General features: G+C 37.6%; 47 protein-coding genes (1 of these 47 only partly in view). 19 read left to right on the top strand and 28 right to left on the bottom strand.

The window, feature by feature from the left end; genetic code table 11:
• Positions 1–53: 53 nt before the first annotated feature.
• From panB to rpoZ, 11 genes are all read right to left on the bottom strand, one after another.
• Positions 54–872, bottom strand: a complete 819-nt coding sequence (gene panB / locus V3564_RS01680; RefSeq protein ID WP_455481120.1) for a 3-methyl-2-oxobutanoate hydroxymethyltransferase — start codon at positions 870–872, stop codon at positions 54–56.
• Positions 859–1,734: a pantoate--beta-alanine ligase gene (panC, locus tag V3564_RS01675; protein ID WP_455481119.1), complete on the bottom strand. Its 876-nt coding sequence runs from the start codon at positions 1,732–1,734 to the stop codon at positions 859–861. Before panC ends, panB begins: the two co-directional genes overlap by 14 nt.
• A gap of 22 nt (positions 1,735–1,756) precedes the next feature.
• Positions 1,757–2,503 carry a DNA repair protein RecO gene (gene recO, locus V3564_RS01670; protein WP_455481118.1) on the bottom strand — a complete coding sequence of 249 codons (747 nt, stop codon included), beginning with the start codon at positions 2,501–2,503 and terminating at the stop codon, positions 1,757–1,759.
• Position 2,504: 1 nt separating this feature from the next.
• Positions 2,505–3,410, bottom strand: a complete 906-nt coding sequence (gene era / locus V3564_RS01665; RefSeq protein ID WP_455481117.1) for a GTPase Era — start codon at positions 3,408–3,410, stop codon at positions 2,505–2,507.
• Positions 3,403–4,110 (bottom strand): ribonuclease III, encoded by a 708-nt coding sequence (gene rnc / locus V3564_RS01660; RefSeq protein WP_455481116.1) that lies wholly within the window; start codon positions 4,108–4,110, stop codon positions 3,403–3,405. The genes era and rnc overlap by 8 nt, the downstream gene beginning before the upstream one ends.
• Positions 4,091–4,903 carry a signal peptidase I gene (lepB, locus tag V3564_RS01655; protein ID WP_455481115.1) on the bottom strand — a complete coding sequence of 271 codons (813 nt, stop codon included), beginning with the start codon at positions 4,901–4,903 and terminating at the stop codon, positions 4,091–4,093. The genes rnc and lepB overlap by 20 nt, the downstream gene beginning before the upstream one ends.
• A gap of 81 nt (positions 4,904–4,984) precedes the next feature.
• A complete protein-coding gene (gene acpS / locus V3564_RS01650; protein ID WP_455481114.1) occupies positions 4,985–5,386 on the bottom strand; it encodes a holo-ACP synthase in 402 nt (133 codons plus the stop codon).
• Positions 5,383–5,985 carry a DUF2062 domain-containing protein gene (locus V3564_RS01645; protein ID WP_455481113.1) on the bottom strand — a complete coding sequence of 201 codons (603 nt, stop codon included), beginning with the start codon at positions 5,983–5,985 and terminating at the stop codon, positions 5,383–5,385. The genes acpS and V3564_RS01645 overlap by 4 nt, the downstream gene beginning before the upstream one ends.
• A gap of 89 nt (positions 5,986–6,074) precedes the next feature.
• On the bottom strand, positions 6,075–6,653 hold the full coding sequence (gene pyrE, locus V3564_RS01640; RefSeq protein ID WP_455481430.1) for an orotate phosphoribosyltransferase: 579 nt from the start codon (positions 6,651–6,653) through the stop codon (positions 6,075–6,077).
• Between the two features lie 17 nt (positions 6,654–6,670).
• Positions 6,671–8,896 carry a RelA/SpoT family protein gene (locus V3564_RS01635; RefSeq protein WP_455481112.1) on the bottom strand — a complete coding sequence of 742 codons (2,226 nt, stop codon included), beginning with the start codon at positions 8,894–8,896 and terminating at the stop codon, positions 6,671–6,673.
• A 125-nt stretch (positions 8,897–9,021) separates the two neighbouring features.
• On the bottom strand, positions 9,022–9,420 hold the full coding sequence (gene rpoZ, locus V3564_RS01630; RefSeq protein ID WP_455481111.1) for a DNA-directed RNA polymerase subunit omega: 399 nt from the start codon (positions 9,418–9,420) through the stop codon (positions 9,022–9,024).
• Between the two features lie 584 nt (positions 9,421–10,004).
• On the opposite strand from rpoZ, the gene V3564_RS01625 reads away from it, so the two are divergent.
• On the top strand, positions 10,005–10,673 hold the full coding sequence (locus V3564_RS01625) for a uracil-DNA glycosylase (RefSeq protein ID WP_455481110.1): 669 nt from the start codon (positions 10,005–10,007) through the stop codon (positions 10,671–10,673).
• Between the two features lie 44 nt (positions 10,674–10,717).
• On the opposite strand, the gene smpB is transcribed toward V3564_RS01625, so the two are convergent.
• Together smpB and dapA are read right to left on the bottom strand one after the other, a co-directional pair.
• Positions 10,718–11,194, bottom strand: coding sequence for an SsrA-binding protein SmpB (gene smpB, locus V3564_RS01620; protein ID WP_455481109.1), 477 nt, complete (start codon positions 11,192–11,194; stop codon positions 10,718–10,720).
• Between the two features lie 14 nt (positions 11,195–11,208).
• Complete coding sequence (gene dapA / locus V3564_RS01615; protein ID WP_455481108.1) at positions 11,209–12,093, bottom strand: 4-hydroxy-tetrahydrodipicolinate synthase; 885 nt, start codon at positions 12,091–12,093, stop codon at positions 11,209–11,211.
• A gap of 267 nt (positions 12,094–12,360) precedes the next feature.
• Here dapA and V3564_RS01610 point away from each other — a divergent pair, with 267 nt between their 5' ends.
• Positions 12,361–14,448: a lytic transglycosylase domain-containing protein gene (locus tag V3564_RS01610; RefSeq protein ID WP_455481107.1), complete on the top strand. Its 2,088-nt coding sequence runs from the start codon at positions 12,361–12,363 to the stop codon at positions 14,446–14,448.
• 120 nt (positions 14,449–14,568) lie between these two features.
• Here the strand turns inward: V3564_RS01610 and V3564_RS01605 are convergent, their stop codons facing one another.
• Positions 14,569–15,345, bottom strand: a complete 777-nt coding sequence (locus tag V3564_RS01605) for an energy transducer TonB family protein (RefSeq protein ID WP_455481106.1) — start codon at positions 15,343–15,345, stop codon at positions 14,569–14,571.
• 243 nt (positions 15,346–15,588) lie between these two features.
• Between V3564_RS01605 and V3564_RS01600 the strand changes: the two genes are divergently transcribed.
• Genes V3564_RS01600 through V3564_RS01575 form a run of 6 tightly spaced genes read left to right on the top strand, consistent with a single transcriptional unit; the run spans position 15,589 to position 21,868 of the window.
• Positions 15,589–17,766, top strand: coding sequence for a TonB-dependent hemoglobin/transferrin/lactoferrin family receptor (locus tag V3564_RS01600; RefSeq protein WP_455481105.1), 2,178 nt, complete (start codon positions 15,589–15,591; stop codon positions 17,764–17,766).
• 58 nt (positions 17,767–17,824) lie between these two features.
• Complete coding sequence (locus V3564_RS01595) at positions 17,825–17,968, top strand: hypothetical protein (RefSeq protein ID WP_455481104.1); 144 nt, start codon at positions 17,825–17,827, stop codon at positions 17,966–17,968.
• 49 nt (positions 17,969–18,017) lie between these two features.
• Positions 18,018–19,055, top strand: coding sequence for a hemin-degrading factor (locus V3564_RS01590; RefSeq protein ID WP_455481103.1), 1,038 nt, complete (start codon positions 18,018–18,020; stop codon positions 19,053–19,055).
• Between the two features lie 16 nt (positions 19,056–19,071).
• Positions 19,072–19,974: a heme/hemin ABC transporter substrate-binding protein gene (locus V3564_RS01585; RefSeq protein WP_455481102.1), complete on the top strand. Its 903-nt coding sequence runs from the start codon at positions 19,072–19,074 to the stop codon at positions 19,972–19,974.
• 5 nt (positions 19,975–19,979) lie between these two features.
• Positions 19,980–21,077 carry a FecCD family ABC transporter permease gene (locus V3564_RS01580; RefSeq protein ID WP_455481101.1) on the top strand — a complete coding sequence of 366 codons (1,098 nt, stop codon included), beginning with the start codon at positions 19,980–19,982 and terminating at the stop codon, positions 21,075–21,077.
• On the top strand, positions 21,074–21,868 hold the full coding sequence (locus V3564_RS01575) for a heme ABC transporter ATP-binding protein (protein ID WP_455481100.1): 795 nt from the start codon (positions 21,074–21,076) through the stop codon (positions 21,866–21,868). The genes V3564_RS01580 and V3564_RS01575 overlap by 4 nt, the downstream gene beginning before the upstream one ends.
• Positions 21,869–22,288: 420 nt before the next feature.
• Here V3564_RS01575 and V3564_RS01570 read toward each other — a convergent pair whose 3' ends face one another.
• Positions 22,289–23,266 (bottom strand): tail fiber protein, encoded by a 978-nt coding sequence (locus tag V3564_RS01570; protein WP_455481429.1) that lies wholly within the window; start codon positions 23,264–23,266, stop codon positions 22,289–22,291.
• Positions 23,267–25,996: 2,730 nt separating this feature from the next.
• Between V3564_RS01570 and thiC the strand changes: the two genes are divergently transcribed.
• The 9 genes from thiC (at position 25,997) to V3564_RS01525 (ending at position 37,727) form a co-directional block, all read left to right on the top strand.
• Positions 25,997–27,832 (top strand): phosphomethylpyrimidine synthase ThiC, encoded by a 1,836-nt coding sequence (gene thiC, locus V3564_RS01565; protein ID WP_455481099.1) that lies wholly within the window; start codon positions 25,997–25,999, stop codon positions 27,830–27,832.
• Entirely contained in the window at positions 27,829–28,779 is a 951-nt protein-coding gene (locus V3564_RS01560; protein WP_455481098.1) for an FAD-dependent oxidoreductase, read from the top strand. Before thiC ends, V3564_RS01560 begins: the two co-directional genes overlap by 4 nt.
• Before the next feature lie 3 nt (positions 28,780–28,782).
• Positions 28,783–28,980 (top strand): sulfur carrier protein ThiS, encoded by a 198-nt coding sequence (thiS, locus tag V3564_RS01555; RefSeq protein WP_455481097.1) that lies wholly within the window; start codon positions 28,783–28,785, stop codon positions 28,978–28,980.
• 4 nt (positions 28,981–28,984) lie between these two features.
• Entirely contained in the window at positions 28,985–29,758 is a 774-nt protein-coding gene (locus V3564_RS01550; protein ID WP_455481096.1) for a thiazole synthase, read from the top strand.
• Positions 29,755–30,360, top strand: a complete 606-nt coding sequence (locus tag V3564_RS01545; protein WP_455481095.1) for a thiamine phosphate synthase — start codon at positions 29,755–29,757, stop codon at positions 30,358–30,360. Before V3564_RS01550 ends, V3564_RS01545 begins: the two co-directional genes overlap by 4 nt.
• Entirely contained in the window at positions 30,351–31,109 is a 759-nt protein-coding gene (locus tag V3564_RS01540) for a hydroxymethylpyrimidine/phosphomethylpyrimidine kinase (RefSeq protein WP_455481094.1), read from the top strand. The genes V3564_RS01545 and V3564_RS01540 overlap by 10 nt, the downstream gene beginning before the upstream one ends.
• A 474-nt stretch (positions 31,110–31,583) precedes the next feature.
• Positions 31,584–32,411: a uracil-DNA glycosylase gene (locus V3564_RS01535; RefSeq protein ID WP_455481093.1), complete on the top strand. Its 828-nt coding sequence runs from the start codon at positions 31,584–31,586 to the stop codon at positions 32,409–32,411.
• A gap of 77 nt (positions 32,412–32,488) precedes the next feature.
• Positions 32,489–35,116, top strand: a complete 2,628-nt coding sequence (gene pepN, locus V3564_RS01530; RefSeq protein WP_455481092.1) for an aminopeptidase N — start codon at positions 32,489–32,491, stop codon at positions 35,114–35,116.
• A gap of 289 nt (positions 35,117–35,405) precedes the next feature.
• The gene (locus V3564_RS01525; RefSeq protein WP_455481091.1) at positions 35,406–37,727 is read left to right on the top strand and encodes a PAS domain-containing sensor histidine kinase; all 2,322 of its coding nucleotides are present in this window, start codon (positions 35,406–35,408) and stop codon (positions 37,725–37,727) included.
• Between the two features lie 7 nt (positions 37,728–37,734).
• Here the strand turns inward: V3564_RS01525 and V3564_RS01520 are convergent, their stop codons facing one another.
• From V3564_RS01520 to V3564_RS01460, 13 genes are all read right to left on the bottom strand, one after another.
• Positions 37,735–38,259, bottom strand: a complete 525-nt coding sequence (locus tag V3564_RS01520; RefSeq protein ID WP_455481428.1) for a methylated-DNA--[protein]-cysteine S-methyltransferase — start codon at positions 38,257–38,259, stop codon at positions 37,735–37,737.
• A 1,238-nt stretch (positions 38,260–39,497) separates the two neighbouring features.
• A complete protein-coding gene (locus tag V3564_RS01515; protein ID WP_455481090.1) occupies positions 39,498–40,325 on the bottom strand; it encodes an outer membrane protein in 828 nt (275 codons plus the stop codon).
• 989 nt (positions 40,326–41,314) lie between these two features.
• A complete protein-coding gene (locus V3564_RS01510) occupies positions 41,315–44,260 on the bottom strand; it encodes a bifunctional [glutamine synthetase] adenylyltransferase/[glutamine synthetase]-adenylyl-L-tyrosine phosphorylase (RefSeq protein WP_455481089.1) in 2,946 nt (981 codons plus the stop codon).
• A 71-nt stretch (positions 44,261–44,331) separates the two neighbouring features.
• A complete protein-coding gene (locus V3564_RS01505) occupies positions 44,332–45,714 on the bottom strand; it encodes an ATP-binding protein (protein WP_455481088.1) in 1,383 nt (460 codons plus the stop codon).
• Positions 45,711–46,397: a winged helix-turn-helix domain-containing protein gene (locus tag V3564_RS01500; RefSeq protein ID WP_455481087.1), complete on the bottom strand. Its 687-nt coding sequence runs from the start codon at positions 46,395–46,397 to the stop codon at positions 45,711–45,713. Before V3564_RS01500 ends, V3564_RS01505 begins: the two co-directional genes overlap by 4 nt.
• Positions 46,398–46,477: 80 nt before the next feature.
• Entirely contained in the window at positions 46,478–47,989 is a 1,512-nt protein-coding gene (locus V3564_RS01495) for a Do family serine endopeptidase (RefSeq protein WP_455481086.1), read from the bottom strand.
• A 208-nt stretch (positions 47,990–48,197) separates the two neighbouring features.
• On the bottom strand, positions 48,198–48,632 hold the full coding sequence (locus tag V3564_RS01490; protein ID WP_455481085.1) for a cytochrome c-type biogenesis protein: 435 nt from the start codon (positions 48,630–48,632) through the stop codon (positions 48,198–48,200).
• Complete coding sequence (locus V3564_RS01485) at positions 48,629–50,614, bottom strand: heme lyase CcmF/NrfE family subunit (RefSeq protein WP_455481084.1); 1,986 nt, start codon at positions 50,612–50,614, stop codon at positions 48,629–48,631. The genes V3564_RS01490 and V3564_RS01485 overlap by 4 nt, the downstream gene beginning before the upstream one ends.
• Before the next feature lie 7 nt (positions 50,615–50,621).
• A complete protein-coding gene (gene ccmE, locus V3564_RS01480) occupies positions 50,622–51,101 on the bottom strand; it encodes a cytochrome c maturation protein CcmE (protein ID WP_455481083.1) in 480 nt (159 codons plus the stop codon).
• 188 nt (positions 51,102–51,289) lie between these two features.
• A complete protein-coding gene (locus V3564_RS01475; protein ID WP_455481082.1) occupies positions 51,290–52,027 on the bottom strand; it encodes a tetratricopeptide repeat protein in 738 nt (245 codons plus the stop codon).
• 303 nt (positions 52,028–52,330) lie between these two features.
• Positions 52,331–53,749, bottom strand: a complete 1,419-nt coding sequence (locus V3564_RS01470; RefSeq protein ID WP_455481081.1) for an ATP-binding protein — start codon at positions 53,747–53,749, stop codon at positions 52,331–52,333.
• The gene (locus V3564_RS01465) at positions 53,746–54,414 is read right to left on the bottom strand and encodes a response regulator transcription factor (RefSeq protein ID WP_455481080.1); all 669 of its coding nucleotides are present in this window, start codon (positions 54,412–54,414) and stop codon (positions 53,746–53,748) included. Before V3564_RS01465 ends, V3564_RS01470 begins: the two co-directional genes overlap by 4 nt.
• An 18-nt stretch (positions 54,415–54,432) precedes the next feature.
• On the bottom strand, positions 54,433–54,669 hold the full coding sequence (locus V3564_RS01460) for a hypothetical protein (protein ID WP_455481079.1): 237 nt from the start codon (positions 54,667–54,669) through the stop codon (positions 54,433–54,435).
• Between the two features lie 355 nt (positions 54,670–55,024).
• Here V3564_RS01460 and V3564_RS01455 point away from each other — a divergent pair, with 355 nt between their 5' ends.
• Both V3564_RS01455 and V3564_RS01450 read left to right on the top strand, forming a co-directional pair.
• Entirely contained in the window at positions 55,025–57,175 is a 2,151-nt protein-coding gene (locus V3564_RS01455) for a transglycosylase domain-containing protein (RefSeq protein WP_455481078.1), read from the top strand.
• Positions 57,176–57,192: 17 nt separating this feature from the next.
• Positions 57,193–57,671: the 5' portion of a DUF1214 domain-containing protein gene (locus V3564_RS01450; RefSeq protein WP_455481077.1), read on the top strand. The gene runs 118 nt beyond the window's last position; the window shows 479 of its 597 coding nt (coding positions 1–479); its start codon is at positions 57,193–57,195; its stop codon lies beyond the right edge, outside the window.

The following is a 57,671-nucleotide window of genomic DNA, read 5'->3' as shown; positions in this document are numbered from 1 at the left end:
TCAAAACTCCGTAATAAATACCTTCTTGTCAGGCTTTTCATATTAAACTGATTTTATTTCAGTTTATAAACTTCTGCATCAGCTGGAAAAGCACGTGATGTGACATCCTCTGCATAGTTCTTAATTGCGGTCTCCATCGCCTGTTTAAGAGTACCATAACGACGCACAAATTTTGGCACATAAGCGCTATAGCCTAACATATCTTCCATAACTAACACCTGTCCATCACACTGATTGGACGCGCCAATACCAATCGTAGGAATAGAAAGTTCTTCTGTAAGTTTCACCGCTAAGGGTTCTACAACCCCTTCCACAACAACAGCAAAAGCACCAGCCTCCTCAATCGCTACCCCATCGGCTTTAATCCTTTGCCAATCACTCTCCTTGCGCCCTTGTGTCTTGAAACCACCAAAACGATTTACCGCCTGTGGAGTAAGACCGATATGCCCCATAACTGGAATGCCGCGTTTACACAAAAAATCAATTGTTTCAGCCATATAAACACCACCTTCAAGCTTAACTGCACCACACCCTGTTTCCGCAAGAACACGCGACGCATTAGAAAAAGCTTGTTCTGGACTTTCTTCATAAGAACCAAAAGGCATATCAACAACTACAAGGGCTTTCTTAGACCCACGCATAACCGCCTGTCCATGCAAAATCATCATATCTAAATTAACAGGGAGTGTTGTTTCAAATCCATACACAACCATACCAACGCTATCACCAACCAAAAGAAAATCGCAATATGGATCAGCAATCTGTGCAGTATAAGTCTGATAAGCCGTTAAAGAAACAATCGGCTGTTGTCCTTTTCTTGATCGTATTTCAGAAGAAGTTATACGTTTCATAGTTTTATTATGTACACTCATTTTCAGTTTTCTCTTCCAATATATACTGGTCAATAAGCCTCACTGTACCAAAGCGGACAGTAAGGAGTAAAACTGCAGGTTTATCTAATTTTCCTTTGACAAGGCATAAAGTTTCCATATCCCGTAAATCTATTGATTCAATGATCGCGCGCGATTCTTGTTGTAAAATATCGCGAACAGTTTTGCATAATTTATTAACAGATCGCTCACCTTGACGATAAAGTTTTTCAGCAGTTTTACCACTTTTAGGAATAATTTTTGCAGCTTTGCGATCTTCTAATGTTAAAAACTGATTGCGTGAAGAACCCGCTACACCATCTGCTTCACGTAAAATAGGTACTCCAACAATTTCAATAGGAAAAGCCAAATCTTCAACCATACGTCGAATAATCAAAATTTGTTGAAAATCCTTTTCCCCAAAAAAAGCCTTATCTGGCTGAACAATGTTAAAAAGCTTAGCAACAACGCTGGTCACACCACAAAAATGCCCTGGACGTAACCTCCCCATCAAAATACGTGACAATTTTTCCACCTTCACAATCGTATCATTTCCCAGTGGCCACATTTCTTCCACAGAAGGTGCAAAAACATATTCAACACCCGCTTTTTTCAATAAAGCGCAATCTCCTATTAAATCTCTTGGATATTTATCAAAATCTTCATGGGAATCAAATTGCTTTGGATTGACAAAAATAGAAACCAATATTCGATCACACATTGCCCTTGCTTTCTGTACTAATGCAAGGTGACCGTCATGCAATGCTCCCATAGTTGGAACCAAACCAATCGAAAACCCTAAACGTCGTTCTTCTGCGATATATTGGCGTACTTCAGCAATTGTTTTTAAGATTCTCATCTTCATATTCTGTTCATTATTTATCAAATTAACAAATTAATGCTTGCACACGAAACCGTCTTTCAAATAATCGTATCAAATTCATACGCACTGATGGTTGCTTTATATCCCGTGGTTCCAAGACATGACGCATTAAAAAGAAACCTGTTAGAATTAAACCATCTATTATGTCATTAAAATCTACAGGACGTGTGGTTCTTTGCACAAGAAACTGTGGTAAAGTTAGAAGTTTTTCTTTCCAAGGACGACCTGCTTCCTCACATACAGCTCGTCCCGACTTTGGTGATACATAACAAAGTTTTTCTCGGCGACCTGTTGCAGCACAATGAGATAAATCAAGGCCAAAGCCAAGTTCTTCAAGTAGCCGCATTTCAAAGCGCACAAGCAATTCCGCATTGACAGACGGCTCACCAAAATTCTGCATAAAAAGATGTAAAATATCATATAAAATAGGATGTGGATCACGCTCTGGAAGAAGACGCAAATGAAAAGCTATCAACTGCAAAGCATAAAGCGCCTCTGGCAGAAGTATTAACCGTGCTGCATGTAAATCAATTGCTTCAAGCCGAAAAAGTCCCAAATGTTCATCTAAACGTGCCCACCATTCAGCCTCAACAAAATTCCCAGGCTGAAGAAGAGCTGCCATACGACGCGAACGTCCTCCTTTCACTACCCCCATATAACGACCATGTTGACGCGTCATAATTTCAAGAATAACACTTGTTTCACCATATTGGCGTGTACCAAGAATAATGGCTTGTTCTTTCCATTTCATTTTATTTTAAAAAATCCAATCCCATTTCGCGGTAACGCTCTGGATCAGCATCCCAATTATCACGCACTTTCACAAATAGAAAAAGATGAACCTTCTGATCCATAATTTCCATTAATTCCTTACGTGCTGCCTGACCAATCGCTTTAATTGTATCGCCTTTTGCTCCTAAAACAATTTTTTTCTGACTATCACGCCCTACGTAAATAATTTGGTTAATTTTAACTGAACCATCTGAACATTCTTCCCAATTTTCTGTTTCGACTGTTGAAAAATAAGGGAGTTCATTGTGAAGACGAAAAAAAAGTTTTTCACGCGTAATTTCAGCAGCAAGCTGACGCATAGGCATATCTGAAACTTGATCTTCTGGATAATGCCACGGCCCCTTTTGCATCATTGTACTTAACGCATAAAGTAAATCTTTACAACCAGAACCATTTAGAGCGGAAATCATAAATGTTTGCAAAAACTGCACGCGCTCATTAATTTTGGCAGTTAATGTTAAGAGAGATGATTTAGCAACTGTATCGATTTTATTAAGAACAAGAATTTTATCCTGTTTAATCTTTCCTACAATATCTAACATTGTACAAACTTCATCCGAAAGACCACTCTGAGCATCAATCAAAACTAATAAAGCATCAGCACTCTTAGCGCTCCCCCAAGCAGCAGATACCATAGCACGTTCTAACCGCTTATTAGGACGAAAAACCCCCGGCGTATCAATCAATACAATTTGCGCATCATCATGAATGACAATGCCGCGGATCACAGTACGAGTCGTTTGTACCTTATGCGTTACAATTGAAACCTTCGTTCCAACCAACTGATTAACTAATGTTGATTTACCAGCATTAGGCACCCCAATGAGCACTACAAAACCAGAACGCGTTTTAATCACGTCATTCATGATCATTTTTTCCCATTGTTTCCCATATACCCTCTCGTCGTAAAACTTTCTCAGCTGCCATTCTTTCAGCACATCGTTTAGAGTTTCCTTGCCCAATCTCCGGCGCAAACCCCAAAATACTCACCTCTACCATAAAAACAGGATCATGATCTGGGCCTGAACGCTTTATAACCCGATAATGTGGTTGAACACGGCCTTGCACATGCGCCCATTCCTGCAGCTCTGTCTTAGCATCACGCCGACCAGCATCCATCTGCTTTGCCCGACTTTTCCAATATTTCTCAATAAAAGGGCGAACACTTTCCAATCCTCCATCAAGATATATTACAGCAATCAAAGCCTCAATCACATCAGCATATATATTCGTAAGCCGACGCCCCTTTAAGCTTCTCATCTCAAAACCGACGTGTATCATATCGGGCAAACCTATTTCTAGTGCAATATCGGCACATGTCTGCGCGTTAACCAAACCGTTTAAACGTACGGACAACTCGCCTTCACTGGCTTGTGGAAATAATTGATACAACATTTTTGCAATCAAAAGCCCAAGAACCCGATCACCTAGAAATTCCAAGCGCTCATAATTTCCCTGTTCCGAATCTTGTACACTAGAATGTGTTAATGCTTTTTTTAATTTCTCTTCATCTTTAAAATGGTGCCCTGTCAATCTTTCAAGCTGATCAATCACTGAACGATTCATCGTTGATCTCCTGCTTACTAAGCGGCAAATCATGAACGGTATTAATAAAAGAAAACAAACGATTCCAACGCACATCAAACGGCCAACGCCAAACCTGCCAAGCGCTTGAACCATTACTGATAGAGAAAAAAATCAAACTTGCTCGACCAATAAGATTTTCCTCCGGAACATAACCCACATCCAAACGACTATCATCCGAATTGTCACGGTTATCACCCATCATAAAATAATGCCCTGGTGGAACTTCAAAAACTTTTGTGTCATCAACTTGCGGGATAAACGCTAAATCAAGTGTATCGTAGCTAACACCATTAGGCATTGTCTCGCGATAAACATCAACAGGGTAATTAACCTCTGTTATATCAGAATTGTCAATCTTCCCCATAAAATAGCGCGAAACAGCCTCACCATTAATATAAAGGACACTTTGACGAACTTGTATACGATCACCCGGTAGCCCAACAACACGTTTTATATAATCAATATCTGGATTACTCGGTAAACGAAAAACCACGACATCCCCACGCTGAGGCTGAGATGCCCAAATACGCCCGGAAAAAATGGGAGGGGAAAAGGGTATAGAAAAATGAGAATACCCATACGCATATTTAGAAACGAACAAATAATCTCCCACTAATAAAGTAGGGCGCATCGAACCGGAAGGAATAGTGAAAGGCTGAAAAAAAAGTGTACGAATAATCGCTGCTAAAAACAGAGCCTGTATCAAAACAAAAATAAATTCAAAAATTCCGCCTTTTCCTTCCTTTTTACGTATTTTCTCTTTCTGGATCATTACAGATAACCTTCCCATTACAGATATAATTTATCTTTTATAATAATATTCAAATAACAAAAGCACAATCTCCCACAATATCTATCCACGCGGAAGTGCTTCAATAATAACAAATGCCTGCGCCCAAGGAAAATCATCCGTTATGCTAAGATGAATGACAGCTTCATAATGAGGAGGCAATAACTTTTGTAACCGCATTTTTGCACGATCTGTTAGTTCCATGATTGGTTTGCCAGATGGTAAATTGACCACCCCCATATCTTTCCAACCCACACCACAAGCGACTCCTGTCCCCAAAGCCTTAGCACATGCTTCTTTGGCAGCAAATCTTTTGGCGTAAGAAGAAGATCTTTTTTGGAGATTTTCAGATTTATTTTGCTCAATGTCAGTAAAAATACGTTGAACAAAATGATCACCATAACGAATCAACATTCTCTCAATGCGTCTTATATCAATAAGATCATTTCCAAGACCAATAATCATAAGATATCACTCGAATTTCTTTGCCACGAACGCTTTTTTTTTATAATCTTTTGATATCGCTTTTGCTGAAAGCGGGCGATTGCTCTGTAAACACCTATATAAGATAAGCCACCAAAAATAAAACCCAAAAGAGCACCACCTAAAATCATCGGCCTCATGATTAGATCCCATGTGCCCTTAAAAAGCAGAGGTACATTTGACAATGTCAAGCCATTAAACAGAACACGAATTTGAGAAAAAGAAATCTCATTTACATTGCTAAAAAGCGATAAACAGAAATAGCCTACCTTATAATCGGCCATAACAATGAGCAAAAATGTGAGTGGATTAGAAAAAACCGTCCCGATAATCGCTGCAGCAAAATTTCCACGCAAAATCCAAGAAAAAAATATTGCCAAAATAATATGCATCCCAAAGAGAGGTGAACAAGCTAAAAAAATGCCGATAGAAAACCCCAATGCAACTTTATGCGGCGTCGCTGATATACGCAAAATACGCTTATATATGTAGCAAAATGTGCGAAAAAATGAACGACGTGGATATAACCAAAACCGCATACGCTTTACAAAATCTATTAGCTCTCGACGACAAAAAAGCATATGATTCTCAATACACATCTTATGAAAATAAAAAACTCTTATGGTTCAAATTAATTTCCCCAAGTTTCCGTATAAAAAATAGAAAGACATTAAATATTTCGACTTCCTGGTTTGATCGCTGGAAGCATAGCGAGTTCAGCAGGGAGTGCATCACTAGCATAAGATGCTATCTCGTATTCAGCAAGTGCAATCAATGGAACTCCTACATCAGCCTTACCACCAGAACGATCAAGAATACATGCACTTGCAAGCACATCCGCTCCTGCTGTAACCAGAGCCTCAACGGTCTCACGAATAGAAAGACCTGTTGTCACAATATCTTCAACAATCACAACCTTTGCACCCTTCTTGATTTCAAAACGACGCAACTCAAATATACCATTTACACGCTCTACCCAAAGAGAAGGAATACCAAGGTGACGTGAAGTTTCATACGAAGGAATAAGACCACCAATCGCAGGACCAACCACATAATCAATTTTTCCCTCGACAGATTTTTTGATTTTTTCTGCTAATCCACAACACAACTTTTCTGTCAAGTCAGCATGCATGAATACTTTCGCTTTCTGCATATAAGTAGCACTATGACGACCTGATGTTAAAATAAAATGCCCTTCCAGAATAGCATCTGCTTGTTTAAAAATATCAATCACATCTTGTGTATTCATCGCAAAATCTCTCTTTTTCATCCATGAACTCGCCGTACCGCACTAACCGAACCAGCCTCTTTTAACTGAGAAAAAATACGATTCAAATGTTTTAAATCCCAAACTTCCAGATCAATCATAATTTCTGTGAAATCTGATGCCGTACGGAGAAAAGATAAGTTTTGTATATTAGCATCATTGGCAGAAATAACTTGCGTAATTTCTGCCAATGAACCAGGACTATTAACAACCAAAATATTAATTCGAGCAGGAAAACGCTCACTCATTTGGGCATCGATATCCCAACGGACATCAATCCACCGCTCTGGCTGATCATCATACGCCATCAAGGCCGAAGACTGTATCGGATAAATAACAATCCCTGACCCTGGTTGCATAATGCCAACAATCCGATCTCCCGGCACTGCCCCTTCAGGAGAGAATCGCACGGGAATATCTCCACGGGTTCCTCGAATAGGCAATGCTTTAGATTGGCACTTCTCCGCAGTTGCATCCTTTTCATTTTCCGGAACTTTAAAAATCATACCTTGAGCATTTTCAATGTTAAACCAACCTTCTTCCCCAGGTTTAAAAGATGACTTTTGTACTACACGGTGATCTTGATAATCAGGATAAACCGCTTTAATCACATCAGCGGAAAGCAATTCACCACGCCCGACAGCAGCCAATACGTCTTCCACATCTTTACGTGCCAAACGTGGCAAAACTTGCTTGAGAACATCTTTTGAAAATTGTTTCCCCATATATTCAAACGAACGCTCGAGTATACGATATCCCAAGCCCGAATATTGCTTACGTACCGCTGCGCGGCTTGCTCGACGAATAGCTGAACGTGCTTTTCCTGTTACAACAAGAAACTCCCACGCTGCTGGCGGAACTTGAGCTTGTGAACGTATAATATCAACTTCGTCACCATTTTTTAATTTGGTCATTAAAGGCATAATACGACCATTGATTTTCACTCCCACGCAAGAGTCACCAATGTCAGTATGGACTGCATAAGCAAAATCGATAGGGGTAGCGCCTTTTGGAAATGCAATCAATCGACCTTTCGGAGTAAAACAAAAAACTTGATCTTGAAAAAGCTCAAGTTTTGTATGTTCTAAAAACTCTTCTGGATTGTCCCCATCTGACAAAGACTGAATCGTTTGACGTAACCATGCATAGGCATTGGTTTCGTTTGATAACTTCGAAGTCAAATAATTGGAACCGCGATCTTTATAAATGGAATGTGCAGCAACGCCATATTCAGCAATTTCATCCATAGCAGCAGTTCTAATCTGCAGTTCAACACGCTGTCTTGAAGGCCCTACAATCGTTGAATGAATGGAACGGTAATCATTCTGCTTTGGTATAGAAATATAATCTTTAAAACGACCAGGTACCATTGGCCACGTAGTATGGATAACACCAAGAGCACGATAACAATCGTTCACTGTTTCAACAATAACACGAAATCCAAAGATATCAGATAATTGTTCAAAAGATAACGCCTTACTTTCCATTTTGCGAAAGACTGAATAAGATTTTTTCTGACGGCTTTTAACATCTGCTTTAATGCCATGTTCAAAAAAAAGTTTTGTAAGTTCGTTTTCAATCCTAGAAAGCAAATCACGGTTGCGCTTCGATAATTCAGAAAGCCGATTGGTAATCGTACGATAACCTTCTGGATTTAAATAAAAAAAAGAGAGATCCTCTAACTCCTCGCGCATATCCTGCATACCCATACGACCCGCAAGTGGCGCATAAATATCCATTGTCTCCTCAGCAATTCGCCGACGCTTGTCATCGCGCATAACACCAAGTGTGCGCATATTATGAAGACGATCGGCAAGTTTGACCAAAAGAACACGAACATCATCAGAAATAGCGATAAGAAGTTTACGAAGATTCTCTGCCTGCACTGCCTTCTTCGATACAAAATCAAGCTTATTAAGCTTAGTGAGCCCTTCAACCAACTTACCAATTTCAGATCCGAAAAGCTGATCAATTTCTGCTCGTGTAGCGCTTGTATCTTCAATCGTATCATGCAAAAGAGCAACAGCGATTGTTGCTTCATCCAACCGCATATCTGTCAAAATAGCAGCTACTTCTAAAGGATGAGAAAAATAAAGATCACCTGAAGCACGCTTCTGATGACCATGCTTCCGCATCGCGTAATCGTAGGCCCTATTTAACAGAGCCTCATCCACGTCAGACTTGTAACGTTGAACACGCCCAACAAGCTCACACTGACGCATCATACGAGCATATCCTTTATCTTTTTTTAACCCTTATTGAACATGAATATTTCATCAATAAAAGACAAGAAAAATAACCATTATCGCATGACAACGTATATCTGCTCCCGTAATATAAACTGTCACAATTAATAATCGTCACTTTTCTCCGGAACGACCAAGCCTTCGATACCTGCTAAAAGCTCTTCTTCTGACATATGATTAAACGAACTGCTCTCTTCTTCCGACGATGCTCCAAAGACATCTTCAGATTCACCTGAATGAGAAATAAGCTCATTTTCCATTTCTGGCTCATCCACTTCCACATGCTTTTGCAATGAATGAATAAGGTCTTCCTTCAAATCAGCAGGCGATAATGTCTCTTCCGCTATTTCACGCAAAGCAACGACTGGATTTTTATCATTATCACGATCAACTGTGATCTGCGCACCCTGTGAAATCTGACGCGCCCGATGCCCAGCTAAAAGCACCAACTCAAAGCGATTATCCACTTTATCAATACAATCTTCTACCGTTACGCGGGCCATTTATGCCTCTTTCTTAAAGATTAAAAAACTTCATAGCGAAGATAGAATATATACAATAAACAAAATAAAACACAAGAAAAACAATACAAACTTTAATACTTTTTGCTCAAAGAGCTTATTAAAAAACTCTTGGAAGCTTTACAAAAAGCGCATAATCCACCCAAATCAGTTATCGATACCCTAAAAATAAAAGCTTTCAAGAGTACCGGATTCAAACAAAAAAGTACACTCATCTGATAAAATCACTCTCTACTCTAGAAAATTTATCCTTTAAAGTTATACCAACCCTTCAAACTTATTAAAAGTCTTTTGCAATAACGAAAGTCTCATGCACACTGTTTATGATAATGTACAAAATAAAAAAAACTTTGTCCTATTAAATGTCGTATTCATTACTCTCTTATTCACCAAATAAATCACTGAAAGATTGTCACTCTTCAAAAATTAATCAGCAATCATTTTATGTAAACTATGTTATTAAACAGCTTATTTATATTTATCATGGTTGTTTAAAAAGACATAATCCGTCATACACCCCATAGATAACTTTAAAAATTTTTATAAAAAATGATTAATATCTGCTCATGAATAACCAATTAACATCGCTTTGCCCAGAACCGCCGAAAAATTGTAATTTATGCCCACGCTTATACAAGTTTATCTCCGACTGGCGCATGAAAGAACCGAGCTGGCATAACGCACCGGTGCGCCCATTCTTTCCCTATAAAGGTGCAGCCACAACACGCCTTCTCATCGTTGGTCTTGCTCCTGGATTACGCGGAGCAAATCGAACTGGACGCCCATTCACTGGTGATTATGCTGGACACTTGCTTTACTCCACTTTAAAAAAGTTTGGTTTTGCCCAAGGCACCTTTGAAGAAAAAGCAGACGACAATCTTGAACTGATTGATGCAGCAATTGTTAACTCAGTTCGTTGTGTTCCACCAGAAAATAAACCTACTGGTGCAGAAATTAACACTTGCCGATATTTCTTTTCACCTCTTTTAACAAATCTTCCCAAACTTAAAGCTGTTATTACCCTTGGCACTATTGCACATCATTCAACTATACGTGCCCTCAATGCAAAAGTTTTAGCTCATCCTTTCGGACATGGAGAAATAAATAACATCGGCAGATTGCGCATCTTTTCAAGCTATCACTGTTCACGCTATAATACTAACACTGGACGCTTAACGAATGCTATGTTCCATCAGGTTTTTGAAGCAGCCAAAACATATCTTGATCAATGCTGAAATCTCCTTAGAAGTACTGTAAAGAGATATACAAACCGCCTCTATCATCCATGTTTTTTTAAAAGTCTTGCTTTTTCGCGTCCCCAATCACGTTTTTTTTCCGTTTCGCGCTTATCATGAAGCTTTTTCCCACGTGCCAAAGCAATTTCTAACTTAGCACGTCCTTGTCCATTAAAGTAAAGCTTGAGAGGGACAAGTGTCATTCCTTCACGAGAAGTCGCCTTAAAAAAACGTACCATTTCGCGTTTCGAAATTAATAATTTACGCAAACGACGTGGCTCGTGATTAAAACGATTAGCCTGCGTGTATTCAGGAATATAGCTGTTCACTAACCATAATTCTCCATCTTCAAAGCTGGCATAACTTTCAGCAATATTTGCATGATTAGAACGTAAAGATTTCACTTCCGCTCCTTGAAGTACCAGGCCAACTTCAAAATTATCGAGAATTTCATAATTAAAACGAGCTTTACGATTGTCAGCAATTATTTTTCGTACTGGCGCGTTCTTTTTTTTGTTCATGGCTGCACATCGTTTTATTCTTTAAGCAGACCCGCATGGCGCAGAGCTGTATCAATAATCTTCTTTGTGGTATCCGCTAGTGGCACAATTGGTGAACGAACAACATCGCGACAAAGCCCTAATTTTGCAGCAGCATATTTAATACCAGCAGGACTGGGTTCAATAAATACTGCACGATTGAGAGGCATCAAACGATCATTTAATTCTAGTGCTGTTTTATAATCGCCACCGAAACAAGCGGCATGAAACTCTGCACAGAGTTTTGGTGCAACATTAGATGAAACCGAAATACACCCTACACCTCCATGTGCATTAAAACCTAATGCTGTACAATCATCACCGGAAAGCTGCACAAAATCCTTACCACACTTTTCACGTTGTTCACTAACACGCTCAACTTTACCCGTAGCGTCCTTAATACCAATGATATTTTTAAAATCACTACAAAGGTCTCTCATAGTTTCCACAGTCATATCGATAATAGAACGACCAGGAATATTATAAATTATAATAGGTATAGAAATAGCTTTCGCAATGGAAGAAAAATGTGTGTATATACCAAACTGATTAGGTTTATTATAATAGGGCGTGACAACCAAAACTGCATCTGCACCTGCCTTTTCCGCGTGTTGCGCAAGCTCTACAGCTTCATTTGTGCTATTTGATCCTGCTCCAGCAATAACAGGAACACGCTTAGCAACTTGCTCAACGCATAACTCTATAACCCTTTTGTGTTCTTCATGACTTAAAGTTGCTGATTCACCCGTTGTTCCAACAGGGCTTACACCGTTAATACCTTGTGTAATTTGCCACTCAATAAAATTGCAAAATGCTTTCTCATCAATAGCACCCTTATCATCAAACGGTGTAATAAGCGCAGTCACAGCACCCTTGAGCATGATAAACTCCCTATAATATTTTCTTTATTTTTTTAAAATAGTCTTTATAAATTATCAACAATATAGCATAATCTTGCTCTATTATTGAAGCAACATGAATTTCACAATAGCTCTCATAAGATTTAACATGAACCTCCTTCAGTTCCGAATATTTCTTTAAAGGAATATTTCTTTAAAGCATTAGCCTACATTAACCCGTTTTTCATGCTTCTGTTCTAGAAGTTCTTGAGTGTTTTCAAAAAGCAAGGTCTCAAGGTTTTTTTCTCTATGCGTGCATCTCCTACCTCCTTTTTTGTACAAACCTTCACTGCACTTATACTGGCAAAAACAATTTTATTTTCAAGTGCATGTGCACAAACACTACTTCTGCATAGGAAGGCACCAATCCCTTTGGCTCGCCCTACCCCCTTTGTCATCAAAAAAGAATCTAAGAAACCTCTTAGACAGACTCACACCACAAACCAAAATACCCCTGCAATCAAACAACTTAAAGCTGGGCTAGATGCACTTTTAAACAACGATATTGCAAAAACAATAAGCCTTCGAAATTCAATGGAAAAGAATAGCCTTAATCGCCATATTTTGACATGGGCGATCGGTATATCAAGCCACACCAAAATACCAAGCTCTGAAATATTAAATGCAATCAACGAGCTAAAAGGATGGCCAGGCATAGCCACTATGCAACGCAATGCTGAACGTGCTTTTATCAATGAAACAAACTTCACACACGTAATCCTCCAAAAGTTTGCTCATCATCCCCCCCTAACAGCACAAGGTATGGCTATATTCGCTAAAGCACTTATCGCAACTGGACAAACCGCCCGTGCTCGACAAATCATTGCACCTTGGTGGCATAAAGAAAAACTCAATGTAGAAGAAGAAGAGCTTATTCTTAAAAATGCAAGTGCTGCGTTAAAACCCTTTGATCATCTGAAACGCATGCAATCTATGCTTTATGCACATCGCTTCGCTTCAGCTGAGCGTGTTGCAAAATTGGCCTATGCTCAATCTCTTTTTAATGCTTTTGTTGCCGTTGAAAAAAATGATCCTAGAGCCACGCAAAAATTACAAGCTGTGGAGCGATCATGGCAAAAAGATCCTCTCTTACAATTTGCTCGAATTCGCCATCTTCGACGAACTGGACAATATAGTGCAGCTGCAGCACTCATGATGAGAACACCAAGAAATGTATTGAGACTTGTAAACCCGCATACATTATGGAAAGAGCAACGCGCCCTTTCCCGCGAAATGCTCGATTTAAACAAACCTAAAATTGCTTATCAACTCGTTGCCATGCACACTAATATGACATCTTTATTGACAGTCGATGCTGAATTTCATGCAGGATGGTATGCACTACGGTTTCTTCATGATCCTAGATTAGCAATGCACCATTTTTCGCGTATTCCTCAATTATCTTCTGCACCTCTTGCTGCATCGCGCGGATACTATTGGATGGGACGAACAGCAGAAACTCTGGGTGAATATAAAAATGCCCAGAATTATTTTCATCGTGCAGCTCATTTTAGCGCCACTTATTATGGTCAATTAGCAGCTTCACGGCTTAACCAAAAAAAACTTAAAGTCTCCTTTCCAAAACCAACGACTGCTGAGCGAAAACGTTTTAGTGCACGAAAAGCCATTCAAGCAATTCAACGCCTTGAATCGGCTGGCTATGCTAGCTTTGCGAAAATTTTTTATAGAGAACTGGGAAAAAAAATAGAAAGCCCCGGTGAATTAGCTCTTCTAGCTGTTATGGCAGAAAAAAATGGAGACTATTATACCAGCCTTAAAATCGGAAAAACTGCTGCTTTTCAGGGTAAAACTGTTGGTGCACTTTCCTACCCACTCGGTGCTATACCATCCTCTGCCAATATTCCTGTAGCAAAAAAAGCGCTCATTTATGCCATTGCACGCCAAGAAAGCGAATTTAATCCAACAGCCATATCAAAAGCAGGCGCACAAGGTATACTCCAGTTGCTCCCTACGACAGCAAAAGCACTTGCAAAAAAGCATTTTATCGCATGGTCACAAAAAAAATTCAGCAATGATGCCAGTTATAATGCTACGTTAGGTGCTTATTTTCTAAGTGAACAATTAGAACGTTTTAACGGATCCTATATATTGACTCTTATTAGTTATAATGCAGGAACTCGTCGTGTTAACGAATGGATAAAACGTTATGGTGATCCTCGAAGGAAGTCTCTTGATAAAATCATCGATTGGATTGAACGCATCCCCTATACAGAAACACGTAATTATGTGATGCGTGTCATGGAAAATTATGGAGTTTACAAAGCAAGACTCACTGGAAAAATAGACATAAAAGCCGACCTTCTTTCCGGTCAATGAAAATAATATCACCTCGATATACCCCAAAGGAATTTGTTCTATTTTCTCAACTCATAAACCACAATATCTTAGCAACCATAAACATAAAGTGTACAAAATTAACCAGAAAATCCATGAAAATCAGCTAAATATCAATGATACTCTGAGCACTTTGTTCACTTTTGATGGTGGGGGAGGAGGAAAAGAACCTACACGTTGAAGTGCCGCCATAGCTAATCGATCAAGTTCCGGATCACCAGCAGAGACTACAACACGGCTAGAAAAAATACGCCCTTGCTCACGCACCCTAAATTCTAACTTTACTGTTCCTTTTGCATGGCTGATACGTTGTCCCACAACATATTTTTTCTGCATTTCTAATTGCGCTTGTACCTTTGCTAACCATTTTATTAACAATGCATCCTCAATTGCTGCTGCATCGTCACCCTGACTAGGAATAGACGAACGTTCCACCTTTCCAGTGTGTCGTTTTATCACAGCTTTTGGCACCGGTATTGGTTTTTTATCCAGTGCTTTATGCTCCACTTTTTGAGGAAGAGATTTTTCCAAAGACCTGAGAACTTCAAAATCATCTTCTTCCACAGTATGCCAAGGCTCTTCCAATTGAACTTCATCCACTGGTTCCAACTCTGACTCCTGCTCCGAAAAATCAAGCTGTGATACGTCTTCTGTGCTAACATTCGATAGATCTGTATCAAGATCCTGCGGATCTGTGTCGACAATCGAATGCACAACATCTTGGGCAAAAGTCAGCATAATTGCAGTTGAAGGCGTACCATTACTTACACCAGTACTGTAAAAATAAAACTGCACTCCCAATGCTATATGCAAAGAGAAAGCGCAAATAAACGCAGCAATCCAAAGAGTTAATAACTGCCTCGTATTTGCAAAATTCATAGTTTTTTCCGCCGCTATTCTAAGCTTAATATCGGTGTTCAGATTCATTAAAACAGGTTGCTTTTAAATTGCAACTTTTTTCTTGACTGATTTCATCATGTTTAATATGGTTTCTTTATGATTTTGTATTGAAGTCAGATCATTTTTGCTCGGTTGGCTAGTTTGTAGTCGGTGAGTCAGACGTTTTTATATGTAAAGTTTCAAGTGAGAGAGGGGATGTTTAAGAAAAGGTTATGATTTGTTATGCGAATAAGGCGAAAAAATATCCACAAAAGCTGCGTGATTTTAAGTGCGTTATCAGTTTGTATACCTTCATTTGTTTTTGCACAAAATAATAATAAAGGCATTGTAACTGAGCTGAAACCGATTATTATTAAAGGAAAAAAAATAGAGGATGGTTCAGATTTAGTAACCGTTCTGACCAATCGTAAAACCGCTAGGGATATTAGTGAAAAACAAATAAGTGATGTCCATGATATTAACCGTCTTGATCCGTCTATAACCTACAACACAAGCAATAACAGTTTTGTGCTCCGTGGTTTAGATGCAGACCGTGTTCTTACAACGATGGATGGTATTGTTCTTCCATGGTTCTCAGATATAGTACGGGGAAACAGTGGGAACACAACGTTTGACTTTGGAACACTTTCTACACTCGATATTATTCAAGGATCGGATTCTAGTCTTTATGGATCTGGTGCTCTAGGAGGGGTAGTTGCTTTGCGTACCCTTGATCCTGAAGACCTTATTACTGGAGAAAAGAACTGGGGTAGCCTTATAAAAAGTGGTTATCATTCTGTCGATGACAGCTGGCGCATAAATCAAGCTTTTGCTGTGCGTAGTTACCAAACATTCTTACTTTTTCAGGGATCTTATGTAGAAGGTCATGAGCGCAAAAATATGGGAACTGTAGACGGTTATGTGGAACGAACACGTAAAAATCCCGCTCATTTTGACCAAAATAATTTACTTTTTAAAATTCATCAGTATTTTAACGACAACCATCGACTTGGTTTTACAGCAGAGCGCTTTACTTATAGCAAAAACACGCATTCATTAAATGCATCAGCAAGATACGCTCCTGGTTCCGTTTACGATCAGGACAATAAGCGCCGTGAACGCCTTTCTCTTTCTTATAATTATAATGGTAGTGAAGACACACTTTTTGATACATTTCATGGGCAGCTTTATTGGCAAAGGCAATTAAATAATAACATTATGAGTGGATTTCGCGTTCGAGCACCAGAAGGGGATTACTTAAGGGATAATGTGGTACGCGATACCAATTATGGTTTCAATGCACATGCTCTTAAAAAGGCGAATATCGGTACGACAAGTCATACATTAAAGCTCTCTACTGATGCTTTATTATCTAAATTTCACCATTATATGTTAGGGAAAGACAATTGTCATTTGAAAGAGAATGCACAAGGATGTGCTTTTTTGCCTGCTAATCGATCAGAAACACCAGACACGAATAGCTATAATTTTGGTCTTGTTTTCGGGGATGAAATTGGTTTGGCTAATAACCGTTTTCGTGTAACACCTGGGGGTCGTTATGATTGGTACAAACATACCCCTCAAAAAACAGCCTCTTATGAGAAAGCACTAGGTCCTGACAAATATCCTCCAGAAAAAAGTGCTTCACGTTTTTCTCCTAAATTACGGATGGAGTGGGATGTTCGTAATCAAGTAACACTCTATGCCCAGTGGGCTCAAGCTTTCCGCGCACCACGAGTTTCGGAGCTTTACCTCTCTTATACCAAACCTTCTCTTTATTACGTAAAAGGAAACCCCGACCTTCAGCCAGAAACAAGCAATGGGTATGATGTTGGTATACGGTATGGAAATGTAAATTTTGGTGGTTCTTTCAATGCTTTTGTCAATCAATATAAGAATTTTATAGATACCATAGACAAAGGTCCATCAGAAGAATTCAGGTTTTCTCGTCGGCATTATGTAAATCGTTCACGTGTGCGAATTTCTGGCGTTGAAACAAAAGCGCATTTGCTTCTTAAGAATGGTTTTCATAGCAACTTTTCCCTTGCATATTCACAAGGGAAAGATCTTGACAAAAATGAGTATCTTAACTCAATTCCAGCTCTGAAAGCGGTTATAGGATTGGGATATATGAGAGATACTTGGGGAACAGATGTTGCACTTACTTTGGCAGCCAAACGTGACAAAGTTGCTGAAGGATCTGATTATCAAAAAATTCCAGGATATAACGTTGTTGATATGTCAGGTTGGTGGAAACCATTTGGTGAGAACGGACCTGTTATAAGAGCTGGTGTTTATAACCTTTTCAATAAAAAATATTGGAATGCATCAGATCTTCCTTCCGGTAAAAGTACAACACCAAAGGATTATTATACTCAGCCTGGTCGTAACTTTAAAGTGTCGTTCGTGCAGAAGTTTTAATCACTTTTGTCGGCCATTAGATCAACATAAAATTGTATCGGTAAAAGGATGAGTTATTGTGTTTCTATTCTCATTGCTTTTGAAATCACAAAGACTTGAAAGAAAATCTTCGATTAAATTTGGTTTAACGGTTTTTGATTGTTCTGCTGTTGATAATAAAAGCTTATTTGGTGGTGGAAGCAACCTATCGCCTTGGATTTGAAATTATAAAATTTGAAAAATTAACCCTCGAAATAACATAGGGAAAATCCGTGTCATATACAGCCGAAATGATTATTAATCTACGCGAAGAAAAAAAAGAGATGCAAAGTCGTAACTTTGCTGCTTCGATTGGCATATCTGAAGCAGAAGTTATTGCTGCTTATTGTACAATTGGAAAAGCAAAAAGGCTACAAGCTGATGTTGCTACTCTCCTAGAAAGTGCTCCCAAACTCGGAATAGTTCTGGCGTTGACACGTAATGAACATGCTGTTCATGAAATAACAGGGCGTTTTGAAAAGATTATTCAAAATCAACATGTTCCTCTGACACTCGGTGAAATTGACCTGCGTATTTTTTCAAAACAATGGAAATTTGGTTTTGAATATGACGTGATTGTTTTGGGAAAACCTACGAAAAGCTTGCAATTCTTTGATCAATCTGGCGTTGCTATCTTCAAAATCTATTCTAAAGATACAACAAACATGGAAGAATGGGACAAACTCGTTGAAAAGTTGCTTCATGAGGATCAATTATCTGCTCTTAATATCCTGGCTGCTTCTACTCCAATCCAAAGTAATACTAAAGAGTTGGATATTAAACAATTCCGGAACCGTTGGCGGAAAATGACTGATGTGCACCAACTTCATGCGATTATCTCTGAATTTAAGATTAATCGACATGATGCTGTAAAATATGCTGGTGGTGAATTTACCGACAGATTAAAGATAGAAGCTGTTGAAATGATGCTTAACCAAGTTGCACAACAAAAAGTGCCTATTATGTGCTTTGTTGGCAATAAAGGATGTATCCAAATTTTTAGCGGGCAAGTAAAAAATATTAAGCAAATGGGACCTTGGCTTAATATTCTCGATCAAAGATTTAACCTGCATTTACTCGTTTCCGGTATTAATAGCGTATGGTGTGTTCGCAAACCCACCAGTAATGGTTACGTCAGTTCACTTGAAGTTTTTGATAAAAATGATGAAATGATTACTCAATTCTTTGGTATGCGAAAGGAAGGTCAAAAAGAACGTGAGGATTGGCGATCTTTGTTGGATAATCTCCCCTCATATCGAGAAGTTGCTTAGAAAGGTAAACTTGAACATGCTTATACTTTTTTTGCGTAGATTAGCAAGCCTTTTTCTTATTTTTATACTGCTTTATCTTCCCTGCTTTTCTCAACAAGTAATCGCTGAACCTACAACACATTTTTCTAAAAATGCACGCATCGTCTCTATTGGTGGATCTCTTACAGAAATCGTTTATGCATTGGGAGCTCAAGATCAACTTGTCGCCCGTGATAGCACGAGTGTTTATCCACAAGAAGCACTCAAACTTCCTGTACTTGGCTATATGCGTGCTCTTTCACCTGAAGGCGTTTTATCACTTGCTCCGGAAGGTATATTGCTCGTTGAAGGAAGCGGCCCTCCTTCAACAATTGATATTCTTAAAAAAACATCGATCCCTATAGTAATCGTACCAGAAAATTACTCCCGTGAAAGTGTTATAGAAAAAATTCGCCTCGTTGGAAAGGCCATTCATCGTGAAGCGCAAGCAGCTGCATTAATTAAAAAAGTGAGCCGTAATTTTGTGGACAATGATGCACTTTTAGCAAAAGTAACAAAACCAAAGCGCGTCCTTTTTATTTTATCCGTACAGAATGGGCGTGTTATGGCATCTGGGACAGGTACAGCTGCCGATGGCATGATAAAACTTTCAGGTGGTATCAATGCCGTCACCGATTACAAAGGGTATAAGCTTTTAAATAGTGAAGCATTATTGAAATTAAATCCTGATGTTATTTTGCTTGTGAAGCATAGTGGAAAATCCACTAACCTTGAAAAGATTTTAGCTATACCAGCGATTCAAGCAACAATTGCAGCGAAAAATCACGCTATTAAGCAGATGGATGCTATGTATCTCTTAGGATTTGGTCCACGTGCTGCAGATGCATCAAGAGAGCTTATTAATATATTTTATGGTGTAAACCAAAATGGTAAGAGCTGATAGAAATGGCAGATAGTACATCCACAGTGTATGCAGCTGAAACAAAAGAGAATAAAAAAATAAACCGTGCAAATTTGAGAAAGATTGTATCATTAAGTTTAATAATATTTCTCATCTGCAGCATTTTTGGCGGACTTTCGAATGGTGCTTCGAACGTTTCTTTCTTTGGTTTCCTTCGTGTAATGCTTACACAAGATTTTTCAGTGAGCAGCAAAACGCGTGATTATCTCGTGCTTATCGACATTAGGCTTCCCCGTATTGTCTTGGGATTATTGGTTGGGTCAGCTTTAGCTGTCTCGGGTGTTCTCATGCAAGGGCTTTTCCGTAACCTTCTTGCAGATCCTGGAATTATAGGTGTATCTGCAGGTGCAGGTCTTGGTGCTGTTTTAGCGATCGTTGTCGGTATTGCCTTCCCTGCTTCATTGGTACCTTTGTTAGAGCCTTACAAAGTTATCATAGGCGCCTTTCTGGGTGGTCTTCTATCAACAATTGTTCTTTATATAATAGCAACACATCATGGTTTTACCTCTATAGCAACAATGCTTCTTGCAGGGATTGCTCTTGGCGCTTTAAGCAGTGCTGTTATTGGAACATTAATTTTTATTGCAAATGATCAACAATTACGTGACATTACTTTTTGGAATCTCGGTTCTCTTGCAGGTGCAACATGGTTAAAAGTTTGGCTTGTTCTACCTTTTATTTGTATTGGTCTTCTTTTTTCGCCCCTTTTATCACAAGCACTTAATGCTCTTGCTCTTGGAGAAGCCGTTGCTGGCCATATTGGTTTTCACATTCAACGGGTTAAAAATATTGCTATTCTCCTTGTTGCCCTTATGTGTGGTAGCGCAGTTGCTATCAGTGGTGGTATTGGTTTTATCGGTATTGTTGTTCCACATATTTTGCGTCAGCTGATTGGTTCCGACCACCGTTATCTTATTCCCTGTTCTGCCCTCTTGGGGGCGTCATTACTTATTTTTGCAGATACCTTTGCACGCTTAATTGTTGCTCCTGCAGAATTACCAATCGGAATCGTTACAGCGCTTTTTGGTGCACCCTTTTTCCTGTGGATCCTTATATGCAAACGAGGAACAAATTTTTCATGATTGAGGCGACTAATATTTGTGTTCAACGCGGGAAAAAACAGGTTCTTAACCATATAAACCTTCAAGCTAAAAGTGGTTATCTCACCATCATTATTGGTCCAAATGGATCTGGGAAAAGTACTTTCATAAAAGCACTGAGTGGAGAAATTTCTTACAGTGGGAAAATGACCTTAAATGGTTATGACATTAGCCAGACAAAAACTTATGAAATGGCGAAGATGCGCGCAGTTCTACCACAATCAACAATGCTAGCATTTCCATTCTTGGTTCATGAAGTTGTAGGACTTGGTCTCTCCGTAAACCAATTCACCATTGCAAAAATCGAATTGCAAAATCTTACCCAAAAAGCTTTAGAACGCGTCGGTCTTTCTGACTATAGCGACCGATATTATCACCAATTATCAGGTGGAGAACAAGCTAGAGTGCAACTTGCTCGTGTACTTTGTCAAATCTGGGAACCCGTTTATCATGGAACGCCTCGCTGGATGATATTAGATGAGCCTATTGCTAACCTCGATATCCAACATCAAATTGTTGTTATGAATATTGCTAAAAGTTTTGCCTATTGTGGTGGTGGCGTTCTCGCTGTTCTCCATGATCTCAACCTTGCCGCACATTATGCAGATAAAATGATATTGCTAAAGCAGGGAGAAATTTATTGCGAAGGAAGTGCATCTACCGTTTTGACAACACAAAATCTACGCGATGTTTATCATTGCTCCTTAATCGTTTCTGAATTACCTAAAGAAGATATTCCATTTGTATTGCCTCAAACGGCATCCTGCCTATGAAATAGTATTGCTTTCTGGACATTAGCTCTTTCTTATAGAGATCAACATTAGAAATATGTTGCTTTTTTACCCCGCATTTAAAATATTATAACTTAACACGCTCTAGAAGACACTTTGCGAAAATACACATCATACTTAATGACAAACTCCCAACAATTTTACTAAATTTTTCTGCATTAGACATATTTACGAAGAAAATCACTTTTGACAATTCTTTTTATAATAAACTGCATATCACCACTATAGAGATCTAAAATTTCTGATATAAAAAACCATTCAAATACTGCTTTTTATATTTTAAATATCTTAGTTAATAATATATAAATCATATATCACTTGCATAAAGAATGACGCAGATTTTTCCGCGTCAATAACATCATCTAACAACAAATCATGATTTACTATTATATGATATAAGCCTTACGATTTTATGGCATAAACAACTGTTGCATTCACAGGCCGCGTTTCTGCTTCGCCCGTTGAAGAAATAGTAATCCCATGCGTATGCGCACCAGCAGCTTCTGTCTGTCCTATCTCTTTTGACAAAAAAATTCTAGAACTTATACTATTAACGGTAATATTATGAGAAAAACCCGTATGACGATATTTATGTGTATGCTCACCTGCCTCTTCAATGGTGCCAGAATGCGTGTGTGATTTAAGACTATCCTGTTGCACATCGGCAAATTTTCTATTTGGGTCTATACCACGACCATCATCAAAGCCACGTAAAAATATTCCTCTAAAATCAGGAACTTTAAAGGTTGTATCGCTGTATTTTCCCCATTTGTCGCCTATTGCCTTGAATAATTGCGGATAATCTTTGCGTTCATAAGTTGCACCATCACACAAAAGCCAACCGCTTGGCACTTCTTGCATAGCAAATGCCGCAATAAATCCAGAAGGAAAGGTTTCTACCTTTGGTGGTGGAAGCGGTGTAGGATTTAAGAGATACCAGCCATCGTGATCCTTTGTTGACACATCACTATTATAAACTATTTCATAAATACCGCCTTTTTGTAGTTCACCACCTTCTAATGGCATGATACCCATGTTTGTGGCTTTATAGAGTGGTTTCGCTCCTATACTATTAACATTTACCGTCGTAGAACCAGTATTCACATCACAGGCCTTAAAACGTACAATGATATCATTTTTGTATTTTGCTATGGGCGAAACCGTTGTCAGCGTGATTGATGTTGTTTTTTCTTTTGCATTTGCAATAAAAGTTGAGTTAATAGAGCCACCATTATCTGCAAGATATTCACGCACACGCTGCATCATCGCACGCGCACTATCATTGACAGAACTAGGAGGCTGCCCTTCTGCCCAATTAATGGTATTATCTGAATTAGCATTTTCATTAGCCTTTAGCGACCAATCGTAAATATCAGACATCATAATCCCCCGTTATTCTTAATAATTTTTCTAGTAATTTCTCTTCTGTGCACCAGAATGCGGCTCCCCCGCCACTATTAGTTGATATATCATCTACTGCTGCACTATCCGTGTTTACTAATTTTATTTTTCTTCACCCCCTCCAATTAAATCAACTAAATCCACCACACCTTTTTCATAACATCAGCATCAATATTTTAACTTGAAGTGTAACCACCCCATCTAACATTGCTTACATATTGTTGCTTCACCGTGGTTATACGGTTGCATTTTCAAATTTTCCATCTTACCGCAAAGTATTACAAATATTGTTCACAAAATCCCTTGCTGTGGATTTAATATGTCCATAATTGAATGTAATAATCTATCAGATTAATAGAAAATTTTCTGACGTATTCGAATTCTTAATGAGGGCTTCTGTATTTCTTAGCACTTTCAATATCTTAAAATTATCGAGTCAGAAATACTTTACACTATCTCTGCTTATGTCTTATTTCTGTACTTTGAACAAATACCCTGTGTCTCCTCTGTGGTTGCAAAACTTTCATAACTTGTTTTGCTTCATCTTCATTTTAAAGAGGCTATAATCTCTTTTAACTGTTGTCTGCATCAAACAAATTTCAAAAGTTTTTACGGATTTTTTGCACTACCCATCATGTTTCTATTTGCCAAAAATATCTCTTAAAACATACCCTATTTCATTAAATTTATTCCTGAAAACTGTTACTAGATAAATACCAGCACTCTTTTTGAGTACATCATGTTCCCAATCTAACGCACTTAGAGGGTGCACCCAATAAGGTACATTCTCCACGCTTCAACTTAATCTTGAGATGATATCTCCAAATATGCCAAAAATGCATCACATACCTTCATCCGGCCTGAAGGATGTACCTGATTTCTCAACATAAATTTTAAAATGCAAAGGAGTGCTCCCCACTCTCTGTAAAACGCGCATTGTTGATTTTTGGAAACCAACTTGCTGTAACCGTCTGCTCCCCTCCTACACTCATCACGGCCACCTTTTTATGTATTTTATTATATATAACTTTTTTTTGCAAGGGCAATAAATCCTTCCAAACAGCAATTTGTAATTATTGGTATTTTCCCTTCTCATCACAATATCAGAGTAAGCATTCTCCAAACTGTTTTGCTACCCAACTCTGCCTCATCAAACCCACATAGAAAAACACGCTCCATCACACACCAATCTAATCTTACACTATCGTGAGCAAGATCTAAAAATTAAAAGAATATATGGTCTTTTAAAGATTTAATCGACGATTTACAAATCTTAATAATACTCCTTTCAAAAATTATAGTTTTCAATCACATGTTTAATCATTTTTCTAAAACTCTTGAGAAGTGAACTCTGAAATTAACAACGCGCAAAGAGGTGTATTCAATATCCTCCCATGCTACGCTTATAGCCTTGCAAAACTATCATTAAAGTAAAAGCTCTTGTTTTTTCTCGAACCACCATTCCTTTTCAAAGCCGCACATTACTGATTTTCCCACAAAAATTGAAATAAATTTTGGAATAATTTTAATTTGTTTCCTCATCATGTACTTAAACAATTCAACACACTCTGCCATTTTTATGATAAAAACATTTTTAACATTTAAAGAAGCAATACTTAACTAAGTAATACTAAATAAACTTCTTGGCATACTTATAGTCTACTTTTCCAAATAAAATATCAAACCCTCATTTCTTATTTCATTACCGACAATCTCAACAACTTTAATCACCACTTCTTAAAAAACATACAAGTACACATTTTTTATTTCATAATTAAAAGGAGTATAAATGAAAAATATTATTGTATTCAATGCTCTAACTTAATACAGGAAAATTCAATTATCACTATGAAGCAATACGCTGATAGAAAAACATAAATAAAAATACTGCAAACAATGGCTTCTAGAAACTCATGAACATATCTGGATAATGTTCTTTTTTACATAGAATTACGGCGTAGCAGCACCGTTCATATTAATTGGAAAAGTGTACAAAAATACCATCTATTTCAAAACAAAAAACAAGTTCTAAACAAATATTTTTCTATTTTATGAGCTATCTGTAACATTTCAAGCTGATTTCATTGGATATAAAACGGTCATATATGATAAAAGCGACAAAATACTCACTCAAAAAAAGCATTAGGGACATACTTTTAAGGTTTTCAACTAGGTAAATAACAAAAAATTAGCATGTAGATTAAGACAATGAGCAATAATCCGCCCTACGATTTCAAGGGCAACAATACCACAACCCAAAGGATTTTTCGCTAAATAGAAAATGATATGACATTTCTAAATATTAAAGAGTACTGACTGTTGAAAACAGACCGCTGAATCAGACCAAGAGTTACACAAAAAGAAAAATAAAGATAAAATTTTAATAAAAGCAATAAGCATAAAAATCCTTACTTTAGCAATAATTTTTTTAACTTACTATTTGCTTATAAAAAGTTATTATTGTAACAAGCATTTAAGCTAACCATCTTATTGCAAGTAAGGTTTTTTAAGCATAGAATAATGCAAATATTATTAGAAATATTGTGTCAATTTTCTTAATAATATTTCTTGATTTTATCTAAGGTTTTTTAGTATAAAATACCATCATATACACTCCCTAATTCAAGCACACCCGACTGATAACTTGAATATATCCCCATTAACAATCGCGATCTGTTTTTAAATTATGTGTTTATAAGGAAAAAGTTTATGCAGAAAAAGATTCCATCAATCAGTTGCGGCCCCTTTCCCGCCTCACGCAAAATTTATCAACAGAGCCTTCTTTTTTCTGATGTGCATGTACCATTCCGTGAAATTTCATTGACAAATGGCAGTGGAGAAAAATCTTTAAGTGTCTATGATACTTCCGGTCCTTACACCGATAAAGACATGGTCATTGATATTACAAAAGGCTTGCCAGCAATTGGCTTACCTTGGCTCTCTAAACGCGCTGATACTGAATCTTATCCTGCACGACCAATTAAACCTGAAGATAATGGATTAGCTTATGATAAAAATCCGGCACAAGTCTTTGAGAAAAAACGGCCTATTTTGCGAGCAAAAGATGGCAAAGCAATAACGCAGATGGCTTATGCACGTGCAGGTATTATTACCGCAGAAATGGAATATGTTGCTATACGAGAAAATGAAGGACTAGAAGTAAAAGATCAGCAAAAAGTGCACTCAGATAAAACAGTTGGTGGATCAATACCAGAAATTTATACTGCAGAATTTGTTCGTAATGAAATTGCATGCGGACGTGCCATTATTCCCCAAAATATCAATCATCCAGAATGCGAACCAATGATTATTGGACGCAATTTTCGTGTTAAAATTAATGCTAATATTGGCAATTCAGCAGTTACTTCCTCTATGGCAGAAGAAGTTGATAAAATGGTTTGGGCTATTCGTTGGGGAGCAGATACAGTTATGGATCTCTCAACAGGGCGGAATATTCATAATATTCGGGAGTGGATTATTAGAAATTCGCCGGTTCCGATTGGAACTGTTCCTCTTTATCAAGCACTCGAAAAAGTACAAGGTATTGCTGAAAATTTAACATGGAATATCTTCCGCGATACCCTTATCGAACAAGCAGAACAAGGTGTTGATTATTTTACCATTCATGCAGGATTAAGATTACCATTTATTCCTCTAACTATTGATCGTGTAACAGGTATCGTCTCACGGGGCGGTTCAATTATGGCAAAATGGTGCCTACATCATCACAAAGAAAGTTTTCTCTATGAACATTTTGATGAAATTTGCGATATTGCACGCACTTATGACATTTCTCTTTCATTAGGAGATGGACTGCGCCCTGGTTCTATTGCCGATGCCAATGATGAAGCCCAATTTGCCGAACTTAAAACTTTGGGAGAATTGACAAAAATAGCCTGGGAAAAAGACGTACAGGTTATGATTGAAGGGCCTGGGCATGTCCCAATGCACAAAATTAAAGAAAATATGGAGCAACAATTAGATCACTGTCATGAAGCACCCTTTTACACTTTAGGTCCTCTTACTACTGACATCGCTCCTGGTTATGACCATATTACATCAGCAATTGGTGCCGCTATGATTGGATGGTTTGGAACAGCCATGCTGTGTTATGTAACGCCTAAAGAACACCTAGGACTCCCCGATAAAAATGATGTTAAAACTGGCGTGATCACTTATAAAATTGCTGCTCATGCCGCTGATCTTGCAAAAGGTTTGCCTAGAGCGCAACTGCGTGATAATGCCCTTTCACGTGCACGATTTGATTTTCGATGGCATGATCAATTCAATCTTTCTCTTGACCCAGAAACAGCCTGCACCCTTCATGATGAAACGATGCCTAAAGAAGCCCATAAATTGGTGCATTTTTGTTCCATGTGTGGACCAAAATTCTGTTCTATGCGTATTTCTCATGATATTCGTGAGACAGCAGCAATGAGAAAAACAAAAGATGAAGGTATGATTGCTATGGCCGAGAAATATCAAAAGAGTGGTGATCTTTATGTAGATGTTACTTCTGCTCAAAAAAAGAGAGTAAACAGTTGAAGAACATTCTTATTAAAGGCGCAGGTATCGGGGGATTAACGGTTGCCTTTATTTTACAACAAAAAGGTATTTCTGTTACTATATCAGCTCCTCCTCATTCTCCTATAGGGACTGCCAGTTGGTATGCGGGAGGAATGCTAGCACCTTACTGTGAAAGAGAAAATGCTGAACAAATTATTGAAGATCTTGGCATACAAGCCATACAATGGTGGTGCGAAACACTCCCCAATCTTGTAATGAAAAAAGGTACTTTAGTTGTCGCACCTACACGGGATAAGGTAGAACTTGAACGGTTTTCAGTACGTACACATAATCACAAAACCATAAACGGTGCAGAGATAGCTCATCTTGAACCGGATCTTGCGGAACGTTTTAATTGTGCACTATTTTATGAAAGTGAAGCGCATATTGATCCTCGCAAAGCACTTATCACTTTAAAAGAAAACCTTATAAAAAATGGAGCACGTTTTGTCGATACAGAAACATCTGAAATAAATTTTGATATTGTTATTGATGCGACTGGAATAGCGCGTTTAGGAAAAGACAAAAATATACGAGGCGTACGTGGTGAAATGCTTCTCGTACGCAGCACAGATATTACAATTTCTCGTCCAATTCGCCTTCTCCATCCACGTATTCCTCTCTATATTGTACCTCGACAAAATAATATTTTTATGATTGGTGCAACAATGATTGAGAGTGACTTTGATAGTGCCATCTCGGTAAGGTCAATGATGGAGTTGCTCAATGCAGCTTATACTTTACACCCCGCTTTTGCTGAAGCAGAAATTATTGAATCTGGCGTTGGTATACGACCATGCTATCCTGATAACTTCCCTTCTGTATACAAATATGGTAACCGTATTTCTATTAATGGATTTTATAGACATGGTTTTCTTTTATCTCCAGAAATGGCAAAACAAGCAATGAAATTGGCATTGGAGTAAAGCATGCAAATATTCGTCAACGGTGAAACAATCCAAACAGAAGTCATCACTCTCAATCTATTGCTTGAGGAATTAGGTTATGAAGGAAACTGGCTAGCAACCGCTGTTAATGCGGAAGTTATTCCTGTAGATGCACGCAGCAAATTTATCTTGTATGAAGGAGATAAAATTGAAATTTTAAGCCCAATGCAAGGAGGCTAAAACTATGCTGAATCTTTATGGACGTAAATTTTCTTCTCGTCTTATGTTAGGTACAGCTCAATATCCTTCACCAGCAATCCTTCGTGACGCTATTGATAAATCAAATACAGAAATTGTAACAGTTTCATTGCGCCGAGAAACCGCAGGTGGAAAACAAGGTGGACAATTTTGGCAATTCCTCAAAGAACTGGATATAACAGTGCTTCCAAATACTGCTGGTTGCTATACTGTTAAAGAAGCTGTTACAACTGCAAAACTCGCACGAGATCTCTTTAAAACGTCTTGGATCAAACTCGAAATTATAGGTAATTCCGATACCTTACAGCCAAATGTTTTTTCCTTAATCGAAGCAGTACAAATTTTAAACAGTGAAGGTTTCAAAATTTTTGCTTATACAACAGATGATCTGATTGTTGCTGAAAAGCTTTTGAATCTTGGATGCAAAGTCATTATGCCTTGGTGTGCTCCTATTGGATCTGCCAAAGGCCCCCATAATACCGATGGATTGCGTTCTATTCGCGCTTACCTTCCTGATGTTACCCTTGTTATTGATGCCGGCATTGGACGCCCATCACATGCTGCCGTTGCTATGGAGCTTGGTTATGATGCAGTACTTCTTAACACCGCAGTTGCCAAAGCAGGTAATCCTATCTTAATGGCTGAAGCATTTTCTAAAGCTGTTCAAGCAGGGCGTATGGGGTATAAAGCGGGAATTCTTGAAGCACGCAATCTAGCAGTTCCTTCAACACCCGTCATTGGGAAAGCAGTATTTTCATGAAACTGGATCCATTTTACCTCATTGTTGACAATGCGGATTGGGTTGAGCGTTTGGTTCCTCTTGGAATCAAGCTCATACAATTGCGTATGAAAAATGAAAGTCCGAAAGTAATCAGTCAACATATTAAGCGTGCAAAAAATATATGCGATAAATTGGGAGCACAATTAATTATTAATGATCATTGGAGAATAGCAATTGATGAAAAATGCAATTTTATTCATCTTGGGCAAGAAGATCTGAGCAATGCTGATCTTCACGCAATTCGTAAAAATGGTGTAAGACTTGGTCTTAGCACACATAGTGAACATGAGTTAGATATCGCGTTATCGGTTAATCCTGACTATATTGCACTTGGTCCTATTTATCCGACAATCTTAAAAAAAATGAAATGGAAACCTCAAGGATTAGAAAAAATCAAACAGTGGCGAAAGCAGATTGGCGCTTTACCTTTAGTAGGCATTGGTGGCTTAACACCAGAACGCGCAATTGGTGTTTTAAAAGCAGGAGCGAATAGTGCTGCTGTTGTAACCGACATTATTCTCCATGAAAAGCCTGAACAACGTGTCCAACAGTGGATAAAGATGACAAAAGCATGGCGTTAATTCCTTCTATTCTGATTATTGCGGGAACTGATCCAACAGGAGGCGCTGGTATTGTTCGTGATATAGAAACAGCTGCATATTTTCAAATAAAAGCAAATTTAGCCATCACCTGTGTTAACGTACAAGATGATAACCACGTGGCTGAAATTGTTCCAATGAGTGAAAAATTCATTGCCGCACAGATGCGTGTAGCCCTAGAGGCCAATCCAATAAGCGCAATAAAAATTGGTATGACAGGAACCAAAGAAATTATAGCAGCAATCTGTAATGTACTAGAAGACTATCCCCATATTCCAGTTATTCTTGATCCTGTACTTGTCGCTTCATCAGGAGGAAAACTGACAACAGAAAAAATCATAGACATTATGACCAACAAACTCCTCCCTCACGTTGATCTTTTAACACCGAATAGAGAAGAACTCGCCCTTCTCAGCCAAAGTCCATTGGCGTCTCATCATGAAGAAACAATACAGCAAGCAAAAAAGCTTCTGTCATTTGGTTCGCGCTCTATCTTGATAAAAGGTGGACATGCAGATGGCCCCCTCGCAACGGATAGCTTAATTGATAAAACTCAAATCATAAATATTTCCACTCCCCGCTTAACAGGAACAATGCGTGGAACAGGTTGCATTCTTTCAAGCGCCATTGCGGCACATTTAGCTTTAAATGAATCTATGACTCAGGCAATAAAAAATGCAAAAGCATATATTCATACACTGCTGTTAAATCATAATCAAAAAGGTTATTAAAAGCCTAATATTATTTCATGGTCCGATAAAATATTTTTACTGCATTTTTCAGTTAATATGATTATTTTTCCTTAAAATACATGCATCTGTATAGACATATAATTATTAACATTAGTATAAAAAATATTTATAATAGAAATATTTAATTTTTATTTATATTTAAGAAATATAATACTATAAGATATATTTTTATAACTTTATAAAACGATAATATCACTGTTAGAGTATCTCAATTTATATCACTTGCTTTTGATAAAAAAATTTTTTATTGTGGGGAAATTCTATATATCTTAACTTATAAGATAATGCATTGAAAACTGCAAACAACCTTATATTACAGTTTTTCTTTTTTGTCTTTGTCGTGAAAAGAGGCTATCATTGTTTCATATTAAATTACTAACGAATACAGCATAAAGCTTTAAGGATAATGCTATTTGGTCTATTCATAATAGATAGATCATCAGAAGACATGAAATGTTAAATCAAACACCACACTCAATCTCATATGAAGAACTCTTAAGCTTTTATAAAGAAAGTGGTGCGGATGCTGTCCTAACAGATTCACCTATTGACCGCTTTAGTCAATCTGCTTCTTTAGAGAAAAAATCAACACAAGTAGTAAATATTTCTCATAACCAGCAGACATCACCAACCATAAAGCTACGCAATCATCCGCTGCCTCATATCGGTACCACACAAGACGAACTTTCAGCTATAAAGATAGCAAAAAGTGCAAATACACTTGATGAACTAAAATCTGCTCTCCTCGCATTTAATGGTTGTTCATTAAAATTAACAGCGAAAAATACCTGTTTTTCAGATGGAACAGCGGGAAGCCCACTCATGCTCATAGGAGAAGCGCCAGGACGAGAAGAAGATATACAAGGAACTCCATTCGTAGGAAAAGCGGGAATGTTACTTAATAAAATCCTCGCATCAATTGGCTTAACAAGAAATAATGTTTACATAGCCAACACTATTCCTTGGCGTCCGCCAGGAAATCGCACACCAACACCAAGAGAAGTCGCATTATGCCGCCCTTTCATTGAACGGCAAATTCGTTTAGCGAATCCTCGTATTCTTATAGCACTAGGGGGAGTTGCTATGCAGTTTCTTACGAAATCTCAAAATGGAATTATTAGAACCCGAGGAAAATGGCTCACCTATGAAAGCGAAGACAACATAAAAATACCTGTTATGCCAACCTTTCATCCTGCTTACCTTCTCCGAACTCCTAGCCAAAAGAAGCTTACATGGACAGACTTTTTAGAAGTAAAAAAGCGCTTAGATAGCTTTTTGTAATTTCTTAATCTTAGCTGTCTCAAAAGATAAATACTCTTTCAATCCGTAACTCTTAAAAATACTAATAGGAAAAAATTATGCAACAATCAACAGTATCCGTTTATCGTCTAGAAGACTACCAACCAACCCCTTATGCTATACCAAAAACACAACTTCACTTCCGTTTGGCACCAACCAAAACCTATGTTACAGCAGTATTGTCTATTGAACCTCGTTGCAATACAAAAGAATTAACACCTCTTATCCTTTCTGGCGATGATCTTACATTAATTTCTGTTTCTATTAATGGCGAGACATTGTCTGAAGATGCTTATAAAGTCACTCCTTCACGTTTAGAAATTATAACCCCACCAACAGCTCCTTTTACATTGCAATTGATCACGGAACTGAATCCTGAAAGCAACCGCCAACTCATGGGACTTTATCTTTCAAATGGTGTCTATTGCACACAATGTGAAGCAGAAGGTTTTCGTCGTATTACTTATTTTTATGATCGTCCCGATGTCCTTTCCACCTATACGGTAAAAATCGAAGCAGATTCTCAAACCGCTCCTATCTTGCTTTCCAATGGGAACCTTGTAGAAACAGGAACACTTGAGGAAAACCGTCACTTTGCCATTTGGGAAGATCCTTATCCCAAACCATCTTATCTCTTTGCTTTAGTTGGTGGCAATCTTGATAAGTTAGAAGACCATTTTACTACCGTATCTGGTCGACGTATCAAGCTTAGTATCTATGTAGAAAAAGGAAAGACCAAACGTGCAACCTACGCAATGGATGCCCTAAAACGTTCCATGCGTTGGGACGAGCAACGTTTCGGACGCGAATATGACCTTGATATTTTCAATATTGTTGCTGTTTCCGACTTTAATATGGGTGCAATGGAAAATAAAGGGCTTAACATCTTTAATGATAAATATGTTCTTGCAGATTCTGAAACAGCAACCGATCATGATTATAGAAATATCGAACGCGTCATTGCTCATGAATATTTCCATAACTGGAGCGGCAATCGCATTACTTGTCGTGATTGGTTCCAACTTTGTTTAAAAGAAGGCTTAACTGTTTACCGTGATCAAGAATTTTCTTCAGATCAGAATGTACGCAGCTTACAACGAATTGAAAATATAAAAACATTAAAAGCTATGCAATTTACTGAAGATTCTGGTCCGCTTGCTCACCCTGTACGCCCTCGTCAATATAGCCAAATCAACAATTTTTATACCACAACCGTTTATGAAAAAGGTGCAGAAATCGTTCGCATGGTGCATACTATTTTAGGCTCCGATCTTTTTCGTAAAGGAATGGATCTCTATTTTCAACGCCATGATGGGCAAGCTTGTACAATTGAAGATTTTATCGCCTGTTTTGCTGAAGTCTCTGGTCGAGACTTTTCACAATTCATGCTGTGGTATGAACAAGCAGGAACGCCCAATGTGGAAATCAACCACCATTACAGCGATGGTGTTTTAACGTTTCATGTAAAACAACATATTCCAGCAACACCGCAACAAAGCATAAAAAAGCCTATGCTTATCCCTATCACTTTTGGGCTCTTAGGACATAACGGAGAATCTCTAACTTATGAAGCTGATGCAGATATTCAATCAGATGTCATGCTTCTATCCAAAGAGACCCAAACGTTCACATTAAAAGGGCTACGTGAAAAACCTGTTTTGTCACTTCTCAGAGACTTCTCTGCACCTATCAACCTACAAACTCCATTCAATGAAAGTGAACTTATCTTTCTTGCACAAAATGATAGCAATCAACTCAACCGTTGGCAGTCGCTTAACCATTTGATGACGCAAGCTTTGATTAAAGCTATTCAAGACGAAACACAAGCACAAGAGGGCATGCCTTCTCCTTTGTTAAAATTGATTGAAACCATCATTAACGATGAACGCCTTGAACCAGAGTTTCGCGCATTTTGTTTAAGTTTACCTAGCGAGGTTGAGCTTGCTCATACAATCGGTGAAAATGTTTATCCAGACCGTATTCACCATGTGCGCAATCAGTTTTTAGCTTCTATCGCATATACGCATCAAGAACTCTTAACAAAAGTTTATGAGCAAATGCAAAACAAAGATCCCTATTCACCAAATACTGAGCAAGTTGGAAAGCGAGCATTACGGAATATTATGCTAGACTATCTTTCCATTGCAGAAGCCAAACCAAACCGTGCTGCCACACAATATGCAACAGCTAATAATATGACTGATCGCATGGCCAGTATAACCATCTTAGTGCAGCGCTTTAACGAAAGTGAGCAGACGCAAAATGCCTTAAATGATTTTGAAAGCCGGTATCAACATGATCCTTTGGTTATGGATAAATGGTTCTCCATTCAAGCAATGGTCGCGGGAGCATCAACACTTGACCATGTTCAAAAACTCATGCAACATCCGCTTTTTTCACAAGATAATCCCAATCGTGTACGAGCCTTGATTGGTGTCTTTGCCTCTAACAACCTAACAGGTTTTAATAGAATTGATGGTGCATCCTATCATTTTCTTTGCCAAACCATTTTGGAAATTGACAAAAAAAATCCACAGCTTGCTTCACGCTTATTAACAATGCTGCGCTCTTGGAGACAATTGGAACCTATTCGACAACAAAAATTTAAAACTGCACTAAAAACAATTGCAGAAACTCCAAAATTGTCAAGCGATGTAACTGATATCATCAATCGTCTGCTTGCTTAAAATAAAAAAATGATTTTTAATCAATATATTATAATACTTCTTACGAAATAAGCTCAACGAGCTACTCGACAATAATATAGACCTATAAACAGGTAGTTTAAGCTTGTTTATAGGTCTTTTTTTAAGGCTCCTTTTCATTTTCATACTCCAGGCTTATAAAAGTACAACTACTTTTCTAAAAAAAGACTGGACAGAAGACTCCTGTTTTGATTCATTGCACCCTATGGGGTTACCATGAATATCAAAACAGTTTTAAAAACACATCATTCCATAATTAAAGGAACTAGAAATGGCTAAACTGGACGCATATAATGCGCCAACAGAGGGATATGCTGATTCAAAATCGAGCGCTCAAAATCATAAAGCGCGGGTAAAGCGTATTAATCTGTTTTCTGGCTCAGCCTATCAAAAGCTTTTATTTATTGAACCTTGGCTGCGGCGCTCTATTCCATTTGTCATTATTGCATTTCTTGTTGTGCTGGCAGCAATTCGTTTCATATCAATCTACGATTGGCGCCATGCGATTGATAAAAACACACGTTCCACCATCACTCTCTTAGCCTCTCATATTACCAACACAATTGATCGTGACTTACTTGCCGCTACCCAGAAAGGCAAAGTCGCTGCTTTTTCTCACAATCATTTGCAAAATATTCTTACCAGTTTTCGTAATCAAGGTCTTATCAATCCCAGCACTATTATTGCCATAGTCGATCAAAAAGGTAACGTTCTAGCTTCATCCAGTTCTGAAATCATTTTAGGAAAACCCTTATGGGATTTTATCTCTGAGAACACTGCATTACGATCTCTCGGAAAACACGCTGGAATCATGAAAATCACCATAGGCGAAGATAAACCTGCTCTCGCTTCTTTTCACCAAACAGAAAATGGGCAATATGGTGTATTCATCAGTGAAAAAATGCAACATATTTACATAGAATGGCGCAAAATTTTCTCATTAAATATGACCCTATTTATAGGGACTACGGGTGTTATTTTAGCTCTCCTCTATGCTTATTACAATCAAATTGTACGAGCACGCAATACAGATCTTATTTCAGAAAAAACTCAGAATCGCATTGACATGGCAATGATGCGTGGACGCTGTGGACTGTGGGATTGGAATATGGCAAGCGGACGTGTTTACTGGTCACGAGCAATTTATGAAATGCTCGGCTATGTTCCTCAAGATGCATTGCTATCAATTTCCCAAATTGCCGCCATTATTAACCCAAAGGACGCTAACTTTTTTGATCTTGCTCAGGAATTAATGAGTGGTAAAAAAAGGCATATCGATATTAATGTCCCCATGCGTCATGCCGATGGTCATTATGTATGGATGCGCATTCGTGCTGAAGTTACGGATGAAGAAGAACCTCATTTGGTTGGTATTGCCTTCGATATTAGTGAACAGCGTCAACTCGCCGAAGAAACAGCGCAAGCCGACCTTCGCATCCGTGATGCGATCGAGAATATTTCAGAGTCTTTTGTATTATGGGATTCAGAAGGACGTTTGGTCATGTCTAACAGCAAATTTTGTGAATATGCAGCTATCCCTAAACAAGTTTTACAATCAGGTATCCAACGTGCAACTGTTGAAGCTATGGCTCGTCCTGCAATCAGTGAGTACCCACTCAAAGATGATGGTACTGGTAACTTAACCAGTATTCGCCAAACTGCAGATGGTTGTTGGCTTAAAATTAATGAACGGCGCACCCAAGATGGAGGGTTTGTTTGTATTGGTACAGATATTTCTGAACTTAAACAACAACAGGAAAAATTTGAAGACAGTGAAAGACGCCTTTTTTCTTTTATTCAAGAACTCAAACGTGCACGAGGAAATGCTCAGCAACGTGCAACAGAAGTTGAAAAACTTAATAAAAGCCTGAAAGCAGAAAAGGAGCGCGCTGAAAGTGCTAACAAAGCGAAGTCAGAATTCCTAGCCAATATGTCCCATGAATTGCGTACTCCACTTAATGCTATTCTCGGCTTTTCAGATATCATGTTGCAATCCACCTTTGGACCTCTTGGTTCGCAACGTTATAAAGAATATATGCACGACATTTACAATTCAGGAACCCATCTTCTAACCCTTATCAATGATATCCTTGATATGTCCAAAATCGAAGCTGGAAGATTTACCCTTAATTGTAAAAATATTGATCTTGAGCCCATTATCAGCGAAGCAGCACGAACACTTACGCCGCAGGCTCAAGAAAAAAATATTTCTGTTACAACAAATATTGCTCCAGAACTACATGCTGAAGTTGATGGCCGTGCCATGAAACAGATCTTTCTTAACCTCATCTCTAATGCTGTTAAATTCACACCTTCTGGCGGAACCATTGATGTCTGCGCTTTCAAGAAAAAAAATAAACTTGTTTGTAAAATTAAAGATACAGGAGTTGGTATTCCCCAATCAGCAATCAAAAAACTCGGACAACCTTTTGAACAAGTTGAAAATCAACTCACCAAAACCCATACTGGCTCCGGTCTTGGATTAGCCATTTCGCGCTCCTTGCTAGAACTACATAAAGGAAAACTTGAAATTATCTCCAAAGAAATGAAAGGTACAACTGTAACCATTATAATGCCAATCAAACAAAGTTAAATCCACTTTAAATTTCCCCATTTTTTTCCCGTTGTAGCAAAATTTGTTTCCGCTTGATACCCCAACGATATCCGGAGATAAAACCATCCTGGCGCACCACACGATGACAAGGAATGATTAATGCCAATTCGTTACGTGCACATGCATTAGCAACTGCGCGAAAAGCGTTTGGCATAGCAATACGTTGCGCTAACGTCTGATATGAAATTGTTTCACCACACGGCACTTCACATAATACTGTCCATACTTTCTGTTGAAAGACTGTGCCATTTATATCCAAGGGAAAATCATATTTCCTTACAAACTTAGGATTTTCTACCATTGCTACAATATGTGCAACTTCCCTCTTAAATGTGTTGTCATCAGTCACTTGTTGTACATCATCAAAGCGCGCTGTAAACTCCTGTAGTAATTGTTCTGTAGTATCCCCCAGCGCTATATTACAAATTCCTTTATGAGACTTTGCTACCAAAAGCCCTCCTATTGAGATATTTTTTAGACAAAATATTTTCCTTTTTGAAATATTCAGCATTTTGACTTTTTTTAATCCTTTCAAGATTTTGAATATCATCAATAAAATAAAGAAAGGAAATTTCTCATCACTATCTTTACAAGGAAAATTCACCCTAGAATCATCTTCTCAGCCATTAACTCAAAATCATACTTTAACCATTTTATGGAATAATGAATCAAACAATAAGAAGCTGAACTATCTTTTATGCTTGAATCCTAATAATTATAAGAAATTAAATGGTGAGCATCTTAAAGCGTAAAGCCCTAGCATATCAGAACAAATTCTGTGAATAGTTTTACCTAAAATTCAAGAAACTGTTTATCTTTTGACAGGAAGATATCAACCTTCTCTACATAGAGAACATAAAAGTTTTCTGAAAGAATGAGAGTTTCCAGAACGCATATATATCAGCTATGCCGAAAGAATAAATACTTTATACAATCAGCAAAAAATTTTTATAACAATATAATAAATGATGCAAACATCTGAGCAGAACTTTTTTACAAGTTTGTACTAATTAAGTCTCTGTATAATATCTTATTATTGTTTTAAAAAATTATAATATCAAGCAAACGATTTTTATATTAATAATAGCTTAAAGAAGAAAGTATTGCTGTATCAAATGATTCCACAAAATATGAAAAACTATGAACACTTCTTATAAATCAATGTATTTTATATTATATGTAATTATATAAAACTTAATTATTGTAATTACTACATAATTATTATTGTATATTTTAAAAATCTAATTTAAAATTATAATTTCTATTTTAATAGATTATAATATAACAATGCTTTCTCTGTTTTTGTCATCTCTTGAATTACTATCTACTTTTTCCTATTAATCATTTCGTAATGTTGTTTAACTAATCAATTTCAATAGTATTATAATTGTCTTGTTTTCTGTTATAAAACATAAAATATTCAATAACAAGATATGCTATGGAAATCAAAAATACATGATATAGATTTTTTTCTTCATGCATCTGTACAAATCGTATCTAATGCTATCGTATTCGTTAAGCTATGTCGTGAACATGATCTTATTAGCTCAAAATGCTCTGTATTTGTGCTCTTTTCTGTTATTTAAATAAAATGTTCATGACAACAAAAAAATAGAAAACTCTACCATCACCAAAAACACTCCAAATAAGATGGTATCTCCCTTTTTAAAAAGGCTCTACAGAATATATCTGAAAAATAAAAGCCCTATTCGAAAATAGGGCTTTTTGATAATTTAATCTTACAGCAACTTAAAATTTGTAAGCTACACCAACGCGGAAATCATTCGTCTTGTAACCCATTTCAATTTTTTTATGTGCGAATTTTTTCTTACCAAAATCTAAGTAACGATATTCTGCACGCATAATAATATTATTAGTCACTGCAAAATCAATACCACCTCCAAAGGTATAACCAACCATCACCTTTTTTTCATCATGCGACAAGTTAGAAAAATCAATTGCTCTATTTTCTACATCATCTACTTTAGAAACAATACTTCGAAGTTGCGTATAAGCAACCCCCCCAGCAACATAAGGCATCATACGATCAACAACAAAACCAACTCGTACCCGCGTAGCACCAGCCCATTTTTGTTTTAAAGTATAACACACAGCTTTAGTATATGTCGCCGGAGCATCATCTCGAGGCTCTAACTTTAAACTTGTTCCTTCTAAAGCTTTTGATGCTGCTTTACTTTGTTTTTTTTTCGATGAGCTGACATATTTTGTATCTTTTTTATCAGACCATATTATATCCGTATCAATACCTATAATAAGAGCACTATCGATATCAATATTGGAACCTGCATAAAGACCACCTACAAAACCGGAAAGTTTAGGTAAAAGCTCTTTTTTAACTAGACTCTCTTTCCCTGCACTTCCATCTCCTAAATAACTTGCGGTCGTTTTACTTGAAAAATTACCAATTTGGCCTCCAACATAAAAACCTGTCCAAGAAAAAGTAGAAGCTGTAATAGCAGATGCAGGATATCCTGATGTAACAGCACCTGCTGTCTGTACTACAGAAATTAAAGTTAAAGAAAAAATAGATGTTGTTATTAAGTATTTTGTAGCCATAATTGCTCCCCTAAAAGCTAATGTGACACATAATGATCGAATAGTTTCATATTTTTTTCAAAAAATCTGTAGTAAAAATGATACATTTACAAAAAAATAAAATTTTTATTGAAAAATACAAGTAAACTTATAAATAATGTTGTAAAGTTATTTAAACTTTCTATAATTTACATTTAAGTTATTATTTTTATAAATTTTTATTCTCCTCATATTTCTCGCATTCCCTAGAATTATGCACATAATCGTAACACCAGTAAAAAAATGAAGTTACGTTGTCAGTAAAGCTTCTTATCTCATTTTTCCCAAGTCCGTTATAGCTGTGGTAACAACAATACGGACTCTACAAACTCTGTAAGACCCCATCTAAATTTATGCAATAAAGACACCATTGCCCATACTCTTCTGAATAGAATATATCTGTTTTGATATGAATCGTATAAACAGGTGATGTAATACTGTAATATACGTTGACTAAAAAATCTGACAAATAGCAATCATTCATAAAAAGGTAGAAAAAAGCTCATTTTAAATTGCTGAATAAACAATAATACCTAGAATTAGCTAGTTTAGCATAGAGGCTTTCCACACAAAAAGTTGACCGAGAACAGCTTGCACTGTCTGCTTTCTGAAATGCATAATTAAATAAAACATTAAAAATTCAATATATAGAAAAAGAGTAATAATACCTACAACTAAATTTAAAATAAAAATCTTATAAATAAAAGTTCTTTTAAAACAAATAAATAATATTACATAATCACTCGATATAAAGAAAGATGAACAACTAAATTGCTTTTAATTTTAAAAATAAATATATAAAATTAACAATTATAAAAACAAATTTTTCAATAACATATTTATTGTATACTTTTACTTCTCATTATTCAATAATTTGCATTCTGCATATTCTTTGTCCTGTTATGGTGCTTTTTTACATTTTATCTAATACCGACATGCAATGCTTCCATAATATCATTATAAAAACACACTCAATGTTTCATTACTTGTGTAAAAATCGAACATACGGATTGCCCAGTTTCTTCGATTAACTTTTCAACGCGAAGCAAATCAGGTTCTCCAACACTACTTAACAAAAGATCGCTTAATCTAGGTGGCATATCATGGGGATTGAGAGAATTATTTAAGCAAAGTCGTATAATTTGGCTCAAATTTGTATAGAGGCCATAGGCATGATGTAAATCAAAAACAAACGATTGGCTTAAAAAGCTGTTCGGTAAGTTGGCCAAAATATTCGCTGTAGTCTCTCCAATTTGAAACTCAATCACGTGAGTAATAAGAGCAAATTGGGCAATAAACTCCAAATCCATGATACCACCAGGCATTGTCTTCAAATCCCATCGATTTTCTGGCGGTTTTTCTTTTTCAATCAAAGTATGCATTTCACATACTGCTCTTGCTACATCGTCCTTATTACGAGGAAAAGAAATAATTGTACAAACTTCATTTTCTAACTTTTGTAAAAAATCAGGATCTCCTGCAACACCTCGTGCCCGTGTTAACGCGAGATGTTCCCATATCCACGCTTCCTTGCGATAATATTTCTTAAAAAACTGAAAAGAAACAGCGACAGGTCCCTTATTACCTAATGGCCGCAATCTTAAATCAACAGTGTAAAGAATCCCTTGGCTTGTAAGAGTAGATAAAGCTGCAACCAAACGCTGTGTCAACCGGGTATAATATTGAGAAATATAGAGGGGCTTTTCTCCATCAGATATTTCCGCATCCTCATCATGTTCATAAAGCAAAATAAGATCAACATCTGAACCAGCAGTTAATTCACGACTTCCAAGCTTACCCATACCCAGTATACCAACACGTCCTCCTTTAATACTGCCATGAAGACGTGAAAATTCTTTTTGAACCGCAGCAAAAGTTTTCGTGATCATAAGATCAGCAAGCGCAGTAAACGCAAACCCTGCTCTCTCTCCCGTAATTGCACCATTCAAAATTCGAATACCAATCAAAAAACGTTGCTCATCAGCAAAAACTCTTAAATGATCGAGAATTTCTTCATAAGAAAAAACACCTTCAAGAAAACACTCAAGCCGTTTTTTTAGGTAAGTTTTTGTTGGCAATTCTGAAAAAATGGTTGGATCTAACATTCCGTCAAAAACATGCGGTTTACGTGTAATAATTTCTGCAAGACGTGGGGCAGCCCCCATAATAAGCACCAACATATCCAAAAGGGAAGGATTAGACTGCAATAAACTAAAAAGCTGAATCCCCGAAGGCAGGCCCTGTAAAAAACTATCAAAGCACAACATTGCTTCATCTGCCCGTTTGGTAGCACCAAAAGCTTTCAAAAGCGCTGGTGTTAATTCCGTTAATCTTTCACGCGCTTCAGCAGATTGAGTAGCTTTATAACGCCCACAATGGAGTGTGCGCATAATACGACAAATATCACTCGCCCTTTTAAAACCTAAATGACTTAATGTTACTAATGTCTCTGGATCATCTTCTTCACCTGTAAAAACTAAATTGCCAATTTCTAAACCAAGTTCTTGCTCGTTCTCAAACAGTGCAGCATAATGTTTTTCAACAACCTGAAGCGTTTTTAATAAATCGCGAATAAAGCTGTTACTCTCTTGATAACCCATCAAATATGCAACACTCGTAAATTGAGAAACATCATTTGGAAGAAGATGCGTTTGTTCATCTGCAAGCATCTGAATACGGTGTTCCACATTTCGTAAAAAAGCATAACTCTTTACAAGGTTATCTCTCGTTTTTTCACTGATCCAACCAAGCGTGTAAAGTTCTGCTAACATTGCAATTGTCTGACGTCCACGTAATTGAGGGAAACGCCCACCAGCAATGAGTTGTTGTGTCTGGACAAAAAATTCAATCTCACGAATACCACCTCGCCCTAATTTTATATTATGGCCATAAGCAGCAATTTTACCATAATTTTTATATGAATGAATTTGACGTTTAATCGAATGGATATCAGCAATAGCAGCATAATCTAAATATTTCCGCCACACATAAGGAAAAAGCTCTTTGAGAAAGTTAAAGCCTGCCCTTTTATCGCCAGCGATTGGACGTGCTTTAATCATAGCTGCCCGCTCCCAATTTTGGCCACGCCCCTCGTAATAACGCAATGCACTCCTTACTGGTAAGGCCAGAGGAGTTGAACTTGGATCTGGTCGAAGTCGAAAATCAAGACGGAAAACATATCCCTCCGCAGTACGTTCTTGAATGATACGGATCAATCGACGCACCATTTTAGAGAATACATCGATGCTCTCAGAAAGATTACCAATATGAGGTGACATCTCATCAATGAAAACAATAAGATCAATATCAGAAGAATAATTAAGTTCTCCTGCCCCTATTTTTCCCATTCCTAAAATGATTAAACCACAGTCTTTTTCTGGATCATCACGGCTCGACAAACTTATCTTACCATGATCGTGCTCCTCTCTTAAAAGAAAACGTAGAACTACACCTAATATGACTTCTCCTAAACGTGTCAACCAAGAGCATGAAATTTCGTAAGTAAAAACACCACTCAAATCAGCTAAAGCAATGAGAACATGCGCTTCCCGTTTTTTACGCCTTAAAGTAGCCATTAATGAAGCTTCATGTATAGCTTCACTTTTATCAGTAACTGCAATATCATTTATAATTTCGCCCAACCTTGTTTCTATATCAATGTTCAATAAGGGGCTGAGATACGATGGATTAGCGATCAAAACCTCACGCAAAAAAGGGGATAAAGTCATGATCGCACTTATAAAATCAATCTGCTTTCCCTTATCTGAAATATAAGCAACGAGCGATTCTAAATTTTCTTTCTTCGCTTGTTCTTCCATATCTTTTAGCCATTGAGAACCACTCTCATCAAGGGAACGTAAAGGGAGAAGCTGTGTTTTTAAAAAAGCGTTTTTCGCTTGCACTCCCTTGAAAAGCATTTTACCTTCCTTTCCATTGCATTATACTCATAAAAAAGTTATTATGTGTAAAAAAATGAAGCAAAATACCTTTAAGGAAATAATAAAATAGCCCTCAGCCCTGGGTTTGCATTTTCGAGTAACAGTTCACCTCCATGAAGTTTCATAACAGCTTTTGCTATACTTAAACCAATACCAAAACCGGGCTGCGTACGACTTTCTTCGAGGCGAACAAATCGTTCTGTTACTTTTTCATATTTATCCGCTGCAATTCCTGGGCCATTGTCGCTAACGACAACCAGTAAATGTTCACCACGATATTCCATCGATAAGCAAACCTTTGCTTTTCTTCTGTCTTTAGACGCATATTTAATCGCATTATCAATAAGATTAAAAATCGATTGCGCAATAAGCTCACGATTTAACTTCAGCTCTTTATCAAATGTATCCCCTAACCGAAGCAAAACACCTGATTCTTCAGCAAACGGTTCATAAAGTTCAACAGCATCTTCAAGGATTCGCTTCATATTCATAACCTCAAGATGCTCAATTGCACTGCTGGCTTCAATACGTGAAATCATTAAAATAGCGTTAAAAGTACGAATAAGTTGATCTGATTCAGCAATGACACCATCCAGTGCCTGACGATATTCAAGCTTTGTCTTTTGCCCAGAAAGCGCTTCTTCAGCACGATTTCTAAGGCGTGTCAGCGGTGTTTTTAGATCATGAGCAATATTATCCGATACTTGACGCAAACCAATATTTAATTCTTCAATGCGGTCTAACATAACATTAAGATTAGCAGACAATCGATCAAACTCATCACCTACTCCAGAAACAGGCAAACGCCCACTAAAATCACCATCCATCAAACGTTGTGATGCGGCTGTAACATGATCAATCCTTTGCAATGCTCGCCTACCAACAAAAAACCATATTAATAAAGCACCTCCAACCATTGCTGCAAGAGCAATCATTACTGCTTTACGGATAACTGCAGCAAAACGCTCTGGTTCATCCAAATCTCGTCCTATAAGAATCTTCATAGCATTGGGCAGATCAACAACAATTGCCAAAGCGCGATGTTCATTTTTTTTGCCATGTTCTCCAAAACGTGAATACAAAAAAGAATTCGCAATAAAGCCATTATGATTCAAAAGACCCAACTCAATACGTGCAACATTGCCTGCCAAAATGCGCCCCATAGGGTCAGTAACAAGATAAAGAAAAGCCCCTGGTTGTCGTGAGCGATAATCAATAGTGCGCATTAATAAAGGAAGCCCACCGTAATTATAAGCATTTTCTATATATTTTAATTCTTCATGCAATGCTTGTTGAGTTTGCTCAGTTAATAACGAAGCAGAAAATGCCGTCATATAAATAGAAAGCCCTGTTGCAACTAACCCAAATAATAAAATATAAAGTGCGGAGAGCCTTAATGCAGTTGTGTGCATTATATTGATTAGGCGCTTCATGTTTTACTATCTGGTGCTTTCAGCATATATCCAGCCCCGCGCACAGTGTGGAGAAGTGGAACATCAAAATCCTTTTCAATTTTTGCTCTCAAACGGGATATATGGACATCAATAACATTTGTTTGTGGATCAAAATGATAATCCCAAAGATTTTCCAAAAGCATAGTGCGTGTGACGACCTGGCCAGCATATCGCATTAAATATTCAAGTAAGCGGAACTCTCGTGGTTGCAATATGATATTTCTATCGCCTCGTTTTACTGTATGTGCTAACCGATCGAGCTGAAGATTGCCTACGCAGTAAACAGTTTCTGCCTCTTTAGGATTTTTCCGTCGTTGCAATACTTCAACACGGGCAAGAAGTTCAGAAAAAGCATAAGGCTTTGTCAAATAATCATCACCCCCTGCACGTAAACCCGTCACACGATCACTCACTTGCCCTAAAGCTGAAAGAATGAGAACTGGTGTTTCATTACCTTTAGTACGCAATTCAGAAATAATAGAAAGACCATCACGATGCAAAAGCATTCGGTCAACAACCATAACGTCGTAATTTTCCGTTTCAGCTAAAGCATATCCCGTCTCTCCGTCATACGCAACATCAACTGAATGTCCTGCCTCAAAAAAAGCTTTTTCGAGATAACGCCCCGTCTCATGATCATCTTCGATAACGAGTATCTTCATAAAACGCATCTCCATTATTTTATCAAATTGCGTTGTAGGGCAGAAGTCTACAAAACCTCTGCCCTATCATCAATAAAGTATTATTTTTTGAAAATTGGAAGCGCAACAAAACGATTTTGACCATTTGTTCGTACTTGTAAGAGTATAGCTTTCCGTCCAAGTTTTTGGGCATTCTTGATTGTATCAGTAACATCAGATATCTTTTTAACAGATTTATTGTTAACTGTCACAATCACATCACCAGGACGAATTCCCTTATCTGCAGCATCTGAATCCGAATCTACATCAGTCACGACCAACCCTACACCATCATCAGAAAGAGCAACAATCAAACCATAATCTTCTAATGTTTCATCTGAATTATTACGCCCACTCGAATCTTTTGATCTCTCTTTCATACCTTCATCTTCAGGCATTGAAGAAAGCTTTATCTTGATATGATCCTCTTTACCAGATCTCCAAATACCTAAAGTTACTGTTTCTCCCGGTCTAATACTTGCGATACGCTTTGCTAAATCACGAGCATCTATAATTTTTTCACTATTCACTGAAATAATCACATCACCCGTCTTGATACCAGCTTTTTCTGCTGGCCCTTTTAACGGATCTATAACCAGAGCACCTTTGGCTTCTTTCAAACCCATTGATTCAGAAATTTCTTCTGTCACAGGCTGAATTTGAACTCCAAGCCAACCACGTTGAACTGAACCTTTTTCAATAAGCTGTTGCACAACCTGTTTCGCTGTTGCTGCTGGAATAGCAAAAGCAATCCCAACATTTCCCCCAGAAGGAGAAAAAATTGCTGTATTAACTCCAACAACCTTTCCATTAAGATCAAAGGTTGGGCCACCAGAGTTTCCTCTATTAACAGCAGCATCAATCTGAATAAAATCATCATAAACACCAGTGCCAATATCACGTCCACGTGCCGAAACAATACCTGCTGTCACAGTTCCACCAAGGCCAAATGGATTACCAATAGCAACAACCCAATCTCCAACGCGAAGCTTTAGATCATCACCAAAATCAACATATGAAAACTTTCTTTTGTCGTTTACTTTCAGCACTGCAAGGTCAGTTCGCGGATCTGTCCCAATGAGCTTTGCATTCAATTCTGTACCATCATCAAGAACAACAGAATAGCTTGTGCCGTCAGAAATGACATGGTTATTGGTCACAATATAACCATCAGACGAGATAAAAAAGCCCGATCCAAAAGCTATAGGACGCAGTCCACGTGAGCGCGGTGGAAATTTATGTTTAAGTTTATCAGAATCATAAAACTCTTTAAAAAACCTTTTCAAAGGATGCTGATCTGGCAATTGCTCAAAACCCGGACCACTAAAAAAGTTTCTAAAGAACCGTTCTTCTCTCTTTTTATTGCTCTTCACTTGCACTGAAACAACTGCAGGTTTCACTTGAGAAACAATATCTGCAAACCCCTGCTGTTGCATTAATGAAGTAAATACAGAATTTGCATGAGCCGCTGTCGTCCACAAGCTTGATCCATGTTCACTAAAAAACAGTGCACTTCCCAACACCGCAGAAAAACTCGCTGCGACTAATGTTTTAAAGAAAGTTTTTTTAACCATTTGGTATATGCTCCTATTTAATTATATTTTATTCAGATTGCGCTCACTTATAAAACAACAGACCTTACCGTTTTCTGTCTAAATTGTTAAAGTTTCGTAAGATTTAAATACGTAACAATATATAATTTATCAATAAAACTGAATTACCAATTTAAACGTACTAAACTTCCTTTATATAACACCTCTTTTAAAACAACAGTATTTTTGGCTATTTTTCTTCATCAGCATTCAAAATAAATTTTCTGTGCTTGCATCGTCTTACCTGAAAAAATATGGTGCTTGCACCAATGGTGATAATTATCAAAGGCGACAACCATAAAAACCAAGTTGTTTTATTAAATGGCGGTTTCAAGAGAATAAACTCCCCATATCGCTCGACAAGAAAATCAATAACTTGCTGATTAGTATGACCCATTTTTAATCTTTCTCGAATCAAAAGCCGTAAATCACGTGCTAGAAAAGCATCTGAATCATCAATTGATTGATTTTGGCAAACTGGACAACGTAAATGTGATGAAATATCTCGTGCACGCGATTCAAGAACTGGATCCTTCAAAATTTCATCTGGCTCCACTGCTATCACTAATCGCAAAGAAAAAATCATGATTAAAAAAGATAAAGCCCAAAGCAATACATTTTTCATCTCAATGTCTTTCCAAAAAATTTAAAAACAAAAAGCTGCCTGTTGCGCGCCCCAATGCGGAACCAATAACCAAAAAGAGAAAGACAGCCTCCCATAGCCATCATGAATGCCCCTAACCAAACACAGATTATGTAAGGCTTCCACCATATATGCAAAACAAGTCCCCGTTCATCTATACGTCCCGGCACAATATATAACTGAGATAGACCATAGTTTTGAATACCAATTTCTGTTGTTGACGTATTTTGACTTGAATAAAATCGCTTTGATGCCATTACGTTGCGCACAGTATTTTTATTTTCATATACTGTAAAATTAAACTCCACTGTAGAATAATTCGAACCAGCGCCATCACGCACTTCATTTAAATGAAGAGTTTTACCTGCTATTGTAACCACATCACCAATGTGCATGGTTAGAATACGCTCTTGCCCAAAAGTCGCGACACAAATAATACCAAACAATGTAACGCCTAACCCCATATGCGCCATTGCCGCACCAAAAACAGACCACGGTAATCCAATCAATCTCTTAAACCGCACCAACAAAACTGTCTTGCGATGTCCACTCTTCTCCCAAAGATCAGCTAAACTACCTAAGAAAACAAAAGCTGAAAGTCCAATTCCTAGAGCAGCAAAGATATCACGCAAAGATATAGCATAAAATGTTATAAAACAGATTGCACAAACTAATGCAAAAACAAACCACAGCCGTTCAAAAACTGCGATAAAATCACCACGTTTCCATGCTATCATTGATCCAAATGGAGCCAACAATAATAATAACATCATTAAAGGCCCACAGGTAAGGTTAAAAAAATTGGCTCCTACAGAAATTTTCTGCCCTGTTAACACCTCAATAAAATAAGGGTAAAGCGTACCAATCAATACTGTAGCTGTTATCGTTGTGAGTAACAAATTATTTAAAATAATAAAACCTTCACGTGAAATTGGCTGAAAGAATTTTCCTATTGTCAAAATAGGTGCTCGCAAAGAAAAAAGAAGAAAGGCCCCTCCCGTGAAGAAGAATAAAATGGCCAAAATTGCTCGCCCTCGTGCTGGATCAACAGCAAAACTATGAACAGATATTAAAAGACCCGAACGAACAAGAAAAGTTCCCATAAGAGAAAGGGAAAAAGTAAGAAGAGCCAAAAATAAAGTCCAACCTTTTAATGTTTCCCGCTTTTCAAGAACAAGAGCAGAATGCAGAAAAGCTGTTCCTGAAAGCCAAGGCATAAATGAAACGTTTTCAACTGGATCCCAAAACCAATAACCACCCCACCCTAGCTCATAATAAGCCCAATAAGATCCAATCATAATACCTAATGTCAAAAAACACCAAGAAAGTAAAAGCCAAGGGCGAACCCAACGCGCCCAAAGCCCATCGACATATCCTATAATCAATGCAGCTACTGCAAAAGAAAAACAAATAGAAAAACCCACATAGCCTAAATAAAGCAGTGGTGGATGAATTGCTAACGCAATATCCTGTAAAAGAGGATTAAGATCATTTCCCTGCAATGCTGGTGGATTAACACGTAAAAATGGGTTGGACACAAAAAGAATAAATAAAAGAAAAGCGCTTGTAATCCAACTTTGGCACATTAACACTAATGTCTTAAGGTGTTCTGGCAAATGTTGACCACATAACGCTACCAATGTACTAAAAAAAACGCAACTTAAAACCCATAACAACATGGATCCTTCGTGGTTTCCCCAAACACCAGTGATTTTATACAGCATTGGTTTTTCTGAATGAGAGTTCTCAACAACATTCAAAACAGAGAAATCAGATACGATATAGGCATGAATAATAATCAAAAAAGATAATAATAATAACGTAAAAGTAATATACGTTAGGGGAACAGCTGTTTGCATTAATGAACGCTTCCTCTGCAAAAAGCCTAAAGCGGGTAAAAATGACTGCAATAAACTCACTGCAAAGGCTGCGGATAAAAAAATATGACCCAATTCTATAAGCACAATCGAATTATTTCTCCACACTGTTATTTTTTTTCAAGCGATCAGCTGTTTCTTTAGACATATAAGTCTCATCATGTTTTGCTAAAATGCGTGTACCTATAAAAAAACCCCGTTTATCAAAATATCCTTCTACTATAACACCCTGACCTTCACGAAAAAGATCCGGTAAAATACCATTAAAAATCACTTTTTCGTGTTTTGCGTTATCGGTTACAAAAAAAACAACCCCCTTTTCTCCAAAATATTCAACAGTCCCCTTTTCAACAAAACCACCCAAGCGCAAAGGACGCCCCATTAAAATGTCTTCTCTTGTAATTTCAGACGGCGTTCGAAAAAAACTTACCGTATTACGCATTGCATACACAATAAGGCTTGTTGCAATTGCTATAACCAAACAACACGATAAGATTATCAGCAACCGTTTTTTTTCACGCTGCTTTAAAATGATTTTCAAAGAAGAAGGATTATTGAAAGACCGATTGTTCATAAACTGTCTACAAAAATTCTTTTTATAAATGCGGCATATAAACATTCATTATTCACATGCCTTATCTTTTAAAGATTCTTGGCACATCTTGCATATGGGCGCAACCTTTTATCGAATATCTTGCTCACTCTTTAATACTCTCTTTGTTTTAATAGCTTGAAACTGTATACAATTACTTTCTGAATACTCTAATTGGATGTATCATGTAACTGAATTATCATGGCTTCAACACGTGATCGTCCTGTAAAATCCTTAGGCATTGTATCAAGAAAATTTTGTAAAAGCTGCACTGCCTGCGCAGACTTCCCCGCCTGATAAAGCGCTTCAGCTAACAATAAATGAGGATAAAAATCTTTTGGCGCTAAATTTGCCGCTTTTTGAAAAGCATTTTGTGCTTCTTGCGTAATCATTCCTCCCTCATACCCAACCAATGCCAATCCATATCCAACAAGTCTTGGAGCCGATTCTCCATTCAAGCGAAGTGCATCTAAATAAATGTTCACTGCATCCTGAAAATAACCTTCCTCTAGGTATCCTACTGCTAGTGCATCTGCTAACTTGCCGTCATGAGGCGCACGAAAAAAAAGTACTTGTAGACGAACAAGCTGTTCAGATTTACTGAGCATCTCTGGATTCTTATCCATTAACTCGCTAAAAAAATAACTTTTAACTTTTGGACTGCCTGTAAAACTGTAAATGCTCCATGTTATAAAAAGAACAAACAAAACACTGAGAGCTCTAAGAATCTGTCTATTTTTATGATGTGTGTAAGTCTTCTCAGATTCAACAAAATACATATGACTTTTATAACTATCAATGGTTTGAGCTTCCCACTTTTTTTTTGTTCCACAGTTAAAATGTAGCAAAAGAAAAAGAACACTCGCCAGAAAAATAAGAAAAAGCGCTGCAAAAATTAGCAATAGCATATTATTTGAGTACCAATACGAAAATCAAAAAACGTAACCAATTTATCCTCCCCCCTTATTCACGAAAACACTAATGTAAAACAATAGAGCCCCATTTTTCTTATAGACAACATCGGAAAGTGTATCATTAATTTTTCTAATACGTATCAAGCGCATAAAAACAAAACTTTATTCTATATTTTGACCATAAAAAGATATGTTCCTTAGAATCCTGAAGTGACTTCTCTGCTCTCTATACTGTGTAAAACATTGCTGCATACTTACAAACTTCAATACACATGTTCTAAGTAAAGAGAAAATAATTTACCTCCGTCTTGGTAATAAAACTTTTGCACACAACCCACCTAAATCAGAACGCGATAAAAAAAGATTTCCACCATATTCATTGGCCATATCTGAAACAATCGCTAACCCTAAACCTGTCCCCGGCTTACTTTCATCAAAACGCCGACCTCTTTTTAAAGCTTCCTCAATTTCGTCTTCTGTTAAACCAGAACCATCATCTTCTACGAGAATGCTAAAATATTCTGTTTCTTCAATATTTTCTTCTAAACGACAGGAGATAAAAACTTTTGTACGAGACCACTGAGCAGCATTCTCAACTAAATTCCCTATAATTTCCTCTAAATCTTCTCTTTCACCAGAAAAAACAATATCATCAACATCCATAACAAATTGGAACTGTTTTTCAGGGTTAAGCTTTTCCATAACCCGCACCAACCGATCAACCACCCTGCGAACAGATGTGTGATAAATGATACTGTCGCATTGTGCTGCAGTTCGTGCACGCTGAAGATAATGATTTATTTGAGCAAGCATTATTTGCGTTTGCTCTCTCAATAAGATAGTCTGTTCTCCACAACACATCTTATCAACCTCATTCATAATCACAGACAGAGGCGTCTTCAATGAATGAGCAAGATTACCAACCTGTGTACGAAACCGTTCAATAATACGCTGGTTGTTGTTGATGAGAGCATTCATCTCTTGTACTAGCGGCATAACTTCGCTTACTAAATCCGTATTCACGTAATGAATCCTGCCCTCACGGATATCATTCAATGCACGTCGAATAAGCTTCAACGGCTGAAAACTAAAGAAAATAATAGCAATATTGATAAGAACACTGCCTATACCAAAACTCCAAAGAAAAATTTGTAAAGTCCGCTTAAATTTCTGCACTTGTGCATGTGCCTCATCTATATTTCCAACAAGGCGAAAACGTGCAATATGATTCTGATTGTCAAGAACAACATCACTCTCAATTACTTGTAACCTCTGACCGTTATCCCCTTTTATCCTATAAGAGCGAAAGAACTTATTATCAAAAGGTATCTCTACATCACTTGGTGAAAATATTCTCCCTGTTCCTAACGATGGAGATGTCAATCTTCCTTGTAGATTATGTGATATAGCAACGACTTCCCAATACCATCCTGTTGTTGGATCTGAATAACGAATATCATCAATCCCAACACTTCCACTCAAATTCCCCTCTGGTGAAACCGTCACTGTCGCAATGAGATTGTAAAGTTGAGCAGAAAGGATACGCTCTAAGCTCTGTTCACTCGAGCGTCTATAAAATAAAATACTAACTGCAGAAATTGAGGAGAGCGAAATAACAACCCATAATGTTGATAAAATCATAACGCGTAAACTGAGAGATCTACTGACGAAAAAAAGTAGCCTTCTAAGCTGGTTGTTGTTCTTGCAAACACTCATTGATCACCTAGCGCTCTCACGCGATAGCCCATCCCCCGAATAGTCTCAATTAAATCCACTCCAAGCTTTTTACGTAACCGACCTACAAAAACTTCAACCGTATTGGAATCCTTATCAAAGTCCTGCTCATAAAGGTGTTCGATAAGTTCTGTCCTTGAAACCACCCTATCACAATGATGCATGAGATATGAAAGAAGTCTAAATTCATAGGATGTTAATTTAATCAACTGATCATCAACAAAAACACGAGAGGTCTTAGTATCCAACAAAACACTACCACAGCGTAACGTGCTTGTTGCATGTCCCGTAGTTCGACGAATTAACGCCCGCAACCGCGCCATCACTTCCTCCAAATGAAATGGCTTCACAACATAATCGTCAGCACCTGCATCAATACCAAGCACCTTATCTGACCAGCGATCTCGGGCTGTTAACATTAATACAGGCATAGAATATCCTTCTTGACGCCATTTTTCAACAACACGAATTCCATCTATACGTGGCAGACCGATATCAAGTATCACAGCATCATAAGACTCTGTACTTCCTAAAAAATAAGCTTCTTCACCATCAAAAGCACTATCTGAAACATATCCCGCACTCCTTACAGCTTCTGCTAATTGATGGTTAAGATTCCGATCATCTTCGACAATTAAAATACGCATCACAACATCTGCCAAATACTAATCGGCGGGAATAGAAACCTCAACACGACGCAGCTTCTCACCATCACGAGCAGGCACAACAACCACAATCATGCACATATCCTTTCCATCCTGAACAACCAGTTTTGAACGTACTAATACCCCATTCTCTTGGGTAGCAACCTTCCTACCCACTTCGACACAACCGGCAGCCAAAACAGAATCCGCCCCCAAAAAAACTGCTATCATCACGAACAAGAAAACTCTTTTCATCATAGATATTTTATAACCTGTTCTATCTGTTCTTTTGAGCATAAAATGAATAATGATTTTTTACCTATTCAAAAATCACATGGTGAATAACGTACCATCTTTATAAAAGAAAGACACGTGAATATTATCCCAAAATTTAGCAATTTCAAAACAAAATATTTTTAGAGATTATAAAAATAACTGAAAGAGAAAAGTTTTTTAAAAAACATAAAAAACAAATACATAACTTATAATAACTAAATTGTCGTAATCCTAAAATAAACTCTTTCTCTGTTAGTTCTATAGCAAAAAATTACTTTTGCTCCATATAGTTATTATACATTTTTTATTGCGTTACTTTGGTATAGGCTCTCTTTAAATGTTTGAAATTTTTAAAAAAAAGAAAGGACAATATAATAAGTCATTTCACAGTCCTGCACTCATTGAACTAGATGCACTGTTCGACACAGCACTTTATCATATTCGCTCTGCTAACAGTTTCTTCTGGAACAAGGCAAAAATCACCTCACAATATTTTCATATCCAAGGATGGAAGCGCTTCATAGTAGAAATTCTCAATGAAATACTGACATTAGGATTAATTGGTTTTACTCTTTTCACTATTGTCGGCATTTCCATTTTAGAATTAACAAAAAAAGATTGGTATGTGCCTAAAAATTTTTCTATTCTTTTTCTAGATCGCTACGGAAATCCTATCGGTCACCGTGGTGCATTGCCAACTGTATCTGTCCCCGTTGAAGAAATGCCCGATTATGTTATTAAAGCGGTTCTTGCGACAGAAGACCGTCGTTTTTTCGATCACTGGGGCATTGATCTGTACGGTCTCACGCGGGCAATCTTGCAAAATATGCAAGCCAAGAGTGTTGTTCAAGGTGGCTCAACCCTTACACAACAACTGGCTAAAAATTTGTTTTTAACAAATGAAAGAACCATAACACGCAAAATCAAAGAAGCCTATCTTTCCCTTTGGTTAGAAGCAAACTTCAGCAAAAAACAGATTTTACAACTTTATCTTGAACGCGCATATATGGGAGGAAGCAATTTTGGTATCGCAGCAGCAGCAAAATTTTATTTTGGTAAAAACATACGCGATATATCCCTTAGCGAATCCGCTATGTTAGCAGGACTCTTCAAAGCCCCAACAAAATATGCTCCTCATAGTCACCTCTTTACTGCCCAAAAACGTGCCAATGTAGTACTTTTTAATCTTGTTAATAGCGGCTTCATGACTAAGAGCCAAATTATCAATGCTCATCGTCATCCTGCTAGGGCTATTACAAAGATAAAAAATGATCAGCCTGATTATTTTCTTGATTGGGCATTCAACGAAGTCAAAAAAATAAGTGACCAACTTCCAAGCCATACTTTAATCATTCAAACCACTCTCGATCCAGATATTCAAAAAGCAGCAGAGGAATCAATCGCGTATCATTTACACCAATACGGTCAACAATATCGCGCAACACAAGCAGCCACCGTCATACTCGACAATAACGGCGCTGTATGTGCAATTGTTGGAGGGCTGGATTATAACAAAAGCCAATTTAACAGAGCAACACAAGGCGGCCGACAACCTGGTTCTTCATTCAAACCTTATGTTTATGCAACCGCAATGGAACATGGTCTATCTCCCTCAACAATAGTCTTAGATGCTCCCATCAATTGGGGAGGTTGGTCACCCAAAAATAACTCCGGTCGTTATCTCGGTAAAGTTGATTTAGCAACTGCTTTAGCTTTTTCTATTAATACAGTGCCTGTCTATATTACCTATCAATATCTTAATCGCGATACCCAACCCATAATAGATCTGATCAAAAATATGGGGATTCATGCACATATTTTATCACATAAAACTATGGTTCTAGGCACATCCAATATGACACCAATGGATCAAGCCACTGGTTTTAACGTCTTTGCTAATGGAGGCATGGCTGGGAATCTTCATGGTTTTACACAAATCATGACAACAGACGGCCATGTAGTATGGAACTTCGAGCATAATGGGAATAGGCCACATCGGGTTCTCAGTGGACAATCAGCAGCTTATATGAACCAAATGATGGTTGGTGTCACAACACGAGGATCCGGTAAACGTGCTGCTCTCCCTATGACCCTTGTTGCCGGAAAAACTGGAACATCACAATCCTATCGCGATGCGTGGTTTGTTGGCTTTACCGGTAATTATACTGGAGCTGTATGGATGGGCAATGATGATTATTCACCGATGAATCGCGCTTTTGGTGGTGGTGTTCCTGCCATGATATGGCACCGTATCATGCTCTATGCACACCAAAATATCATGCTCAAACAGCTCTATGGCGTTAAAGATTCTCTCCTCCATTATCAGCCACATACACTCCCTTCCCACAATGATTCTGAGCTTGCACCCAAAATACCCTACACACTCTCCCCTAAAACATTGAATATTGTGCGTCTGATTAACAAAGATCTGAAACGACCATCTGCAATTTCTTTGAAAATAAAGACTACTGGAGTTTCAACACTTTGAATTCGAGATATTCTCTAATGTTTTCTAGTATCGTTGTTCCCTTTTTCATCTTCGCTTTTTCCATTTTATGTGGAACATTAAGTGTCGATTATGTACTCAATTCCTTTAATTATTTTGGACGATTCACAATTGGAGAATGGAGCACTTACCCTCACGTGGGAACAGCAAACACTGATCCCTATACTCGTGCACGCACTGCCAAAAGAGGCGATATTTCACTCGGACGCACAGAGGGCCTTATCTTCCAAGTTTGGAAAGATAACCACGGGCATCCATTACGCCCCCACTGCCATTATTTGCTCAAAGGCCATATCCCTGAAGCCCGTCTCTTTACCCTTTATACAGCTGATAAATCCCTCAAACCATATACTTCATCAAAGGAAACACCTTTTGAACTCTACACCGACAATATTACCTATGAAAATGATGGCTCATTCCACATAAACATTTCACCAATACCGCAAGCTGGTAATTGGCTTGCAACAGTCAGTCAAAA

The organism is Bartonella sp. B12(2025), assembly GCF_053795135.1.
The sequence above is the reverse complement of the archived record's forward strand: the minus strand, read 5'-3'. Positions and strand labels throughout refer to the sequence as shown.

Excerpts from the sequence above, each read along its gene's own strand:
- panB (WP_455481120.1), bottom strand. The coding sequence starts at position 872 with ATGAGTGTACATAATAAAACTATGAAACGTATAACTTCTTCTGAAATA.
- panC (WP_455481119.1), bottom strand. The coding sequence starts at position 1,734 with ATGAAGATGAGAATCTTAAAAACAATTGCTGAAGTACGCCAATATATC.
- recO (WP_455481118.1), bottom strand. The coding sequence starts at position 2,503 with ATGAAATGGAAAGAACAAGCCATTATTCTTGGTACACGCCAATATGGT.
- era (WP_455481117.1), bottom strand. The coding sequence starts at position 3,410 with ATGAATGACGTGATTAAAACGCGTTCTGGTTTTGTAGTGCTCATTGGG.
- rnc (WP_455481116.1), bottom strand. The coding sequence starts at position 4,110 with ATGAATCGTTCAGTGATTGATCAGCTTGAAAGATTGACAGGGCACCAT.
- lepB (WP_455481115.1), bottom strand. The coding sequence starts at position 4,903 with ATGATCCAGAAAGAGAAAATACGTAAAAAGGAAGGAAAAGGCGGAATT.
- acpS (WP_455481114.1), bottom strand. The coding sequence starts at position 5,386 with ATGATTATTGGTCTTGGAAATGATCTTATTGATATAAGACGCATTGAG.
- V3564_RS01645 (WP_455481113.1), bottom strand. The coding sequence starts at position 5,985 with ATGCTTTTTTGTCGTCGAGAGCTAATAGATTTTGTAAAGCGTATGCGG.
- pyrE (WP_455481430.1), bottom strand. The coding sequence starts at position 6,653 with ATGAATACACAAGATGTGATTGATATTTTTAAACAAGCAGATGCTATT.
- V3564_RS01635 (WP_455481112.1), bottom strand. The coding sequence starts at position 8,896 with ATGATGCGTCAGTGTGAGCTTGTTGGGCGTGTTCAACGTTACAAGTCT.
- rpoZ (WP_455481111.1), bottom strand. The coding sequence starts at position 9,420 with ATGGCCCGCGTAACGGTAGAAGATTGTATTGATAAAGTGGATAATCGC.
- V3564_RS01625 (WP_455481110.1), top strand. The coding sequence starts at position 10,005 with ATGAATAACCAATTAACATCGCTTTGCCCAGAACCGCCGAAAAATTGT.
- smpB (WP_455481109.1), bottom strand. The coding sequence starts at position 11,194 with ATGAACAAAAAAAAGAACGCGCCAGTACGAAAAATAATTGCTGACAAT.
- dapA (WP_455481108.1), bottom strand. The coding sequence starts at position 12,093 with ATGCTCAAGGGTGCTGTGACTGCGCTTATTACACCGTTTGATGATAAG.
- V3564_RS01610 (WP_455481107.1), top strand. The coding sequence starts at position 12,361 with ATGCGTGCATCTCCTACCTCCTTTTTTGTACAAACCTTCACTGCACTT.
- V3564_RS01605 (WP_455481106.1), bottom strand. The coding sequence starts at position 15,345 with ATGAATTTTGCAAATACGAGGCAGTTATTAACTCTTTGGATTGCTGCG.
- V3564_RS01600 (WP_455481105.1), top strand. The coding sequence starts at position 15,589 with ATGCGAATAAGGCGAAAAAATATCCACAAAAGCTGCGTGATTTTAAGT.
- V3564_RS01585 (WP_455481102.1), top strand. The coding sequence starts at position 19,072 with ATGCTTATACTTTTTTTGCGTAGATTAGCAAGCCTTTTTCTTATTTTT.
- V3564_RS01580 (WP_455481101.1), top strand. The coding sequence starts at position 19,980 with ATGGCAGATAGTACATCCACAGTGTATGCAGCTGAAACAAAAGAGAAT.
- V3564_RS01575 (WP_455481100.1), top strand. The coding sequence starts at position 21,074 with ATGATTGAGGCGACTAATATTTGTGTTCAACGCGGGAAAAAACAGGTT.
- V3564_RS01570 (WP_455481429.1), bottom strand. The coding sequence starts at position 23,266 with ATGTCTGATATTTACGATTGGTCGCTAAAGGCTAATGAAAATGCTAAT.
- thiC (WP_455481099.1), top strand. The coding sequence starts at position 25,997 with ATGCAGAAAAAGATTCCATCAATCAGTTGCGGCCCCTTTCCCGCCTCA.
- thiS (WP_455481097.1), top strand. The coding sequence starts at position 28,783 with ATGCAAATATTCGTCAACGGTGAAACAATCCAAACAGAAGTCATCACT.
- V3564_RS01550 (WP_455481096.1), top strand. The coding sequence starts at position 28,985 with ATGCTGAATCTTTATGGACGTAAATTTTCTTCTCGTCTTATGTTAGGT.
- V3564_RS01545 (WP_455481095.1), top strand. The coding sequence starts at position 29,755 with ATGAAACTGGATCCATTTTACCTCATTGTTGACAATGCGGATTGGGTT.
- V3564_RS01540 (WP_455481094.1), top strand. The coding sequence starts at position 30,351 with ATGGCGTTAATTCCTTCTATTCTGATTATTGCGGGAACTGATCCAACA.
- V3564_RS01535 (WP_455481093.1), top strand. The coding sequence starts at position 31,584 with ATGTTAAATCAAACACCACACTCAATCTCATATGAAGAACTCTTAAGC.
- pepN (WP_455481092.1), top strand. The coding sequence starts at position 32,489 with ATGCAACAATCAACAGTATCCGTTTATCGTCTAGAAGACTACCAACCA.
- V3564_RS01525 (WP_455481091.1), top strand. The coding sequence starts at position 35,406 with ATGGCTAAACTGGACGCATATAATGCGCCAACAGAGGGATATGCTGAT.
- V3564_RS01520 (WP_455481428.1), bottom strand. The coding sequence starts at position 38,259 with ATGCTGAATATTTCAAAAAGGAAAATATTTTGTCTAAAAAATATCTCA.
- V3564_RS01515 (WP_455481090.1), bottom strand. The coding sequence starts at position 40,325 with ATGGCTACAAAATACTTAATAACAACATCTATTTTTTCTTTAACTTTA.
- V3564_RS01510 (WP_455481089.1), bottom strand. The coding sequence starts at position 44,260 with ATGCTTTTCAAGGGAGTGCAAGCGAAAAACGCTTTTTTAAAAACACAG.
- V3564_RS01505 (WP_455481088.1), bottom strand. The coding sequence starts at position 45,714 with ATGAAGCGCCTAATCAATATAATGCACACAACTGCATTAAGGCTCTCC.
- V3564_RS01500 (WP_455481087.1), bottom strand. The coding sequence starts at position 46,397 with ATGAAGATACTCGTTATCGAAGATGATCATGAGACGGGGCGTTATCTC.
- V3564_RS01495 (WP_455481086.1), bottom strand. The coding sequence starts at position 47,989 with ATGGTTAAAAAAACTTTCTTTAAAACATTAGTCGCAGCGAGTTTTTCT.
- V3564_RS01490 (WP_455481085.1), bottom strand. The coding sequence starts at position 48,632 with ATGAAAAATGTATTGCTTTGGGCTTTATCTTTTTTAATCATGATTTTT.
- ccmE (WP_455481083.1), bottom strand. The coding sequence starts at position 51,101 with ATGAACAATCGGTCTTTCAATAATCCTTCTTCTTTGAAAATCATTTTA.
- V3564_RS01475 (WP_455481082.1), bottom strand. The coding sequence starts at position 52,027 with ATGCTATTGCTAATTTTTGCAGCGCTTTTTCTTATTTTTCTGGCGAGT.
- V3564_RS01470 (WP_455481081.1), bottom strand. The coding sequence starts at position 53,749 with ATGAGTGTTTGCAAGAACAACAACCAGCTTAGAAGGCTACTTTTTTTC.
- V3564_RS01465 (WP_455481080.1), bottom strand. The coding sequence starts at position 54,414 with ATGCGTATTTTAATTGTCGAAGATGATCGGAATCTTAACCATCAATTA.
- V3564_RS01460 (WP_455481079.1), bottom strand. The coding sequence starts at position 54,669 with ATGATGAAAAGAGTTTTCTTGTTCGTGATGATAGCAGTTTTTTTGGGG.
- V3564_RS01455 (WP_455481078.1), top strand. The coding sequence starts at position 55,025 with ATGTTTGAAATTTTTAAAAAAAAGAAAGGACAATATAATAAGTCATTT.